We start from the raw sequence: 57,671 nt of genomic DNA on the forward strand, positions 1-57,671 counted from the left end.
GATGGGCCCCGGGCACTGGAGTCCGCTGCAGTCGATGGTCTGTTTTGCTACGATTTTATCAGGGTCAATAGCCGTATGCTTCGGTGCATCTGCGCCGCCTTGAAGCGGAGACGATCCAGCCATACTTCCTTGAGTCTGTGATGTCACTGGCTGATATCGGTCATGGTATACAGATTTATAAAAACTGGTGCCACCGGGGAAAACTTTAACTTTTTCATAACCATTTTGCATGAGGGTTCTGGCTGCGTTGTAAGATCTAACTCCGATAGCACAGTAAGGGATTACCAGCTTGCTCTGGTCTAACTCGTTCATCCGCGTTCTCAGCTGACCCAGAGGGATGTGGCAGGAACCCGGAATCTGGAATGCCATTCGTTCCATTTCTTCTGTTACGTCAAGTACGACGTAGTCCTCTTTCCCTGACTCTTCGAGTTGATCAATCTCATTCCATCCGGTAAAGGCTGCGGTTCCGTTCAGCAGGTTCTCTGCAACAAAACCTAACATATTCACCGGATCTTTTGCGGAAGAATAGGGAGGCGCATAAGCAAGCTCGAGCTCCTTCAGATCATGAATCGTTGCACCCAGCCTGATGGCGGTGGCAATCACATCAACGCGTTTATCCACGCCCTCTTGACCGATGACTTGCGCTCCAAAGATTTTTCCGTCCCTTCCAAAGAGCATTTTTAAAGTCAGGGGCGTTGCTCCCGGATAATATCCAGCATGAGACTTTTGGTTAATAAGAACGGTGAAATAATCTTGATTTTCCACCATGCCTTTGCGCTTAAGAGTCTTTTCATTGACTCCTGTGGCTCCTGCGGAAAGATCGAAGACCTTTGCAATGGATGTTCCTTGAGTTCCATTGTATTTTTGGAGTTCCCCTTTTCGAACGCCCGCATCGATTGCAATATTGTCTGCGCAGATCCTTCCCTGCTTATTGGCAGGACCGGCCAGCGGGATCATGGTTTTTTCTTTGAAGATGAATTCTTCGACTTCAATTACATCTCCAACAGCGTAGATGCTAGGATCAGAGGTTCTGAGATATTCGTCGACGATAACACCTCCTCTTGCATTCACTGCAAGACCGGCGTCTTTTGCAAGGCCGCTGTTGGGCTTGATCCCAATGGATAGGATCACGATATCTGCTTCCACGGCAGCTCCGTTTTGAAGAGTGATTGTGGTTACACCGTCTGCCTGATCGAATTGCTTGACTCCGTTCCCCAGCTCCAATCTGACCTTATTCAGCTTCATATTCTCGTGAAGCAGCTGTGCCATTTCAAAGTCCAGGGGCGCCATAACCTGATCCATCATCTCAACTACCGTCACGTCACAGCCTGCGGCATGGAGGTTTTCCGCCATTTCCAGACCGATAAATCCGCCGCCGATGACTGCTGCCCGCTTCGGCTTTTTCTGAGTGATATAATTCTTAATACGGTCTGTATCCGGCACAGTCCAAAGCGAGAAGATGCCGGGACCGTCAATTCCTGGAATGGGTGGTTTCAGAGGAGAGGAACCGGTGGCGATTAGAAGAATGTCATAGAGTTCTTCGTATGTCTCACCTGTTCGAACCTTTTTTACCTGTATTTTTTTGTTTTCCCGGTCGATGGATATGACCTCGTTGGAAACGCGAACCTCGATGTTGTACTTGGCCTTCATTCCTTCCGGTGTTTGAAGAAGCAGCGCTTCCCGGTCTTTGATCACGTCACCAACATGATACGGCAGACCACAATTGGCGTAAGAGATATATTCTCCCCGCTCGAAAACGATGATTTGCAGCGACTCATCCAATCTTCTGAGTCTGGCGGCAGCGGTAGCCCCTCCGGCTACGCCTCCGATGATCAGTACCTTTTTACTCATATGAATCCTCCCAATCAAACTATATGAAACCTTGTTTTTATTTCTTTGCATTTTCGCCTGCAGCAGATTCCTTTGTACTGCTGCCGCATTGTTATTTCAATAACAATATACCCATATTAGCATGAAATTCACAAAAGCCTCAGTGATAATGTCACAAACCTACTGATCAAATTGTATCCTTTGCCGATGTTGCAGCTGAATAAATTTTTCATAAATTGAAAACTTTATCAGAACACTAGAATAAATACGGAGTTTCCTAATAAATTGAAAAGGAATGGAAACATGACTGGATAAATCTTTCGTATCGCTGTAGAATTATGAAAGGAGGTGGATTAGCATGCGGCAGCCGGAACTAGCGCAGTTTTCAGAAATTCTTCCTTTCTGGAAAAAATTGAGCGAATCAGAACAGAACGAGGTACTTGACCACACGGTATTGAATCAGTATCCTGGGGGGAAGAATATTCATGGCGGACAGCAGGATTGCACTGGAGTAATTGCAGTGAAAAGTGGAAGGCTGAGGGCATACTTAATGTCCGAGGAAGGGAAGGAAGTTACGCTTTTCAGACTTTTGGAGAATGATGTCTGTGTTCTTTCCGCATCCTGTATCATGAGGAACATCTCTTTTGATATCTATGTGGACACAGAAGGTCCCACGGAGTTGTTTATCCTGAATGCGGCGGTATACGACCGGATTGCGAAGGAGAATTCCGCAGTGGGGAGTTTTATGACAGAATTAATCTCCATGCGTTTTTCCGAGGCAATGTGGGTCATGGAACAGATCTTATTTATGAAACTGGATAAACGACTTGCCATGTTCCTGCTGGATCAGGCGGGACTAGAGGGCGGAGACACCATAACGCTGACCCACGAACAAATCGCAAGCCACATGGGAAGTGCTCGGGAAGTGATTTCCAGAATGCTGAAGTATTTCTCCAACGAAGAAATTCTCAGTGTCTCACGAAAGGGGATCGTGATTCTTGACCGAAAAAAACTGACGGAGTATCTGTAAGGCACAGGCTCCCTATGTCGTCGGGATTCCCCCGTCGTCGGAATTCGCCCGTTGTTGATTTCGCCCAAATGTGATATAATATAAAGAATAACAAAAAATCAGGGGCCGCAGAGAGCGGTTATTTGGATGATTGAAAGGGGGATTACAAATGACGGGGAGTATGTTCAATGCTATGGACAGCAAGTATTCGGAAATTACGCCAAGAATACTTGAACTGACAGAATTATGCCTGGAAAACAGCTCGATAGATTTGGAACTTTATAAAAAATATAAGGTCAACAGAGGACTGCGGGATTTAAACGGCAACGGAGTTCTGACAGGACTTACTGAGATATCGGAAATCCAGGCTTTTGATGATGCTGATGGGGAAAAAATCCCCTGTGAAGGAAAACTGTTTTACCGCGGTTTTGATATTGAAGCTTTGGTTGATGGCTTTGTCACTGAGAAGCGTTTTGGCTTTGAAGAAACAACCTACCTTTTAATCTTCGGGAAATTGCCCACAAAGCAGCAGCTTGGTGATTTCGCTTCTCTTCTGGCGCAATACAGAACGTTGCCGACAAGCTTTGTAAGAGATATCATCATGAAGGCACCTACACCGGACATGATGAACACGCTTGCACGGAGTGTTCTTACGCTCCATGCCTACGATACAAAAGCAAATGATGTGACCATACCCAATGTGCTGAGGCAGTCTCTTCTGCTGACTGCTGTTTTTCCACTGTTTGCGGTTTATGGATATCAGACCTATCGCCATTACTTCGAAGGAGACAGTTTGGTGATTCATACACCGAAACCGGAGCTTTCTACAGCAGAAAACATCTTATATATGCTGAGGCCTGATTCGAAATATACGGAATTGGAAGCCAGAATTTTGGATGTAGCACTAGTACTTCATGCGGAGCACGGCGGAGGGAACAATTCAACCTTTACGACCCACGTTGTTTCTTCTTCCGGTACGGATACCTATTCAACGGTTGCAGCTTCTCTTGGATCCTTGAAGGGGCCTAAGCACGGCGGCGCTAACATTAAGGTTGTACAAATGTTTGAAGATCTGAAGCGCAACGTAGCCGACTGGACTGACGAAGATCAAATTTCAGGATATTTAAGAGATCTTCTTCATAAAAACGCCTTTGATAAGGCAGGACTGATCTATGGAATGGGACATGCAGTTTATTCCTTATCTGATCCCAGAGCAAATATTTTCAAAAAGTTTGTTAAGAGTTTATCTGAGGAAAAAGGGAGAACGGAAGAGTTTCGGCTTTATTCTTTGGTAGAGCGTCTTGCTGCACAGATCATTGCTGAAGAGCGAAAGATCTATAAGGGCGTCAGCGCCAATATCGACTTTTACAGCGGGTTTGTTTACAGCATGCTCGATCTGCCGTTGGAGCTTTACACCCCGATTTTTGCAATCGCAAGGATTTCTGGATGGAGCGCACACCGTATTGAAGAACTCATCAATGCAGGAAAAATAATCAGACCGTCTTACAAGAGTGTGGCTTTAAAGAAACCATATGTGAAACTACAAAATAGATCATAAAGAATCAGAAAAGTGAATGCCGGTTGCTCATTTGAAGCAATCGGCATTTTTATTGATTCAGTCATTTCCGCTTTTAGATGCGGCCATGGTGAATTCGGAAACGCCGGATGTGAAGATATCGAGTTAAGTAAGTCAGCGGAATGCATAAAAAAAACCAAAGCACGGTAAAGGCCAGACAAATTTGTCCGAGGAAATTATAGGAATATGCGGAATAGTCCCATACATTCCAGCCAAGCCAGATGTTGACCACGCAACCCACTGCAAGCTCAATCATTGTGATCACGGCGGCTCCAGTTAAACATTTTTTCCAAAGCGGTGCACTTTCGTTCTTTGAATTGATATGGTACAGAACTACAAAGGCAATTCCTCCCGTAACGAGCATGGTCCAATGGGTAAAGCCTCGGAATGCTGTTTCAAGAAAACCGTATCCAATCGCACCAATTAAAAATATCAATAGATTGGTCCTAAAAGACCTAATAATATCTGTTCCATTTGCTCTGTTTTCCATCTCATCTCCTGTTTCATTTTTCTGGTAAATTGATTCGATATGATAAAAAATTACCTCAAATTTATTATTTGCTGGGACGAACTTAATATATCTGGAAAAAAATCATAGGGAATGATAGAATGTTTTTACAAGCAAGAAAAGCGCTGAAATTTCAATAAATACTAGCGCGATATTGGTAAATATTTATCATTCTCTGATCCATTAATGCAGGAAATGATCCATGAAAAACTTACCCAAAATTGTTTCGTCTACAGATTTAAGTGACCAACGGATTTTGTTTCCTCAAGAGAGTCAGAGAAAAATGGTAATCTTTTGTCAACCCATGTGTAAGGAGGAGTAGGAAGATGAAACCATCAAGGTACAATTTTGTGTATCCCTATCAATTTAACAAGGAATATTCGGTGGTCTACAATTCGCTGAATGATACTGCGGGAATCGTTACCTCCCGGGAAGCGGAATTCATCAAAAGTTGTGATAGGAGTTTAGGTATACATGATACAAAAGCTGAGGCGTTTCAGAAAAAGGGGTTCATCATTGATGACAATATCAGTGAATTATCTGCGTTAAAAGTAGAGTATCTAAAATCGAAATTTGACACAAAAATATTGTCGTTGGTCATCGTTCCAACTTACCAGTGCAATCTGGATTGTGCTTGCTGCTATGAGAAACTCAGCTACAGCACTACAGACAATACCGTTATGTCCGAGCAGGTGCAGGATAGTATTTATCAATGGATCAGCCTAAATCTTAATGGTGTCGAGCGAATGGAAATTTCCTGGCATGGCGGCGAACCACTGGTGGCTCTGGATGCAGTGAAACGGCTGGGTACATTACTGAAAAGGCTAGCGGATGAACGCGGTATCCAGTATGACGGTATGATGTCTACTAACGGATACCTTCTTGAAGAAACCACAGTGAAAGCACTGCAGGCCATCGGCATCACCCGCTATAAGATGTCACTTGATGGATGCAGGGAAAACCACGACAGCAGAAAACGGCATAAAGACGGGAGTCCGACTTATGATGTCATCTTGGAAAATATTGAAAAGAGTATTCAGTACATAGATGAAATTGATTTGCGCATTAATATTATGAATAAAGAGGATTTGAAGGATGCATACGAAATCGTTTCTATCCTTAGAGAAAAAGGACTTCTTGAAAAAGTTGTTCCCAGATTAGGAAAACCTGCAGACTTTGCAGAAATCGAAAATGATGTTACTTTTACCAGAGAGGAATTCTCCTGCGAAGCAATAAAGTATTCCCTTCAACAGGGAATTGGACCTGCAATATTCTCAAAGATAGACTGCTTCTGCCAGATCAATCGAATCAACGGCATCATTGTAGACGGCCATGGTACTTTGTTTAAATGCGTTTCGGACACAGGGGACGGACAGAGCTGCGGTAAGCTTTCCGAAGACGGTTCTCTGGTTTACAATAAAAACTATTATGCATATGGACTCAACAATCCTATGGAGCTTGAACTTTGCGAACCATGTCCTTTCCTGCCCGTGTGCATCGGTGAGTGTGCAGCGGATCGAAAGGAGGGGAGACCGTGTATTTTCGGCTCTCTTTCAGAGGAATGCAAGGCCCAGTATATCAATGCTTACGTTGTGAAGCGGCTTTTGAAGAGGCTAAAAACAGAAGGGTTTTCATCTGCCCAGGAGGGTGGAAAAATGGATGCTTTCATTATGGGTGAATACAATGCGGCAGCTGCGAAGTTCATCCGGAATGCTGCATCAACCTATATGCTGGGAGACCTGATTGCTTTAGCGGAAAAAAATAAGCTTGATCTTTGCAATGAAGAGCTGGAGCTACTGATGCAGTTGATCCAGCCTACCGAATTGGCAATTTAATTAAAGGCTGCAAAACCAAACTTTCGGATTATGTCCGGCTGCAACGATTAGAAACGTCGGAGGAGGAGCTAAAAAGCCCTTTTTCTCACAAAGTTGCAGCCGGACTGCTTGCGATTTCAGCTGTTTGATGATAAACTGAGAACAATTGTGGTTGGGACGGATGGCTGGGACGGATCGCTTGGATGGATCGCTTGGATGAAGTCCGGAAAACATCGGGAGGCAGCGTGAACGTATTCATTAGCGGGGGTTGTAAAAACGGAAAATCTTACTTTGCTCAGAGTTTGGCAAAGCGGCTGGCGGCAGAAAATCGTCCGCTTTATTATATTGCCACCATGCATCCGGTAGATGGCGAAGATCACGCAAGAATCCTGCGGCACCGAGAGGAGCGCCAGGGCTGGGGGTTTTCAACCATTGAGAAGAGTACCGAAATCGGCAGTATGGAGGCGGATTTTAACGGCAGCTTTCTGCTGGACAGTGTAACCGCGCTGCTATCAAATGAAATGTTTCAGCGAGATGGAACGATAGATACTGAGGCACATGTAAGAATTGCTGATGAATTAATGCAGCTGACTCAGAAAAGCAGCAGCATGGTTTTGGTCTCGGACTATATTTACTCAGATGCAGAACGTTATGATGAACTGACCGAGCTTTACAGAAAAGGGCTGGCTTGGATTGACCGGGCCCTTGCGCAAATCTGTGATGTCGTAATTGAAGTGGCATACGGAAGAATTCAGATCATAAAGGGTCCGGCGGACTTTATGAAAATCATGGATATCCAGGAAATCCAAAGTATATGCAGCAGATAATCATTTCTTTGGAGTGCTGTCGTTCAAGATAAAAAGGAGTAGAAAATTGAGATTCATACAAGGTTTTTTCATGTCGCTCGGCATGTTTTCTTCAATCCCGTGCCCATATCGCCCGTGGAATGAGACAGCACGAAGTTTGATGCTGGCCTGGCTGCCCTGGGTGGGTCTTGTAATCGGGCTGATTTGGTATGGCCTTTTCTACGCCATGGAGCAGCTTGCCATTCCGCTGCAGCTTGAAGCTGCGGTATTGGTTCTGTATCCTTATCTGATTACGGGCTTTATCCATCTTGACGGTTACATGGATACCTCTGATGCGATCCTTTCCCGAAGGCCCCTTGAGGATAAGCTGAGAATCCTGAAAGATCCCCATACAGGAGCCTTTGCTGTAATCTCAGTGGTGGTTCTGATGCTGCTCTGCTACGGGGCCATGGCTTCCGTTATTGAGCGAATCAACCTAAAACAGGCATTGGGGATTCTAAACGGAGATCCTATGCTGAGTCTCGTTCTCTTGCCGATGATCACGCGATGCGGATCTTCAATCGCTATGATGACAGGGAAGCCTTTGGCCCACAGTCAATATAATGTCGATGATAAAAAGAAAAAATCTGCTGCTGAAATTACGGCGGTGGTGATTACCCTTGCAGGGGTGGTTTTAACGGCATACACATATGCTACGGGTGTCTTCTCAGAAGGAGCATCTTTTGCACCGTTTCTGGTTTTACTTGGTGGTTTTGCAGGATATCTCATCTCGATCATAAGTGCTGCGAGACAGCTTGGCGGCGTGTCAGGAGACCTGGCGGGCTATGCATTATCCATTGCGGAGGCTTCGGGATTGATTGTTTTAGCAGTGATTTTGTAAAGGGAAGGGGCAACTGATTTTCATGCATTTAATTTTTGGCGGTGCATACCAGGGGAAATTGGAGTATGCAAAAGCAAGATATGGATATACGGATCAGGAAGTATATGACTGTGCCTTGAGCAAGAAAGCAGAGAACTCAAAGGTATGCGGGGAAGCATCCGCTAACAGTATTGATTTCTCAAAGGTTGTGATCGACCATCTGGAAGAGTTTGTGCTGGATTGTGTCAAGTCTGGACGGGAAGCCAAAGAGCTGCTTGCAATGGATAGTGAATTGTGGAAGGATTCTGTTCTTATCTGCACCGATATTTCATCAGGGATTGTACCCTGCGATGCAGAGCTGAGAGCCTGGAGAGAAATGACAGGCAGAACGCTGATGTATCTTGGGGCGGAAGCGTGTGAAGTGACCAGAATCTTCTGCGGTATTCCGCAACAAATCAAATAAAGAACTCAGAGAAACCAGGATAGAGTGCGGCTGGAGGAGAAACTAAATGGGAAAAATTCATTTGATTAGACACGGAACAACAGAGGGAAATCAAGGCAGAAAATATTACGGGAGCACGGATCTTCCTCTGGCAAATGAAGGGGTAGACGGAATTGTTCAGCAAGCTCTTGCCGGTATTTATCCCAAGGCGGAAGGAGAACTTCTTATTACTACTGGCCTTGCGAGAACCGAACAAACCTTTTTTCTGATTTACGGAAGCAAAGAACATCAGATCATCCCGGAATTGCAGGAGTATCGGTTTGGGGACTTTGAAATGAAGACCCACGATGAATTGGAACACGATCCCCGGTATCAGGCGTGGATGAGTGACGAAGAGGGGATAACTCCCTGCCCTAACGGAGAAAGCCCGCAGGATTTTCGAAAGAGGGCAGGAGAGGGCTTTGCGAAAATATTGGAGCTTCATAAAGGAAACGGAAAACAGGAGCGTGACATCATTCTCGTTTGTCATGGGGGTGTGATCTCCCTGATTATGGCAACCTGTTTCCCCAAAGCTGATAAAAATATCTTTGAGTGGCAGCCCGATCCGGGTAGGGGGTATTCCATTCACACCATTGACGGATTGGCAGTTTCTTATGATAAAATCTAATAAAAGGCTGTCGCAAACTTTTTAGTAAAACGTATAAAAATCTTCTCTGGATTCAGAATAATGATGGGTAATATGTGAGACAGGTTGAAAGCCGTTTTGCAAACCTATTTATCGATATTGTTTCTGAAAGGAGAAAAACATGAATCACAATTCAAGCATCGGATGTAATGTAACAGAATGTCGTTTCCATTGTCAGGAAGATAACTACTGCACGCTGGACAAAATCCAGGTGGTAAAACATTCCCAGAAGGCGGATTCCGTGGAGCAGACGGACTGCGGAAGCTTTAAGAAGAGTTAAAGAATCTCGCAAAAGCGAGACAAAGAGCGCAAAACCGAGATCTGAACTGATCAAGATCAGTCTGGATCTTGGTTTTTTATATTGCTCCTATTTGGATGCGGCCTTTGCAGGCTGAAACGGGTCGATGGTCAGCGACTGCATAATGCCGTCAGTTAAATAGTCGCTCATTAAAATTGTATGATATCGTGTTCTGTCAAAGATATCTACACCTTTTGCAAAGTCCCCGGTGGCGACGGAAAGAAGCTGTTGATACATCATGCCGAGATACCGTTCAAACAAGGTGTACCACTGTTCCTTGACCCAGTATGGATTGAGCGCTGCAAGGAATGAAGCGGTGTCCCCTGCATTCTGATGCAATTGAAAATACAATTCATTGGCTTTTTCCTGATCCCCCGCTAGTATTGCCTCTGTCAGGCTCTTGAGGGAGACGATATGGCCGGTCAACAGGTTGATCAGCTGTTCTGCAGTTTTGGGCCCGTAAAAGATTGAAAAACTGCTGTAGATATCTCCAGCGGTTTCATGCAGTCTATTATACACCGGCTCCGTGCAGCTTTCGATTCGGGCGATACAGTTAATCAGAAGAAGGCTCCAAATTGCCAAGTCCTGAGTCGCGCTGCGAAAGCTGTGGATCAGATGCATTTGCGAATATGTAAGATATTGCGATTGACTCATCGTACGTGCCCCGCGCATAAGCTCTTCCCCCTGCCATGAAATAAACCCCTCATTCGTGACAAGGGGTTCCTTTCATCAGTATATGTAATTGCTGTATGAATTGCTTCATTTTTCCTTTCGGCAAAGCATTTTTCAGACTGTATGTGAAGAATGAAACCATACCTTATGGGCAAAAATCTTAAAGATTTGATAAAAGAGCTGATAAAGCATGAAAATGTCAAATATAACATTGACTTTATCGCTTTAAAGTGATAACATAATAACGTAATGAATCATACTGGCGTTAGCTGGAATGTTTGATATAATGTGACGGAAAGAGGATGAAACTATGAAGAAATATGATCGGATTACGCCGGAAGGAACAAGGGATCTGTTGTTTCGGGAATGTGAAGCACAGAGAAAAATCACCGAAACCCTGAGAAGCACGTTTGAGGGCAAGGGCTATCACGAAGTAATTACGCCGGGCATTGAGTTTTATGACGTATTTTCGTCCAACTCTAGATATTTCCCCCAAGATAGTATCTATAAGCTGATCGATCATAAGGGAAGACTGCTGGCTATGAGGCCTGATTCCACCATTCCTATCGCCAGAATGACTGCAACAAAGCTGAAAGGCCACGCTCTGCCGATTCGTTTATTTTATGGACAGAGGGTATATCGCCAGCAGCCGGAACTGAGGGGGCGGAGCAGTGAGATCATGCAGATGGGAATCGAGCTGGTGGGCTTGTCTTCTTATGAATCGGATATTGAGATCCTGACCACTGGAATGGAAGCACTGTCCTCCTGCTGTGTGGACGACTATCGAATTGAGCTTGGGCATATCGGCATCTATAAGCTGCTCATGGAGAATTTGAAAGCTACACCTGAGCAGAAAGAAACCATACATTCCCTTATTGTCTCCAAGAACTATGCTGGTTTGTCCGATATCTTGGAAGATTTTCCGGAAAACCGAACGGGGGAGTTACTCAAAGAGCTTCCTAAGCTGTTTGGAGGAAAGGAAGCGCTGGAAAAAGCGCGTGGACTCTTTGATGGGTATGACGGAGAACTCCTTGACATGCTTTCTTATTTGGAACGGATTTTCCAGGGACTCATGGAACGGAACCTGGATAAGGTGATGATTGATTTCGGGCTGGTCCATCAGGCAGATTACTATAGCTCCTTGATCTTCAAGGGCTACATCTCCTCCGTGGGTGAACCAGTTTTGTCCGGGGGACGCTATGACGAGCTCTTTAAGGATTTCGGTGAGAGCCTTCCTGCCACGGGGTTTGGAATCAATGTGGATCAACTTGCATCCGGCCTCCTCAAAGAAGGAAATACCTCTGAACGCAGTGATGGAGCACCGCAGAGTGAGAATATCAGAATCGCACTGACAAAGGGCAGACTGGAAAACAGCATCGTAGGCATGTTTGAAGAAATCGGCTATGACTGCACAAATTTAAAAGAAAAAGGAAGGAAGCTTTTGCTTTCAATTCCTGATAAAAATATGGATGTCGTTTTGGCAAAAGCCGCCGATGTCATTACTTATGTGGAACATGGCGTTTGTGATGTAGGTGTCGTTGGAAAGGATACCATCGTGGAAAGCGGGGGTACGTTCTATGAGGTTCTGGATCTGGGCTTCGGAAAATGCAAGTTTGCCCTTGCTGTGCCCAAGGGATCGGACTTCTACAGCGGTTACAGCACCAAACGGATCGCCACAAAGTATCCCAAAGTAGCAAGCTCCTACTTCGAATCCAAGGGAATGGATGTGGAGGTCATTAAAATTGAGGGATCTGTAGAACTTGCGCCTCTGTTGTCTCTGGCGGACGGGATTGTGGATATTGTTGAAACGGGAACAACCTTGAAGGAAAACGGTCTTGAAGTCATCGAAGAAATTCGGAATGTTTCTGCACGGCTCATCGTAAACATAGCCAGCATGAAGCTGAAAAAGACAGAGATCGAGGCGCTGATTTCAGACATCCAAGAGAAGATAAGGGGTTAATATGGAACTTATTTATTCGGATTATAAAAGAGAATACGAATTCCTTGCCGGAATGAAGAGACGGGCGGGAGAGATCGGCCTCTCTACCAACGAGGCGGTGCTTTCCATTATCAGTGAAGTGAAAGAAAAGGGAGACGCGGCAGTCAGGAACTTTGGGCTCAAATTTGATGGTGCAGCGCCGGAACACTTTGAGATATCGAAAGAAGAGATGAGAGCAGCATATGAAGGAGCCGATGAGGCACTGAAAAAGGCGCTCTGTCATGCCAAAGAAAATATTGAGACTTATCACGAGAGACAGGTCAGGGAAGGCTATGAGATTCGAAAGGATAAAGGCGTGGTGCTGGGCCAGCTGGTTCGTCCCCTTGCAAGGGTCGGAATTTATGTGCCAGGAGGAACGGCCGCCTATCCATCTACCGTATTGATGAATGCTGTTCCGGCGAGGATTGCCGGTGTAGAGGAAATTGTAATGGTCACCCCGCCCATGATCTTGACAGGGCAAGACGGAACGAAGGTCTGCAAAGCCAATCCGGATATTCTGGCTGCGGCCTATCTTGCTGGAGTGGATCGGGTCTTCCTTGCAGGAGGAGCGCAGGCAGTGGCGGCGCTGACTTTCGGAACAGCAAGCTTTCCTGTGGTGGATAAGATTGTAGGCCCGGGCAACGTTTTTGTGGCTGCAGCAAAAAAACTTCTTTTTGGTCAGGTGGATATTGATATGATTGCTGGGCCAAGTGAAATCCTGGTCATCGCAGATCAGGAGGCCAATCCAGTATATATTGCTGCGGATCTCATGAGTCAGGCGGAACATGATGTGATGGCATCTGCAGTGCTGCTGACTACCAGTGAAGAACTGGCAACGAAAACACTCGAAGAGATTACAAGACAGAAAGAGCTTTTGAGCCGCAAGGAAATCATAAATCAATCACTGGAAAACTTCGGAGCCGTTATTATATGCGGGAGCATGGAGGTCATGATCCGGCTGGCAAACGAGATTGCACCGGAGCACCTCGAACTGATGGTAAGGGAACCCCTGCAATACCTTCCGCTCATCAAAAATGCAGGGTCAGTGTTCTGCGGAGAGTACGCTCCCGAACCTCTGGGTGATTACCTCTCCGGCACCAATCATGTTCTTCCTACCTCGGGTACTGCCAGGTTTTCATCCCCTCTGGGAGTAGACAGCTTTCTGAAGAAAATGAGCTACACCTATTACACACGAGAAGCCCTTGCCGATGATCAGGAAGATATTGTTGCTCTGGCTGACAAGGAGGGCCTTGATGCCCATGCAAACTCCGTTAAGGTGAGATTTCTATAGCTTTAGCCAATTTCGCCAGAGAGAGATTCTGGTAAAAAGAAAGACTTAGCCGATTTCAACAAAGTGAGGGTAAATAAATGACGTATGAATTAAACGAAAAAGTAAAAAACCTGATTCCCTATGATCCGGTAGCAGGGGACTATGAGATCAGGCTTGATGCCAATGAAAGCTTCATCGATCCGGGAAAGCTCTTTCGAGAAGACTTTTTAGCAGCGGTGGCGGCGGTTGATTTTAATCGCTATCCCGATCCGGCAGCAACAGAGCTTCGAAAAAAGTTTGGGGCGTTTTACGGGGTGGACCCGGAAAATGTTGTGGCGGGAAACGGTTCTGATGAGCTTATTACCGTTATATTGGGCGCATTTCTCAGACCGGGAGATAAGCTGCTTAGCTTTTCTCCTGACTTCTCTATGTATCAATTTTACGGTGAGGTTTACGAAAAGACAAACATCGTAGCGGAAAAGCAAGAAGACTTAATCCTGACAGCGGGCGATGTCATCGATGCGGTCAGAAAAAACCGGCCTAATGCCGTACTGCTCTCTAATCCCTGCAGTCCCACTTCCCTGGTAATGAGCCGGGAGGATGTACTTCATATCGTAGAAAACACCAGTGCGCTGATCATTCTCGATGAGGCGTATATGGATTTTTCAGACCAGTCTATCATGAAGGTTGCGGAGAAATACGATAACTTGATCCTGCTGAAGACCTGCTCGAAAGCGCTGGGTGTGGCGGCAATCCGCCTTGGCTTTGCAGTTTCTTGTCCAAAGATCATCCGGGCTCTCAACTGCGTAAGATCACCTTATAATGTCAACGCCATTACTCAGGCCATCGGAACCGTACTTTTTTCCAAACCGGAATACATAAGGAAATCCGTGGAGGAAATCAAGAAATCCAGAACGTATCTTTATGAGAATATTAAAAAGCTTGCCAACTCGCCTGGAGTTAGAAGTCTGATTAAACCGGAGACAAACTTTGTATTTCTTGAACTGGATCATGCTGAGTTCGTGTATAATGAATTAAGAAAGAATTCCATTATTGTCAGGAAGCTGGGGGACTATCTCAGAATTACTGCCGGCACCCAGAAGGAAAACGATCGGCTCATACAGGCGCTGGGTGAAATTTTAACCCGGAAAATCTGAGAAAGTGCCGATTAAATGAAGTGTGCGCGCACTGAATTCATCAGCGCTTCCCTAAGGAAGCAGAGAAAGGGCGTAAAGGATCAGGAGGGTATCACCATGAGAACCGGATACGGAAAAAGAGAGACGAAAGAAACAAAAATTGAGCTGAATCTGAATCTTGACGGGCAGGGAGCTTATAAAATAGAGACGGGAATAGGATTTTTTGATCACATGATGGCGGCTTTTGCCGTTCATAGCGGCTTTGATCTGCAGATTGCCTGTGAGGGTGATCTGGAGGTGGACAGCCACCATTCCATAGAGGATATCGGTATCGTTCTAGGGCACGTGTTTTCACAGGCAATCGCCGATAAAAAAGGAATTGCCCGTTACGGGAATTTTACCATTCCTATGGATGAATCCCTTGCATCCTGCAGCATTGACATCAGCGGAAGACCATTTCTTGTTTTCAATGGAGAATTTGGAGATTATCGGCTGGGAACCATGGATTCTGCCATGGTGGAGGAATTTTTCAGAGCATTTGCAATGAATGCCGGTGTAACGCTGCATATCAATCTTCACTACGGAAAGAATGACCATCATAAGGCGGAAGCCATCTTCAAAGCCTTTGCTCACGCACTGAAAGCAGCGGTTAAGATCGAGGGGGAAGATATCTTGTCTTCCAAAGGAAGTCTATAGCCTGCCGGAATGCCCGATGCCGCTGAACACGGAAGGGACATGGCCGCAGCTGGTACAAACAAGGATAGGAAAAATCATATGATAGGAATAATTGATTACGGCGCAGGCAATCTGTTTAGCTTAAAGAACGCATTGGATTTCCTGAAGCTTGAAAATAAAATTACCTCTTCGCCGGAGGAGATCCGGGAGGCAGACAAACTGATTCTTCCTGGTGTAGGAGCATTCCCCGATGCTATGAGAATGCTTCGTCAGTCAGGGCTTACAGAGATCATAAAGGAAGAAGCGCTGAAAAAACCCCTTCTGGGCATTTGCCTTGGCATGCAGATCCTCTTTGAGTGGGGAAATGAGTTTGAAAAAGTACAAGGACTTGGATTGATCCCTGGAGAGGTTAACCTGATCAATGCACCGGGGCTGAAAATCCCTCATATGGGATGGAGCGATGTGAAAATCGAAAATCAGTGCGCTCTTTCAAAGGGAATCAACGAGGGAGATCGATATTACTATGTCCATTCCTATAAGGCTGTTACGGAGAAGCAATATGTGTCAGTATACAGTGAATACGGTGATTATATTCCGGGATTGGTGTTTAAGGACAGGGTTTTTGGAACTCAGTTTCACCCGGAGAAAAGCGGTGAAATCGGACTAAGACTGTTAGAACGTTTTGGAGGAATGGAATGATTATATTACCGGCTATCGACATCAAGGACGGACAGTGCGTCCGCCTGACAAAGGGAGATTTTGCCACGGTAGAAAAAGTGGCGGAAGATCCGATGGAAACAGCACTTGGCTTTTGTAGCGCCGGTGCGGGCTGGATTCACATGGTGGATTTGGATGGGGCCAAAGAAGGAAGCTTGAAAAATAGCGAGGTCTTTCTTGCGGTCGCGCAGCAATCAGGATTGAAGGTAGAAATTGGCGGAGGAATCCGCACGATGGACAGCATTGATTATTATCTGAGCAATGGGATTACCAGAGTGATTATTGGCTCAGCTGCAATCTCCAATCCGGAGTTGGTAAAAGAAGCGGCGGCCCGATACGGAGATCGTATTGCGGTGGGAATTGATGCCAGAAACGGCATGGTTTCGGCTGACGGCTGGCTGAAGGACAGCGATGTCAATTACATCGACCTGGCCAGGCGTATGGAAGACATCGGGATTCGATATATCATTTTCACAGATATTTCAAAGGACGGGACATTATCCGGACCCAATCTGGATCAGCTTTTCAAAATCAATCAGGCGGTCAGCTGCGATATTATCGCAAGCGGCGGCATTCATACTCTTGAGGACATCAAGGCGCTGAAAGAAATGGGACTTTACGGAGCAATCTGCGGGAAGTCAATCTATAAGGGAACCCTTTCCCTTCAGGAAGCGGTAGACTGCTGCAAAGAATAAGCTGCAGCTGAAGCAGCAGCAATTTAAAGCAAGCGCGATCTGAAACAAGATCGCCAGCAATCTGCTGACAGGAGAATACTTATGCTGGCAAAGAGAATCATACCCTGCCTTGACGTCCGGGATGGAAAGGTAGTAAAGGGAATTAATTTTATAGGAATCAAAGAGGTGGGAGATCCGGTGGAATGCGCCATTGCCTACGATAAACAAGGGGCAGATGAAATCGTATTCCTGGATATCACAGCTACTCATGAGGGAAGAGGAACCATGCTGGATGTGGTGAGGAGAACTGCAAGGAATGTGTTTGTGCCTCTCACAGTAGGAGGAGGCATCCGAAGTGCTGAGGATTTTCGGGAGCTTCTCCGGGCAGGAGCCGATAAGGTTTCTGTCAACTCCGCTGCGCTGAAAAATCCTGCCATCATTTCCGAAGCTGCAGCGAAATTCGGCAACCAGTGTGTGGTGGTAGCCATCGACGCCAAGAAGACTGGTGACAATAAATACAATGTATTTGTCAACGGAGGCAGGATCGATACGGGGGTAGATGCCATCCAATGGGCCATGGAAGCAGAGCGTCTTGGGGCAGGGGAAATCTTGCTGACCTCTATGGATGCAGACGGTACCAAGCAGGGTTTTGACCTGGATATGCTCAATGCAATCTGTAATGTGGTCAATATTCCGGTGATCGCCTCTGGGGGCTGCGGAGAACTATCCCACTTCACGGAAGTTTTCCGGAAAACTTCTGCTGATGCTGCACTTGCTGCATCGATCTTTCATTATGGTGAACTGACCGTCCAACAGGTTAAGACGGAAATGCAGGCAAGCGATATCCCGGTAAGGGTTCTGTAGTTTCCCAGAACCGTAATGCAAAGAACCTTGAAACGTGAAAAATGCAACGTGCAAATGGAGGAACCAAATGGATTTATCAAAATACTTCGTGAAATCAGCGCTGATTCCGGCAATCATACAGGATGCCGCATCGAAAAAGGTACTGATGCTTGCTTACATGAATCAAGAGAGTCTGCAAAAGACCATTGAAACTGGGTACACCTGGTTTTTCAGCCGATCCAGAAATGAACTCTGGAACAAGGGGGCTACTTCCGGGCATGTACAGAAGGTAGTTCGTATCACAGGTGACTGTGATGATGATACGCTGCTCATCGAGGTGGAGCAGACGGGCCCTGCTTGTCATACGGGGAGTGAAACCTGCTTCTATCAGGAAAGTCTCGCGGTTTTTGGATCTGAAACCAGCGGGGAAGGCTGTGGATCAGGAGGCAGAAGCCAAGGAGAACGCAAGCATGACGATCGAGTCTCTGCTGCCAACAATGATAGAGAGTCAGTTGGGCTGGAAGAGCTTTATCAGGTCGTTGTGGAGCGCCACTGTACCTATACAGAAAATTCTTACACCTGCTATCTTTTTGAGAAGGGTTTGGATAAAATCTTGAAAAAATGCGGTGAGGAGTGCAGCGAAGTGATCATTGCAGCAAAGAACGCCGCGTTCCTTGCTGGAGATGAAAAATGCGCAGCCGCAGAGGACACGAAAAATGAAATATGCGATCTTCTTTATCATCTGACCGTACTCATGGTAAACGAAGGAATCACGCTGGATGAAATCAACGAAATTCTCAAAGAACGAAGCCGTAAGATTGGGAATCTTAAGACCTTTCATTCCACGAATCATAACAGCTGATTGCAAGGAAAGAAATCAGACATCCTGATTGATCGGCAAGTGATCAGACCGCTGATTCCCTAAAATATGCTGGTAGAAAATGAAAGCCGCCTTGGCATCCCTCACACGGGAGGAACAAAGGCGGCTTTTTAATTTCACTATATTTTCTGATTGAAACTGGGCGATGCTTGCTCATGTGGGAATCAATCAGAATTTCTTTAACTCAATATCAATTTTTCAATGGCTTTTGCCACACCGTCTTCGTTGTTGCTGAGCGTCACATAATTTGCTGTTTCTTTGACCAGGGTCACAGCGTTTTCCACCGCCACACCCATGCCTGCATACTGAATCATCTCCAAATCATTGAAGTTGTCTCCGAAGCAGAGGATTTCCGAAGGGTTGATTCCTTTTTCAGCGGCGTACCGCTCTATTGCAATTCCTTTGTTAACCTGGTCCGCACAGATGTCGAAGGTGTTCGACCAAGAGCTGGTTACAGAGATTCCCGGTACTGCTTTCAACAGCTCATAAAGCTCATTTCGTTCATGCTCCTCTGTGCCGCAATGGGCCAGGACTTTGTAGATGCTGTCCTTGCCGGCAACTTCAAAGGGATCTACCTCAATGATGGGGAAGCGCTCTTGCTCTTCCAGCTTCTTGTTTAAGTCGTAAAATCGGGACATGTAGTCAGTGAGCTTCCGCGTATAGAAGTTTTCTTCTCCATAAAAGTGAAAATAGAGTTCTTTTCCCTGCAGTAGATGAAAGACCTCTGTCAGAGGGCTGGGTTCAATGTGCTTCCCATAAATGACAGTTCCGTCAGTCCCTTTGATCAGGGCGCCGTTGCAGGATAAGATCGGCGTATCAAGATTCAGTTCTTTTGCATATCCTTTGGCTCCGCCAAAGATTCTGCCTGTTGCCAGCATAAATTCGATCCCTTGTTGTGAAACTTTATGTATGATGCTTTTCGTATATTCGGAAAGCGTGTTATCATCTCTCAATAATGTTCCATCCAGGTCACTTACGATTAGTCGATACATAATACCTCCTTTAAATTTGATCATAATGAGCAATTTGTTAAATATCGTTAAACTGTCATGATCGTCGCAAATGCGCTCATGACCGCGGTAAAATAATGGTTATCCGATGGGCCGGATGCTTACTTCGCCTGTATTTAATGTCCCGAAAGAGCCGTCTTCATAGCGGACCATCAAGCCCCCGTCGGGGTCAACGTCAACTGCATAAGCCTTGATCCCTTTCGTAAAATCCCTTGGTTCATGCGCTTGCCCGGGGGCAAGAATCCGGATCTCTTTTCCCAGAACCATAGAACGGCGGCGGTATTCTTCAATAAAACTTCTGGATTCCAGTTCTTCATTTAGTAGCATTACCTGATTAATCACCTCTGCAATCAGCCGATTACGTGAGGGGGGAGCCGGATCGAAAGGATCGTTCTCCGCTTGAATTGCCTCGCTTGCTGGAATTGCCTCGCTTGCTGGAATTGCCTCGCTTGCCGGAATTGCCTCGCTTGCTGGAATTGCCTCGCTTGCTGGAATTGCTCTGATTATAGGTTTGTCAGGAAAGAGTGAACCGGCAATTTCGGAAAGCTCTTCCGGAAATTCACCGCTTGATGAGCTGAAGTTGATTCCGATTCCAAGGACAATGTGTTCGATTTGTCCTGTTTCAAAATCTGTGACTGCTTCCGTGAGGATTCCACAGACCTTTTTTTCATCTGCATAGATGTCGTTTACCCATTTAATAGAGCAGGACACTCCCGTCACTTTTTCAATGGCCCTGCATACAGCCACCGAAGCCGCAGTGGTAATGAGAACTGCCTTGGATGCATCGAAACGAGGCTTCAAAATGAAGCTCATGTAAATTCCTCTCGATGGAGGGGAATAGAAACTCCTGCCCATGCGTCCCCGACCTTTGGTCTGCTCCTCTGCGATGATGACTGAGCCTGCTGGAGCACCTTCCAGAGCCATCTTCTTTGCTGTGAGGTTGGTGGATTCTACCGTTTTGAATACGTGTATGGAGCAGCCATGGAATGAAGGGGCAATGTGTGGAGTAATTCCTTCGGACGAAAGCAGATCACTGAAAGATGAGAGGCAGTAACCTCTATTGGTGATCGCATCTATGGGGTATCCCTCTTTCCGTAGTTCCCCAATGGCCTTCCAGACAGCGGCTCTGGACACATTGAGACGCCCGGCCAGTTCTTCTCCGGATATTGTTGCGCCTTTATTTTCTTCCAGTGCTTTTAAAACATTTCCCTTGGTTGACATTCCGAGCATTCCTCCTCTATTTAACAAAACACTGATTTCTTGCGTGGAAGGAATCAGTGCTTCCCTGTTAAAATTATACCCTATTAAGTGAAACTTTTCGACTACAAATTCCGATCTGTAAAAAACCGGATGAAAACCCAATGAAAATCTGATGCCATAGGCTTTGATTCAGTTGTATGGGACAAAGGGGGGAAGTATAATGTGTTAAGGAGTAGATGAGAGGGGAACTTGGTCAGTAGGAAATGAGAGGGGAACAGAAAGGGGATTTCATTATGAGAAAACATGCAGTAGGGGCACAGATATCAGCTGTACTTCTGCTTTTGGCAGTAATGCTTCTGTTTGTACCGGCAGTACTCGGGGGATGTTCGAACAAAGAACTGCCTGTTTCGACGAGCTTTGCTATACAAGGCAGTACGACCAAGGAAAGCGGCGAGCATTTGGAACTGGATCTGAACGTCCCCGTGCTTTCAGGCTTCGATGCTGCAAAAATAATTGATGGACGAATCGATAAAAACATAAAAAAGGCCAAACAAGAAGTGGAGGATGCGGCAAAATTTCTCGGGGAGGATGGATCAACCATGAAAGCGGGACTCACCGTTGGTTATCTGTATTCCAAGAGTGAAAATATCGTGTCTCTATGGGTTATGTATGCCAACTATACGGGAGGCGCGCATGGCCTTTATTGGGTAGAGCCTTATACATTTAATACCACAACCAATGAAATTTATCGATTCACCGATCTGTTTCGGGAAGGAAGAGCCTCTTCTGCGTATGTCACGGAGCAGATTTTGAAGAGAATACAGGAAAATCCTGATCTGTATTTCAGCAGTGCGGACGAGACCGTGAAGAAGTATCATGAGGATTACACCTATTTTGTGAATGGAAATCAGGTGGTGGTCATCTTCTCTTTATATGAAATAGCTCCTTATGCGGGTGGAATTCAATTTTTTACATTTACAGCGGAAGAGCTGAAGGATCTTTTAAAACCAGAGATATACAACGCCATTAAGAATGCAAAACCAGTGGATACCAAAGGAACCATTCTGGAATATTAAAAATTCCTACCGTTTTGATAGAAATTTTCTATAATCTTCAGAAATTAGTTGAATTCCTACTTTTCCTATTGTACCATATGCTTATATAGAAGTTGAAGTATAGTATGTTTCTATTAACAATGAATTACGGTGGTGATAAAATGAAAATTTCGACAAAAGGTCGGTATGCTCTTCGCCTCATGCTGGATTTGGCTATTAATTACACAGGTGAATATATTTCAATCAAAAGTATTGCCGCAAGGCAGGACATCTCGGAAAAATACCTGGAGCAGATTATAACTCAGCTTAACAGAGCGGGATATGTAAAGAGCGTTCGTGGAGCCCAGGGCGGTTATATGCTATCCAAGGCTCCGGCAGACTACACAGTTGGCATGATATTGCGTTTGATGGAGGGAAGCCTTGCTCCCGTTAACTGTGCTGAAGATGAAGAGTCCTGTGACAGAGCTTCCCGCTGTGTCACACAGGAGGTATGGGTTCAGATCCAGAGAGCTGTGGAAGGCGTTGTGGACCATATTACTCTGGAAGACCTGGTGACACGTTATCAGGAGAAAGCGGAGCCAGTCTACATTATTTAGTAAATGCTGATTCAATAAGCACTTTCGAAAGCTAGACAAGGCAATTGATCGAACTGGTTGTCTTTTGCAGGCGATAGGAACAGCATTCCTGAATCGGAATGCTGTTTTCATTTATCCAATCAAAACTTCAAAATGAGACGAGACAAATCGGGTTGAATTGAATTACAAAGTATTACGAGACGAATCGCTCAAAAAGTAAAAAAAAGTATTGACAATGCGGCGTAACCAGAGTATTATAAGTTTAATTTTAAAAATCATATTAATTTGATAGGAATAGTATTAAATAAAAAGGAGATGAACGACGATGACAGAAAGGAAAGATAGAAAACTCAGATTTGAAACACTTCAGCTTCATGCAGGACAGGAAAATCCGGATCCGGCAACCGATGCAAGAGCAGTACCGATCTATCAGACATCCTCATACGTTTTCAAGGATTCTGCAACAGCTGCAGGAAGATTTGGTCTGACGGAAGGCGGCAATATCTATACCAGGATCATGAATCCGACTTCTGATGTGTTTGAACAGCGTATCGCTGCATTGGAAGGCGGTATCGGAGCCCTTGCGCTATCCTCTGGTGCAGCTGCTGCAACCTATGCAGTGCAGAACATCGCACATGCGGGAGATCATATCATCGCTGCGCAGACAATTTATGGCGGTACATATAATCTGTTTGCGCATACCCTAAAGGATTTCGGTATCGAAACTACGTTTGTTGATCCGGAAGAAGAAAATGGTTTTCAGAATGCCATCAAAGAAAATACCAAGTTGATTTTCATTGAGACTCTCGGAAATCCAGCATCGAATGTGATTGATATTGCTGAAGTGGCTGAGATTGCACATAAAAATGGGATTCCCCTTATCGTAGACAATACGTTTGCAACACCCTTCCTGTTAAGACCCATCGAGCATGGTGCTGACATCGTCGTTCACTCCGCTACAAAATTTATCGGCGGACACGGAACCTCCATTGGAGGCGTTATCGTAGACTCCGGTAAGTTCGATTGGGCTGCATCCGGTAAATTCCCATATCTGACAGAGCCGGATCCAAGCTATCATGGAGTAAAATTTACAGAAGCTGTGGGCGCTGCTGCCTATATCATCAAAGCGCGTGTAACTTTGCTCAGAGATACTGGTTCAGCACTGAGCCCGTTCAATTCTTTCTTGTTCCTGCAGGGACTTGAGACCCTTTCTCTCAGAGTGGAGAGACATGTATCCAACACTCTTAAGGTTCTCGACTTTTTAAGCAATCATGAAAAAGTTGTTAAGGTGGATCATCCTGCTTTTTCCGAAGGAAAAGAAAAAGCAGCTTATGATAAATACTTCCCCGGCGGGGCTGGATCGATCTTTACATTTGAAATTAAGGGCGGAGCAGCAGAGGCTCAAGCTTTCATTGACAAGTTGGAGATATTCTCACTGCTGGCAAATGTTGCAGATGTGAAATCCCTTGTAATTCATCCGGCCAGCACAACTCACTCCCAGATGACGGAGCAGGAGCTGCTTGCCGCAAGGATTAAACCCAACACTGTAAGGCTTTCCATTGGAACGGAGCATATAGATGATCTCATTGAGGACCTTGCAAACGCATTTGATTCGATAAACTAATTGCATGAAAGAGATAGACCCCATACGGATTGGTCGGTAAGCGGAGGCTTGCCGACTGATGCGGCTGTCGATTCGCACAAGAAAGGATAGATGCGGTAAAATCTGTATCGCCCTGTACATGTCCGGAATTCCTTGACTTTTCACTGCTTGAACGCTACAATATATGTTTGTCGGGAGGGGACAAGATCTTTCACCGATAACATTGCCCGGATGAGCACCGTTGTAAGATACGATCCAATGCAGCGGCACAATTCGATGCTACGGACAAGAGAGGAGCGAAAACGCAGTAAATGATTGAAATAAAAAATTTGTCGAAGTTTTTCAGCACGGAAAACGGTGATTTTGCAGCAATCAATGGGATAAACCTGAGGATAGAAGACGGGGACATCTATGGCATCATCGGAATGAGCGGTGCTGGAAAGAGTACACTGATTCGCTGCATCAATCTGCTGGAGAAACCCAGCGAAGGACAAATCCTGATCGATGGCCTAGATATCACAGCCTTGGAGGGAAGAGCACTTTTGACGCTGAGAAGGAAAATCGGAATGGTTTTTCAGCGGTTTAATCTGTTGATGCAAAGAACCATAAGAGATAATGTGGCGTTTCCGCTGGAGATAGCTGGTGTTGCGAAGAAACAACGGCTTGAGCGTGTGGATGAACTGCTGGAGATCGTTGGTCTGACTTCCAAAGCGGGTTCCTATCCCGTACAGCTTTCCGGAGGTCAGCAGCAGAGAGTATCGATAGCAAGAGCGCTGGCGAATCATCCGTCGCTGTTGCTTTGCGATGAACCTACGTCTGCGCTGGACAGTCTGACCACAAATTCGATTTTAAAGCTCCTAAAGGATATTAACCATAAGCTCGGGGTTACAATTATCATCATTACCCATGAAATTGCAGTGGTGGAAAAAATCTGCAATAAGGTAGCTATCATTGATGAATCCAGAATTATTGAACAGGGACTTGTAAAGGATGTCATATCCAATCCTCAGCAGGATGTTACAAAGAAGCTGCTGGAGAGGGGGGAACTGGCATGAGTGAGTTTTTTGCACATTTGAGTGAGTTCTTTGCACAATATGGAGATCTGTTAATTAAAAATACTTGGATTACAATTTATGTAACCACGCTGTCCACATTTTTTTCCTACGTTTTCGGAGTTCCGCTTGGTGTACTGCTCATCATCACACAACCTCACGGAATATGGGCTCACCGGACTTTGAATTCCGTATTGGGATGGATTGTAAATATAGGAAGATCCATTCCGTTTATCATATTAATGGTAGCGGTAATGCCTCTGACTAGGAGCGTTATGGGAATTGCAATCGGTCCGAAAGCCGCAATCCTGCCATTGGTAATCGCAGCCACACCTTTTGTGGCACGACTGGTGGAAAGCTCGCTGCAGGAAGTTGATTCAGGAGTCATAGAGGTTGCCCAATCCACGGGATCAACCATCGGTCAGATCGTTTGGAAGGTGATTCTTCCTGAAAGTCTGCCTTCTATGGTGCTTGGAGCATCCATCAGTTTTATCACGATTCTCGGCTATACGGCCATGGCTGGTGCCATCGGTGCAGGCGGTCTGGGAGATGTGGCCATTCGTTATGGATATTATAAATATCAGACTGATGTCATGTTTGCGACCATTATTATACTCATTGTTTTAGTAGCTGTGATTCAGCTGCTGGGTAACGGTATCTCCAGGAAAATTGACCGAAGAATCAAGAAATAGTATGGGTCGATTACAGACTCATCGAAATATCTGAAACGCATTGTTTCAAAATAAGAGGAGGAGAATCATATGAAAAAGACAATCGCACTGTTACTTATCTTAATCCTGACAGCAGTTGCTTTGGCAGGCTGCGGAGGAGATGCAAAACCGGAAGGAGAAGGCGGCGAGGGAGCTCCAGAAACTACTGTACTGAAGATCGGTGCATCCACCGTACCTCATGCTGAAATCCTGGAATTTGTAAAGCCAATTTTGGCGAAAGAGGGAATTGATCTGCAGATCACAGAATACACCGATTACGTCATTCCCAACACTGCTGTAGAAAGCCATGAGCTGGACGCGAATTACTTCCAGCACGTGCCTTATCTTGACAGCTTCAATCAGGAAAACGGAACCCATCTTGTTTCTGCATTTGCAGTACACTATGAGCCCATGGGATTATTCGCAGGAAAGACAGCATCACTCGATGCAATTGCTGACGGTGCAACCATCGCAGTTCCCAATGATCCTACCAATGAAGCAAGAGCACTTCTGCTTCTTGAACAGGAAGGGTTGATTAAGCTGAAGGATGGAGTTGGCCTTGATGCAACTCCCAACGATATCGTTGAAAATTCCAAAAACCTCAAACTTTTTGAAGCAGAAGCTGCTGCTGTTGCGCGCTCTGTTCAGGATGTTGACTTTGCAATCATCAACGGAAACTACGCACTGGAAGCCGGCTTCAAAGTATCTGACGCGCTTGCAATCGAAAGTGCTGATTCTGAAGCAGCTCAGACCTTCGCTAATATCGTAGCTGTTTATGAAGGTGACGAAACCAAGCCTGCAATTCAGGCACTGGCAAAGGCCCTGACTTCAGATGAAACGAAAAAATTTATTGAAGAAAAATATCAGGGGTCTGTAGTACCTGTATTCTAAAAGTGCAGAAAGCACAGAACTGGTAAAAGAATCTATTGAATTTCATACGGATTACGTGTAGAGTATATACTACAAAAACATCAGGGTGTAACAGTAAGTTGCACCCCTTTTTTTCATCTGATGAAGGTAGGTTCCCTGCGAAAGCTTGGGTTTCGACTGGAGGAAAAGCGAAAGCCTGTTTCCTATTGAAATATTGTTATCATTTCTAATTTGAGTTATTGCAATATGTTTTTTTATGGATGGAGACGGTGAAATGAAGGAAAACTTGTACAATCACTTGATTGGGAATGAGGAAATCATTAGAGAGGCAATGAGCATTGCGAGAATTGGGATTTGGAAGTGGGATCTGAAATATCACGCGGTTAGCTGGTCTGATGAGATGTATGATATTTTCGAAATCGATAAAAGGTTTTCAAAAGAGAAGCTTAATCAGGAAATTATGAAAGTGATTCACCCCGATGACATAGACATCTTTGACAACGTAAAGCAGATCATGACGAAAACCCCCTTTGAATATCGCATCATTCATTCAGACAAGTCGATCCATTATATCCAGAGCAAAGCTGGTAATATCATTTTTGATGATCATGGGGAGCCATCCTTTTTGGTCGGGACGGTACAGGAAATCACGGAACAAAAGGAAGCTCAGCTTGCGCTCATTGCGGCGAAGGAATATGCGGAAGAAGAGAACGCTTCCAAGAGCCATTTCTTTGCAACCATGTCCCATGAGTTCAGAACGCCTATCAATGTCCTTCTCAGCTCCGTGCAGCTTTTTGAACAGTATCTTTCTGATGTTGAATGCCCCAACTACGATAAAATAAAAAAACATCTAAAATCAATGAAGCAGAGCTCTTTGCGGCTGCTGCGGCTCGTGAATAATCTCATTGACATTTCAAAGATTGATACGGGTTATTATTCTCCTGATATCAAAACCTACAACATGGTTTCCATCCTTGAGAAGATTGTGGTTCAGGATTTTGCGAAGTATAAGAATATGAGTATTGCCTTTCAGCCACGTTTGAAAGAGGCACTGGTAAGGTGCGATGCGGATATGATGGAACGAATCATGCTCAACCTTATTTCAAATGCCATAAAGTTCTCTGATAAGGATTGTGCAATCAAGATACGGTTGTACCCCTATAAGGATAGCCTTATGATTGCAGTTAAAGATAATGGAATTGGTATTGAAAAGGATAAGATGGAGCTTGTTTTTCAGCGATATCATCAGGTACAAACTACGTTAACAAGGAAAAGCGAGGGGAGTGGAATCGGACTGGCTATCACAAAGTCTTTGACAGAGCTGATGGGCGGCACAATCATGGTGAAGAGCAGGCCTGGTAAAGGCAGCGAATTTATTATAAAAATGCCTCTCGTAATTCATGATCGCAGTAGGAACGATACAGAACTAAAGGAGATCGTCAACGACCATCAAAATATTGTGTTAAAAATGAACGTTGAATTTTCGGATATTTATCTGTAGGACGAACAAGATAATGGCGGCTGTAAATCAATATGCGAAGTCATGTCAACGAAGCAATCGAATTAGCTCGTCGGTATTTCTCACGCCAAGTTTTCTAAAAATATTCGTTTTCTGATTTGCGATGGTTTTTTCTGAGGACGCAATTTTTAATTCCTCACCCAGAAGGTAGAGAAGAACGCTTTTCTCTGCATTGGAGAGCTCATCGATAATTAGAGCTTTAATAAACTGTTCCTGCGGGGTTGCTCCAGCTGCTGTCTTGCGAATTGTTTCAGGCAGAAGCTGGCATTGACTCTTAAATACATAGCCGGATGCAAAACTTCGCTTACTTGCTTCGATGGAGATTTTCGGCTGCTCAAAAGATGTGAGGAGCACAATCTTTGCGCCGCAGACAAGATGAATTTCTTTTGCGGCGTCAATTCCATCAAAATTGTTTGGAGTCAAACTCAGATCCACGAGTGCAATATCGGGTTGAAGTTCTTTTGCTAGTGCAATTCCTTCTTCCCTTGTCCTTGCATAACCGCAAATCTCAAAATCCGGTTCTTTTTCAAGCATCTTTCCGATGATATATATAAAATCCAGGTCATCTTCAACATAAAGAATTTTTATTCTGCTATTCAATGGCAGCCATCTCCTCTCTTGTTGAGAAACTTTCCAAGGAAAATCTTTCCGAAGGCAAAGCGATGGTCATGATAGAGCCCTTGTTGGGGGTACTCTGCACCTTGATATATCCGCCGTGTTTTTGTATTACATTCCTGCAGTATGCAAGGCCTAGCCCGAAGTTTTTCTCAGGGTTTTCCGTCGTATAGTATGGATCGAAAATGCGATCCAGATCTTTCTTTTCTATCCCGCTGCCGTTATCGGCTATCTGGATAAATCCATATCCTTTTTTCGGTACGAAATCGTATGAAATCCTAATCTCTCCACGAAGTGAGATGGCCTCTGCAGCATTGCGCAGCAGGTTGATTATGGTTTCCAGGATATGAGCTTTGTCACAAAGAAGCGATGCATCATCTTTAAAATCCACGCGGATTGTAATTTGAGGGTTAAGATAGGATATACTGCTCACAGCTTCCTCGATCAGATTGGTGATAGAGCAGGGTTGTTCCAAAAGAATAATTTCGTCTGAGTGACGTCGTGCCCTTTCTAATATCTCTTGCTGTTTCTCTATGGAGCGGCGCATGAGAGCAAATTCTGTGGGTGGCACGCTTTCTTGATTTTTCGATAGAAATTCCTGTTCAAGATTATCAATGCAGTACTCCATTTTTGCTGTTTCATTCTTAAACATATGTATGGTAAATGCGACACTTCTTCGAACACTGGACATATCGGAATTCCAACGGTATTTTTCTCTTCTCAGCTTTAGTCCCATAATACCGTCACGGAAAGACATTACAAGAAAGAACCCGATTGAAAGGATCACGATTACAATATTTCCCTGCCACAGCTTAAACAACGCATTCAGTTTCAGGGGATGGATAATAAAAATCGTCACCAGCCAATAAATAACCGGCGGCAGGATAATTGTAGCAACAAGACGTTTCTGTCTTCTAAGATTTGGATTTGGTTCCTGAAATACTGTGCGCAGGATCAACAGAGAAAAGACGAGACCGCAAAGAAGGTTAAACGTGCCCAGAACGTACCAAAATACAGAGTTTCCCAGCTGATAGCTTCGAAAAAGATGAGGCTTATAAAACAGCAGGATGATGAGAGGAATGAAAAATATTCCCCCCCAAATCATCTTGTTACGGGAGCGGGTGCTACTATTTGGATCATATCCTGCAAAATACATTGCAAAGATGATTGCCGTAGGCATGGCAAAGCAATATAGGAGCGCTGTCATAACAGAATATAGATGGGTGTAAATTTCAAGAGGTTCACCATTTACCGTTCCGTGGGGAATCAGAGGAACCAAATCAAAGTAAAAGTATTCTTTTATAGCTCCTAGACAAAATAGAAAACCTGAGATGCCGCCCCAGCGGTTAGTTGGATTTTTTCGATCAGAGATATAGATCAAGAAAATTAGAAAACAAAGCAGCAACATGTAGATCATTTGGTGAAACCCTTCCCAGGAGGTTAAGAAGATATGAATGCTGAAAACCGCCTCCTAGCATGAATTATAGCACAAGGAGAGCGAATTAAAAGAGAATGTCGAACGATTCTGAGTACAAATTCCTATAATTTTTAGGAACAAAAGGAAGTGGCTATCTAATATAATTAATTTGGACGATTCTGGGTACTTCATTTGGTGCGCAGTACTAAAAACATTAAGGAGGAAAGTAAAATGCGAAAAAGAAAGTTCCTGTCTATCCTGCTAGCCCTGGCGATGATCCTTACTTTTATACCGTCGCCTGTATCAGCGGCGGCCTACTCTGACCTTGTGGGACATTGGGGCGCCGGGGAGATCTCTAAATGGAGTGACATGGGTATTATTTCAGGAAATAATGGCGTCTTTCGGCCTGACGATCCAATCACCAGAGGTGAAATGGCAACAATTCTGGATAAAATAATGAAGTACCAGGTCAAAGCAGAAAATAAATTTAGTGACCTGGATCAAAATTGGTATACGGATGCTATTCTGCGTGCGAACTCTGCTGGTGTTATGGCAGGCAGCGGTTCAAAGGTGCGGCCTGCTGATTACATAACGAGGCAAGAGGCAGCGGTTATGCTTTGCAGAGCATTGGGAATCAAAGCTAAAAACGGTAATACAAGTTTTTCTGACGATTCCTATATCGGCAGCTGGGCAAAGGGCTATGTGAATGCACTGGTTGCAAAAGGCTATCTGGCTGGAGTCGGTGATAACAGTTTTGCGCCTGCTGCGAGTATTACAAGAGCGTCAGTTGTGAAACTGCTTGATAATGCAGTGAAAGGAATTTTTATTAAATCAGGGGAATATACCGGTGATATAGACGGAACTGTAATCATCAACGCTTCTGACGTAACCCTGGAAAATATGCATATTTCAGGAAGCCTTATCGTTGCCGAGGGAGTTGGAAATGGTAAGGTCGATCTTAATAATATAAAAGTTGACGGAGATGTTATCGTAAGAGGCGGAGGCGAAAATTCCGTTTATTTCAATAGCGTAACCGTTGACGGATCTTTGGTTGTAAACAAAGTGGATGGTGCAGTGAGAATTGTTGCTACTGGAAAAACCAGTGTTTCTCTTGTTACGCTGGAAAGCGGAGCCATCCTTGTGACGAAGGAGCTGGCAGGAGGAGTTATCGAAAAAGTAGAAATTCCGGCTTCTTTGATCAGCGGGCAGAAAATTGTGCTAGATGGGAATTTTAAAACCGTCGAAAATAATGCAGCGGGGCTGGACTTGTCCGCATCGGGTAAAATAGACAGCCTTGTGCTTAATGCAAAAGCGACAGTGTCAGGTGGAGCATCTATTACTGAAATCTCCGTCTCCAAAGGCATGGATTCCGTAGTCAACGGTAAGACCGTAAGCGACAGCACCAGTACAGCACCCCCCGCCAGCAGCGGTGGTGGCGGAGGAGGCGGGAATAACGGTACGCGTTTCACCGTTACCTTCGACTCCAACGGCGGATCTTTGGTAAAGTCCATCTCTGGGATTTCAAAGGGAGGCCTCATTCGTCTGCCTGCGAATCCGACGAAGGCAAATGCAACCTTCCTGGGATGGTTCCTGGATGACGGGACCTTTCTGTCTGAATTCACCGCAGCCACTCCTATCACAGCAAATATCACCGTATATGCCAAATGGAGCGGCTGGCAGGAGCCAATTGAAGTGGATTCCCGCTTTGCTGCAGGTTATCCTAAAGCCAGTGTGGTGGACAGCGGTAGGATTCAGCTTGAAATAAAACTACTGGGAGCAAGCACCAGCAATCCGATGGAAGTGTTCATGGTGGTTAACTCCATCAATTCCGGATGCCCTACTGATGCAACCGCTGTGGTGCATGGTCATGCCGGGACTCAGGATGAGGTGGTATACGCGGACGAAACTCCTTATATCACTATTGCAGATACAAATTCTCACACCTTGACCACGAATGTAAGTGTTTCAGATAATCGGGGGATTGATATTTTCTTTGTGATCAGGGATCAGTCGTCCACTTCTCAGAATCCGACGATGCTCACTTTTGATCCGGCAGTATCTGCGGAGCTGGATCGTTTCGAGCCTCGGCTTGAAGCGGCATATATGAATGAAAGCAAGAATCAGATCTATATCCATTTCGATGAAAGTCTTGATTCCAATTCTGTTCCGGACGAGTCGGCATTTACCTTATCTGAGGGCTCCATAGAAAAGGTTGAAGTGAACAACCCGGAGAGGAATCAGTTGGGACGTGTAATTCTGAGCATATACGATGTGGCAGCAGACACAGAGGCACTGAGGATAAGCTACAATCCACCGGAAACGGGAGCCTTGCAGGATGAAGCGACGGTGCCCAACCTGGTTGAAGCGTTTGATGCTACAGCGATGGATGCGAAGCTTGCAGCAAAAGGGAGTTCCATATCAAGCACAGGTAAATATATCTCATTGAACATTGAAAACAGTCTGTATTTTTGGGACGACGACGAAGGCAATGGCTTTGATATTACAGTAAAGTACGGAGATGATGAAGAGTCTGCAGATTTCATTGATCAGGACTTCTTTGATGTCAATTACTCATTCCGAACCGACGGCAGCGATATGATTTACTTCATAGAACTTCATGACGACAGCATTCCTAGATTGAATGCCGGTGGAAAATTCTTTATCACTCTGGAGCCACAGGCGGATGCGGTTGATTTCGCAGGGAACGCTGTAACAGAAGTGCTTACGTTTGAGGGAGCTCCCAGGGAGACCGAGGCAGGCGTTGTGCCGACAGCACACTTCGATGCCTCTGAAAAGGTGCTGACACTCTTCTTTGATGAAGATCATGGTCTTGCAGATAAATTCTTTGCAGCCTGCCTGTTTCAGATTCAAAGTGAAGGTAAGACCTACATTCTAAGAGCATTTACCTCACTGGATGCCGACAGCGGAACCATTGTTTTGTCCGATGCAGAGCACAATCTCCCCTTCGATGCAGAACGCTTTGATTGGGAAGGGGCAACGATCAGCTTTAGCCTTGATCTCCACCCTGATATTCAGGTATACCAACGCCTGAACTATGATTCGGGTATGCCTTATCAGGGCTTTGACAACTTAGCCATATCAGTGGATGCGCGATAAGAATCCGATCATCCGTAGATATTTAATACTCACCTGCGACAATCGGAGGAAATATCCTAAATTTAAGAAAAGTCGATTGAGAATTTCTCAATCGGCTTTTCCTTTAAAGGTGCAGCTGCGGCACCATGGCTGACCGCAAGCCTGTGCTTCTTCGTTTTTTATTGACAGTTTATAAACCACCTTATATAATTGCCTCGCAGAAGAATAGCTCCTCTTGAATTATTTTCTGAATCATTTCTATGAGTTATTTTCATCAATCATTTTCATAAATAAATTTTTCTTGACTTTCCCCTGCGGTGGAGCGTTTATACTTTGGTTAGCCTGGTATACGTCCTGCAGTTCCAGAATGGAAGCACGTGAATCTTTGTATACAGAGGCGAAGAGGTGAATGATGTATAAAATCAGCGAATTTTCAAAAATAACAGGTCTCTCGGTGAAGGCATTGCGGTATTATGACGAGGAAACCATACTGACGCCCGCCTGCAGAGACTCGGAGACAGGATATCGTTATTACAGCAAAGAGGATTTTGCCAAAGCGCAGAGGATTCTGCTGCTTCGCAGCCTAGATTTTTCGATTGCTGAAATTCGAGATGTACTTGAAAACTGCCGGGATGACTCGGACTTGACCTGCTATTTGGAAGAAAAAAGAACCATGATACAAAATCGGATTTTGAAAGAAAAGGAGCTGATCAAGAAAATGAACCTCTACATCAAACCAAATGATAGAGAGGAGAAACGTATGAATTATCAAATTGAGGTAAAAGATATTCCTTCGGTCACTGTGGCTGCAATCAGATATCGAGGGAAATACGACGACACCGGCAAATATATCGGTAAGCTCTATAAAGCTGTGAAGGATCAGGGGGCGGGAGCACCTATCCAGTGCTATCATGATGCGGAGTATCGTGAGGAGGATGCGGATTTGGAATTATGCTTGCCAACGAAGAAACTCATTCGTCATCCTGATGTTGAAGGGAAGACGCTGCCTGCAATACGGGCGATCTGCACAACCCATGTGGGTAGCTACAGTAAGTTGAATATGGCTTACAAAGCAATTTTTGATTATGCAGGTGAGAATGGTCTTGCGTGTTTGACACCGTCAAGGGAAGTTTATCGGAAAGGACCGGGAATGATCTTCAAAGGGAATGAAGACGGCTATATTACTGATATCATTGTTCCTGTTTCAGGAGGGGTAGCCTGATGGAAAAGCAGATAAAAAACGATGCAAGCTTCGGCAGCACTGAAAAGAAGCTGGACTATAAGAAGGAATACAAGGATTTGTACCAGCCAAAAGCGAAGCCTTCCTTAATTCGAGTCCCATCTATCACGTTTCTTATGGTGGATGGGAAAGGAAATCCAAATGATCCGGCGGGGGAATATCAGACTGCGGTGGGACTGTTGTATGCACTGTCCTATGCCATTAAAATGAGTGAAAAAGGCCCTCAACGTCCTTTGGGTTATTTTTCCTATGTGGTTCCTCCGCTGGAGGGACTTTGGTGGCTGTCAGATAATAAGGAGATCCATTCTGGAGTGCAGGAATCTTATCGCGGGGAACATCAAACCCATACTGAAGAGAAAGTGTCTGGTGAGGATTATTCTAAAAAAGATCGGTTTTGCTGGACTTCGATGATCCGGCAGCCCGAGTTTATCAATCAGGAGATCCTTGACTGGGCTCGTGAAGAAGTACTTCGCAAGAAACCCGAATTTGATCCTTCTACAGCACGGCTGGTTTCTTTTGAAGAGGGCTTATGCATACAAATGATGCACCTTGGACCCTACGATGATGAGCCGAGATCCCTTGCTGAAATGGAGCAGTTCTTGGAGGAAAATAATCTTTGCAGTGCTGTGGGTCAAGTACTTGGTGACGGTACGGTACGGAGACACCATGAGATCTATCTGAATGATCCAAGAAAAACTGCGCAAGATAAGCTGAAAACAATCTTGCGTTGTCCGGTCGAATAAAAGTGCGATCAATACCGCAGGCTTCAATTATCGCCGGCGGTATTTTTAATTATTGGAATGCATGATATAATTGAAACATACGCAAAATGGATCTATTATGTTGGAAACCATTGGAGTAAGAACTTATGTAACGGATTTGCAGAATAGGGAACGGAACAGCGTAACGGAGGCTAGTATGAAAAATATCGTTTTAATCGGAATGCCGGGCTGTGGCAAGAGCACAGTGGGCGTGATCCTCGCAAAGATTATGGGGTTCCATTTTATCGATGCGGACCTTTTGATCCAGGAGCGGGAAGGAAAGCTCCTCACCGAGATTCTTGAGGATGACGGCCCTGAAGCATTCAATCAGATAGAAAATGAAGTCAACCTTCAAATCGGCGGCAGCAATACCGTTGTCGCAACCGGAGGCAGCGTCGTATATGGAAAAGAAGCAATGGAACATTACCGGGAAACCGCCATTGTCGTATATTTGCAGCTGCCCTTTGATGAAATTGAATGTCGCCTTGGGGATATCACAGAACGGGGAATCTCTATGAAAGAAGGACAAACCCTTCGGACTATTTATGAGGAACGGATTCCGTTATACGAGCAGTATGGGCATCTTAAAATTGACACCCTGGGGCTTGACATCAAGGATGCGGCACAGAAGATAAAAGAAACGGTGAAGCTCAGCATGCCGTCTTCCTAACGAATTAAGCCAGCATGAAATGCTGGCTTAATTGTCTTTTTGATACTGCTTTGTATTTGTTGTTCGTCTCTTACATATGGTTGAACGAAGGCTTAATCTATTTATAAGATGGGACCTGAAACCGATTCCTTCAATCAAATTCCTGTTCGGCGCCGCCAGTGCCAACGCTGACAATCTGATAGCCGCCGCCATCGACTGATTTAACCTTAACGCCAAGTTCCCGGAACAAATTCTGGAAAGTACCCTTGCCCGAAATGCCGTCGCTGGGAGCAGAATACTGCTCGGCGGCTGTAGTAATATTATATGTGAGCCGTACGACATATTGATAGGCCATGTCCTCCCACTTCACACCCTGCTTCGGATTTCCTGCAATGACCGTCACATTTGTAATTTTGTAATCTGTAATACGGCTATCATCAGGCGTATCCGCTTCCATGAAGGACTTGAGCCAAACTACCGCAGCGGTATCACCAATGACCTGTGGTGGCTCATCAGGCTTTACCCAAAAGAACATACCCTCTGCCGACTCAAAGGAAGAAACAAGCTGTGCATAAAGCTCCTTGGAGAGACTGGTATACATTCCGTTTCTGTTCATCTGAAGAACGGCTTTTCCATCCTCCAATAAATAAGCATAATAATCATGGATCTCGTTTGTTTCCGGTAATATCTGGCGAATACGATAGCATTCCTCAAGGGTGGTAATGTCCACCCCCTCCCATGCCGCTGATTTCATAAAGGCATCCATGATCATCGCATCTGCCAGTTTCTGAGTATCAGAAGAGAATTCGGAAAGCACCTCATTATTTTTGCCAAGTTTCGCAATCGAGTATACGGCGGCAACTGTCTCATTCGTTGTTCCTGAACCGATGGAATCAATCAGTTTCTGTAACTTTTCTGGGCTCTTTGCATAGTCGCGAACATCCCCGTTTATCGTTTGGTTTGCCCATTCCCGGTCATAGGTAAAGCTAACTTTTCTGCTGCCATCTGTCAATGTGGCCTGAATTTCATCTACATTTTCTATTAAAGCCATCAAGAGCAGTGCATTTGTCTTCAAAGAATCGGCTAGGGATGCGTTTTCTTTGTCATACGCTGCCAGTTTTTGTGTTGAAACAGAATATACAATTTCGACATGGTATGGCTGCGCTCTAGTTTGCAATGCAAAATGGTCATAGTTCAAATCAATGGGTACAGGGAGCAAACCAATCAGCGTTCCAACCGCTGAATTATCGCCAACATATTTCGTGCGGGCATCCCATAAATCCTCAGTAGGGTACATGCCTTGCACTCCGTTTTGCTCCGATGGAATGGTACCTTTCAATCCATCGGGACCCTCCTTTGGATTTGTCGTGAAACCGATCAAGACAAAAGCAACTGCTATTATCCCAACGACAACCAACCAAAATGCAGGTTTTTTATAGTCCAGCACATTCTTGATTCTGCCTTTTGTATCGCCTTCACCAAAAGCAAGGGGGGTGCCGCCCACAATTCTTCTGCCAGTTGCAAGGGTAAGCAGTGAGGTGGAATAGTCCTTTTTCACATCATTCCCCAGCTGTTTTATCACCGCTTCGTCGCAAGACATTTCAATATCTTTTCCGCTCAGGAAGAATGCGATCCAAGCAAGCGGGTTAAACCAATGGATGCTAAGAACCAAAAAGCTTATTAGCTTGACAATGTGGTCAAGCCTTCTAATATGAGTTTGCTCATGGAGCAGGATGTAGGTTTGTTCGGTATCGCTTAAGTGAGAGGGAAGATAGATCTTCGGGTGAAAAATTCCCATAACAAAAGCAGTGTCGATTTTTGAAGAAGTAAATATATTGTCCTGATACGGAGTGGCATCCTGTAACCGTTTTTTTAGACGCAATAGTGTAACAAGACTATATCCCAGCAAAGCTGCAATGCCCAACAACCAGAGCTGACTGCCAATAAACATCCAGATTTGCAATGGATTCGCGCTGGCTTGCGGTGTTGCGGCAGGGAGAATCACATTGATAGAATGATTCATCGCCATAATACCAGTATCAATTTCAGGTATTGGCATGTAGACGATATCCTGTGAGATTGGATTTGCCTTTGTGGGCAGCAGGCTAAATATGCTCTCAAAGGAAAAGGGGCAAATCAGACGAAACAGAACCACCGACCACAGCGCATAGGAAAATCCCTTTGGCGCTTTTCGCAGAAGCAATCTTACAATCAATACAATAGAAATGACGATGCTTGCAGTGAAGCTCATATTTAATACTTGTAAAAAAATCTTGTCAACCATCGTCAGCCCTCCTTATATTGATCGATCAGGAGCTGTATCTCATCGATTTCTTTCGAGCTTAATTTTTTCCGGCGTGTGAATGCCGCCAAGAATTGTGGAAGTGAGCCGGAAAAAGCATCGGTTAAAAACTGTTCTCCCTGTGCAGCTCCAAATTCAGCCCTGGACATCAGAGCGGTGACTGTACCATTATTATTTTCAAAAATCCTACGCTCGCACAGTCGTTTTAACATGGTGTAGGTTGTGGTACGTTTCCAAGCAAATTCCTTTTCACATAGTTCTGTGAGCGTGCGGGAGCTAATTGGCACATTTGCCCAAATCATGTCGGCAAATTTTTGCTCCATCTCCCCTAATTTATATTGTTCCATTTATGAATCCTCCTGTCGTATGTCATTAGACTAAAAGTAGTCTAACATGATTAGACAAAAGTGTCAAGACAGACAATCCTCTTTGCTGAAATGAAGCCGGAGCCTCCGCAAAAAGATTTTGCAGGAGGATTCCCTGCAAAATATATGCACGATAATCGTTGACAAACAATATTATACGATGTATAGTATTGAATATAAAATAATATTAGATGCAAACTAGCTTAGTGACTAATTAATTTAAATACGCTGTACTAGAATAAGCAGAATCAATAAAGGAGGTATCGGAATGGGGTTTCAGGTGGGATCAACTCTGCTGGACGCCTGCGTGCTTGCAGTGCTTTCACGGGGTGACACTTACGGATATATTCTGACGCAAACCATGAGAGATGTTACAGATATCTCGGAATCAACATTGTACCCGGTTCTTAGACGGCTGCAGAAGGATGGTTGCCTTACAACTTACGATCAGCCATTTCAGGGGAGAAACCGGAGGTACTACGCTATTACCGAGGTTGGCAAGAAAAAATATGAGGATTACAAAAGAGATTGGATTTTGTATAAGACGCAAGTCGATCAACTTTTATGTGGAGGGGATGACGATGAATAGATCGGAATTTTTCAGCAAGCTGGAGCAGGAGCTGTCGCGAATGCCGGGTGAGGAGAGGCAGTCTGCTTTAGATTATTATTATGAATACTTTGACGATGCCGGAGAAGAAAACGAGCAGAAGGTTTTGGAAGAGCTGGGTTCACCGTATCAGATCGCCGCAAGAATTAAAGCGGACTCCGCTGTCAGGCAGCTGGATGCAGAAAAAAGGCTAACAGTGAAAAAGGGGATTTCTGCAGTTTGGCTGGTAATACTGGCAATCTTCGCGGCACCCATTGCACTTCCTCTTGCCATTGGCGGTGCAATGCTTGCGATCGGACTCATAGCTGCCCTGATAGGCCTTCTTGCCGCTTTAATCATTGGTGTTGCAGCATTATTCTTCGGGGGAATTGTCGTGGTGATTTCAGGCGTTGCGGTAATTGCTACAAGCTTGCCGGTTGCACTATTCACCATCGGCGTAGGACTGGCGGTTCTAGGAACTACAATATTGGCAGGGATATTAATTGTGCTTGCTGCAAGGGGGATTTTCGGCAGTATAGCAAAAACCATGAATCGGCAACTGAATAAAAAATCAAAGGGGGATGAAATAGATGGATAAATCATTAAAGGGTATTGCAATTACTGCGGCAGCCATGGTGGCTGTGGGTCTGCTTCTGGCAGGAGCAGGTTATGCAGCAGGAGGGAACCAACCCATCTCTATCGACAAGACTGGAGTTCATGTTGGCAAAGGTTGGGGCAATGGGAGCAAGGCGGATGGTCCCATTACACGCAGCGGAAAGCTGGAGTCGTTTGAAGAAGAACTTGCTCCGTTCAACAGCATAAAGACGGATATGAACCTTTATCCTGTGGAGTTGATTGCCGGTGACAAATATGCGATCGAAGGGGTATACGATACGGGTTATGGAAAGCCCGAATATAGCATCGAGGATGGTGTGCTGGTCGTTCAAGAGCGTAATGGTTCATTCTTTAACAAAGGGATTGATCTGAGCATTCATATCGGAGGCAGCGATAGTGACAGTGGGCGGGGCAGTATAGTTGGAGTTAAAATCTATTATCCCAAGGACTCTGAACTGAAGGAAGTGCGAATCAAAGCCGCTATGGCAGATATGTCCTTTGACGGAATCACCGCAGAAACTGTAGAATTTAATAACGGTTTGGGGAGGCTTGAATTAAGCAATATTTCCGCAAACAAGATAAAAGCTTTTGTTGGCAGCGGAGACTGCAGCCTGTCGGGTGTGAAGGGGGATTTTCTTGACGTGACAAACAACTTAGGAGAGACTTCGCTGAAAAATGTAGAAGTGAATCAATTAGAGGCAAAAGCGCTGTCAGGGGATCTGTTTTTATCCGGTGTAACAACAGAACAAGGAGTGCTGAAACTGAGTCTTGGCATGCTCACTGCAGAAAATTTGAACACAAAGGGTCTCAAAGTGGAAAATAAGAGCGGAGACATTGATCTGAGCGGAATCCTCCTTGGTGATACCGATATCACCTCGAACTTAGGAACTGTTTCCGTAAGCCTTGGCGCAGCAGAATCCCAGTTCAATTATGATTTGAAAACAAGTCTGGGTGAGGTAACCCTTGGCGATAATGAAAGCAGCGGCAGTATACAGGCCAAAAACGGTGCAACGAATAATCTGAAAGTTTCTGCAAGCCTAGGTGATATTCAAGTTGCGTTTGATCAATAACCTATAACAAGCGATGAAGCGCCCTTTGAGGGTGGGGAATCTATGATGCTTCAACCAGCAGGACAATATCTGCTGGTTTTTTTGCTAATGCTCCCTTCGAAGTAGCATCAAATTTTATTAGTCAACCTAGTACCATGCAACACCTAAAAGTTGCGTGATACTTGCCTCTTTGCCCCACTACTGTGTTGGCGTCAATCAGCGTAGACACCGTTACGCCTCTTTCCGACGTCTTGTATTAGAGCAAATATTCGGCGCATCATAAATACACAATTAAGTGTTACATTGTACTAGAAGGGAGCATAGTACCTCTATTTGGAAGCACGCTTTTTTGATGATCTTTTCATCAGGGAAGCCAACCGCTACCTACTGTCTTGAATCGAAGCGACGCTGTTGTTATTGCTTAACTCACTGAGCGGGTCATAGGGGGGACCCACAATCGTGCCTACCAACAATGCGATATCCACAGCATTAGTCGGGCTGCCCCAGGAGTTTCCGGAAAGGACAAAGATAGCTCCGTCGACCACAAATCCGCGGGTATTATAAACGACGTTGTTTTGGAGATAGCCTGTGGAATTGGGGTTCAGGTACGCAGGCTGCCGGAGGAAATAAAAGATATTATTCCGGACGATCAAGTTGGTTACGTTGGATTGCGTTACAAACCCACGGTTGACGACCCAGGTACTTGAGTCCCCTGCCTGAGGCGGCCCGAAGATATAGTTATTGATGAGCTTGTGGTTCGATCCCGCAAACTGGATGAACTCCACCACATAGGGATTATTGCTGGTAATGGTCATCCCGTCGATGGTAACACCCGTGCCGGTGACCAGCAGGGCGATGACCGCTCCTTGTAGGAGAAGTAGCGTGTTCGGATACCCCTTCAGCGTCACATTGGCTTTGTTTACGGTGATCGTTGCGGTAACGGGATAGGTGCCGTTCAGGATATGCACGGTTCCTGTGGGCGACACGGCGGCCAAGCCCTGAGGGATCGTTGCGAAGGGATTAGCCTGCGTACCGTCTCCTCCGACTGCGCCCGCCTGAACGTAAACTTCAAAGGGATTGGGTTCAAATGTGCCTGTTGGACCAGTATCGCCCGTGGGTCCAGTATCGCCCGTAGGTCCAGTGTCTCCGGTAGGACCGGCGTCTCCGGTAGGTCCGGTGTCTCCGGTAGGACCGGTGTCTCCGGTAGGTCCGGTATCTCCGGTAGGTCCGGTGTCTCCCGTAGGCCCGGTGTCTCCGGTAGGTCCGGTGTCTCCTGTCGGACCGGTGTCTCCGGTAGGTCCGGTATCTCCGGTAGGTCCGGTGTCGCCGATAGGTCCAGTGTCTCCGGTAGGTCCTCCTTCCGGTCCGGTGGGACCGGTGTCTCCTGTCGGACCGGTGTCTCCGGTAGGTCCGGTGTCTCCTGTGAGTCCAGTATCTCCGGTAGGGCCAGTATCTCCGGTGGGGCCAGTGTCTCCTGTGGGCCCGGTGTCTCCCGTTGTGCCTGTATCACCAGTTGGGCCGGTGTCACTGGTAGGGCCTGTGTCTCCGGTGGGGCCGGTATCTCCAGTTGGTCCTGTGTCACCAGTCGGTCCTGTGTCACCAGTCGGGCCGGTATCTCCAGTCGGGCCTGTGTCTCCGGTCGAGCCGGTATCTCCAGTCGGGCCTGTGTCACCGGTAGGGCCTGTATCACCAGTTGGGCCTGTGTCGCCGGTAGGGCCTGTGTCACCGGTGGGGCCGGTGTCTCCGGTCGAGCCGGTATCTCCAGTCGGGCCTGTGTCACCGGTCAAGCCGGTATCTCCAGTCGGGCCTGTGTCACCGGTGGGGCCGGTGTCTCCAGTCGGGCCTGTGTCTCCGGTGGGGCCTGTGTCTCCGGTCGAGCCGGTATCTCCAGTCGGGCCTGTGTCTCCGGTCAAGCCAGTATCTCCAGTCAGGCCTGTGTCACCGGTAGGGCCTGTGCCTCCGGTGGGTCCTGTATCACCAGTTGGTCCTGTATCACCGTTGGAGCCTGTGTCTCCAGTTGGTCCTGTATCACCGTTGGAGCCTGTGTCTCCAGTTGGTCCTGTGCCTCCGGTAGGGCCTGTATCACCAGTTGGGCCTGTGCCTCCAGTTGGGCCGGTGTCGCCAGTTGGGCCGGTGTCTCCTGTCGGGCCGGTGTCGCCAGTTGGGCCGGTGTCTCCTGTCGGGCCGGTGTCTCCTGTCGGGCCGGTGGGGCCTTCTCCAGCAGCATCATCCTGAACAATGATCAGTGAGGCTGAAGGCGGGACGATAGCAGAGTAAAAGACCTCTGCCGAAGTTATACTAACTAATGCCAGAGTAACCGGAGCAGTAACTGTTTCTATGATGCCGACTCCGCTTACCTCTCCAGTCTTCAGCGGAGAATTTCCGACGATGTCGTCTCCCTGAGACGATTGGAGGATGAATGAAGAGCCATTGATTGACTGAGATATTTGGGTTGCAACCCACCAATTAATCACATACCTCCCCGGCTCTTGAAATGTTATGACGCCGGTTAAGGTGTTATAGCTTATATTTCCCGAAGAAAATAAAATCTGATCAAAGACTACATTCGCTCCCGTGACTACGGAGCCTCCTGGAGTGCGCGTAATTTGCAATGCGATATCACTCATTATTAAGTCTCCTAAAATTCGATCAATATTTCGTAATGTTTGATTTCTGATGTTAATTTCCGAAACTAATATAAAAATTGAACTTATAAACTTTTAATTTACTTGAATGTCTTAAATCTTTTATTACGAGTCAAATGTTTTACAATACAGCGAAATGCTGCTGTATTATACTATGCCGAAAAAAAGGAAATGTCCTAAAAACCAGACATATTATGTCTTCAATTAATTACCTCCTTGCCCTCTGGGGTAGAAATAACTATTTTCAATTTAGGCTCATGCGTAAGACGTGAGAAAATGGGAGAAGCTATTTTTATAAGGGCGTACCCACCTTTAACAAGGTCCAACACGGTTTGCAAAGGTAAATTTGCCCACTGCCGTTGCCTTTTTTCCCTGGCTTTAGCCAGAATGGAAAAACGGACAGCGTAGAAAGCACAGCTTGCGTAGGAGGCAAAGCCGTTGCTAGCTTTTCGTTAGCATAGGGCCGCGTAACACAAGGACGAGAACACCGCCGACGTTCCAATTTCGCCGCTTCAGGCGTGCTGCACCTTGTCAGAGGAGGGTAAGCTGTGTTATACTATTACGACCGCATCGTCAGACGATGTTAATAAGCTGCCGGATCCCATTCGATTCGGGGCACGAAAGGATGAGATAACAAATGACAAAACAAACCTACTACATTTCAACACCAATTTATTATCCTAGCTCCAATTTGCACATAGGGCATACGTATTGTACCGTAATGGCAGACGCCATGGCACGCTTCAAAAGGCTAACCGGATATGATGTCATGTTCTTGACCGGAACCGATGAGCATGGACAGAAAATTCAGAAGGTGGCTGATGCAAAGGGTATGTCTCCGCAGCAGCATGTCGATGAGATCGTTGAAGGAATCAAGGAACTCTGGAAGACCATGGAGATATCCTATGATGATTTCATCCGAACGACAGAACCCCGCCACATAAAACGGGTTCAGGAAATATTTAAAAAGATGTACGACAAGGGCGATATCTATAAGGGAGAATACGAGGGCTGGTACTGTACTCCTTGTGAAGCGTTCTGGACTGAGACACAAAGTGTTGACGGAAAGTGCCCCGACTGCGGAAGACCTGTTGAGAAGGCGAAAGAATCAGCGTACTTCTTCAAGCTTTCCCAGTATCAGGATAAGCTTATAGATCTCTTCGAAAATAATCCGGAATTCCTTCAGCCGGACACAAGAAGAAATGAAATGCTGAATTTCGCCAAGCAGGGGCTGGAAGATCTCTGTATTTCCAGATCCTCCTTCAGCTGGGGTATTCCCGTACCCATCGATGAAAAGCACGTAATCTATGTATGGCTTGATGCGCTTTCCAACTACATCACAGCGCTGGGCTATCCCGACGAGCCGGATCAGTTTGAAAAGTACTGGCCTTGTGATGTCCACCTTGTAGGAAAGGAAATCGTCAGATTCCATTCCATCATCTGGCCTGCAATGCTCATGTCTCTTGAAGTACCCCTTCCAAAGAAGGTGCTCGGCCACGGCTGGATTCTGCTGGAGGGCGGCAAAATGTCAAAATCCAGAGGAAATATTGTTGACCCGGTGAAGCTCATTGAACGCTACGGCGTAGATGCGCTGAAGTACTTCCTTCTGAGAGAATATACCTTCGGTCAGGATGGTCTTTACACCAATGAGGTCATGCTGAACAGAATGAACTTTGATCTTGCCAATGATCTTGGCAATCTGGTGAGCAGAACCGTTGCCATGATTGAAAAATACAACGGAGGAACTCTTCCTGCTGCAAAAGCTGAGGGCGAATTCGACGCTGAACTGAAGGCTGTTGCACTTGGTGCAGCGGAAAAAGTGGAAGCGTACATGGACAAGTTCAGCTTCAGTCAGGCGCTGGAAGAAATCTGGGTTGTTATCAGAAGGACCAATAAATATATCGACGAGACCATGCCCTGGGTGCTGGCCAAAGAAGAGTCCACAAAGGATCGTTTGGACACCGTTCTGCACAATCTGGCAGAGGCGCTGCGCATCGTATCGGTGCTGATTTACCCGTTCATGCACACCACCTCCAAGGAGATCAGAAAGCAGCTTGGAATCTGGTATGCAGATGTGGTCTGGGAAGATGCCCTGACCTTCGACATGATGGGCGGCGAAAAGGTGAAGAAGGGCAATGCTATCTTCCCGCGTCTTGATGTGGAGAAGGAGCTGGAAGCTCTTGCTGCACTCAATGACAAGCCGGAAGAGCCTGAAACACCTCAGACTGAATTTAAACCGGAAATCACCATCGATGATTTTGAAAAGATCGACCTGAAGGTTGGAGAAATCCTCGACTGCAAAAAACACCCGAAAGCAGACAAACTGCTGGTATCTCAGGTAAAGATCGGCACAGATACGAGACAGATCGTATCCGGCGTAGCTAAATTCTTTACACCCGAAGAGATGAAGGGGAAGAAGGTTATCGTAGTCGCGAATTTAAAGCCAATCAACCTCAGAGGCGAAGAGTCCAAGGGAATGATCCTCTTTGCGGATAACGGAGAAAAACTGGAATTCGTGACCACGGACGCCCCAAACGGAAATTCAGTTAACTAAAATTTATAATCTGTAGTCATGTCGGATGCATTCTCTCGGAAACCGCTCGCTTCGCTCGGATGGTTTCTACGAGAATACAATCCGACATGACTGATAACACACTTAAACCAAGTTACCTGCCCGTGTTTGTTGCGGACACTGTCTGACTATATCGAAGCGGCTTTCCCTATCTTTTGCGGGCACCGTCCGAGCATAGCTTAGCGTGTGTCGCAAAAGATAGGGAAAGCCGCCATCCGAGCATAGCGAGCGTGTGCGGCAAAAGATAGGGAAAGCCGCATTTTAGGAAAGGAATTAAAATGTTATTTGACTCGCATGCCCACATCAACAGCGAACGTTATGATGATGACAGGGATGAGATTATAGAATCCATTGAGGCTTCGGATTTAAGCTATGTCATGGATATCGGCTATGATCTGGCCAGTTCTGTAAAGGCCACAGAGCATGCAAAGAAATATTCGTGGTGCTATGCTGCTGTAGGCTGCCATCCTCACGATACAAAGACCATGGATGAAATGACACTGGATATGTTTCGGGCCTTGGCGAAAAAACCAAAGGTTCAGGCCATCGGTGAAATTGGTCTGGATTACTACTATAATCATTCGGAAAAGGATGTGCAGCAGTATTGGTTCAGACGGCAGATTCAATTGGCGCTGGAGCTGAACCTGCCGATCGTGATTCATGACAGAGATGCCAATGATGATGTGATGAGAATTTTGAAAGAAGAGGGCGCTTTTGGTACCAAGAGAAAAGATCAGCTTGGAGATGCCAAAGTGCTTCTTCATTGTTTCTCCGGCAGCAAAGAGCTGGCTTCCCAGTACGTCAAACTGGGGGCAACCATTTCCATCGCTGGCCCCGTCACCTATAAGAATGCCAGAAAGACAGTGGAGGTGGTGCAGGAAATCCCCATCGAGCATCTTCTGGTGGAAACCGACGCTCCGTATCTGACCCCCGAACCGCTGCGGGGAAAGCGTAATAGGCCGGACTTCGTTAAATATACTGCTAGAAAGGTCGCTGAAATCAAGGGGCTTTCCTATGAGCAAACGGCGGAGATCACCTGCAGAAATGCAAAGAAGTTTTTTTCCATTGATTAGGCTACTTGAGAAATGAAAGACTCATAGAGAAACCATCCGTTAAACAAACGAAGTTTGGGAGAACACCACGAGCGTATTCTCTTAAACTTCATTTTTATTTGTCCCAATGTAACGCGGATTCCTTTCATGCGCACATCTGATCAGCTGATTTTCGCTTTTTGGTGTCAAAAAACCGAGCCGTAATTTTACTTTGGTGGTATTTTACTTTGGTGGTATTGACGAAGATATTTAGCCAGGCTATATTATACATAGTAAATCTATGTATAAAGTTGTTCTAGGTATCAAGCGACGATGTAATTTGCGTAGATGATATGGGAGGTGCACAGTGAAAATAAACAAAGACCTGATGAAAGGAAGTACATCGATTCTGATCCTATCTCTTTTGGATCGGGAGGATATGTATGGTTATCAAATTGCCCACGAGCTGAAAATGCTGTCAAATCAAGTATTCGAGCTAAAGGAGGGAACCCTTTACCCCATGCTCCATGGACTCGAAAATGAGAAAGCCATCGAGTCTTATTGGTTTGATGCCGACAATGGAAAACGCAGGAAATATTATAGAATAACAGAAGCAGGTAAAACCCTCCTCTGCAATAAAAAATCCGAGTGGGAAGTCTATTCAAAAGCGATCAACTCTGTGATTGGAGGTAAGTGCTATGCATAAAAAGATATCATTATTTTTAAATGAGGTTTGCCAGCATATCAAGTGCAAAGCAGTTCACAAAGAGATCAGGGAGGAGCTAAGCGAACACATTTGTGATTTAATGGAAGAAAATATTGAAAAAGGGATTTCGGAAGAAAAGGCACTTGATCTGGCCATTTCTGCAATGGGAAATACTGGCGAAATAGGGGCAAAGCTTCATCGGCAGCACAAGCCGCAGACCGAATGGTCCCTTTTGATTCTGGTGGCTCTGATTACTGTAATTGGAGGGATTGTCCTTTATTCAAGCAGTCAATTTAGTGATGACAACACCAAGTTTTTAAGGCATGTCGTATCCATTCTAATCGGGATTGGCGTCATGTCAGTATTCTATTTTTATGACTATACAAAATTGGAACGAATGTCAATGCCGCTCTATTGTTCAGCAAGTATTTTGATTCTGTTCACGATGGTTGCAGGCATCCAGATGAACGGTGCCAAAAGGTGGCTTCCCATCGGCGGCGGATTTACCATTTCAGTACCGGAGCTTGCAAGCTTATTGTTTGTTATTTCATTTGCGGGTTTTTTAGAACGATATCGAGGCAAGGGGACCAGCGGCTCGTTAAAGATGATCCTGCTCGGTGCCTGCTCTCTGATGCTGCTAGTGATCATGCCGAGCATAGCGGCAGCGTTCATCGTGGCAATTACTTATGCTGTTTTGCTGATCGCTGCCGTGGCAGAGAATCATTTCAGCGGAAACAGAAAAAATCAGTTTATTCTGCTCTCTTCTACCGGCACTGTTTCTGTAGGATTGCTGCTATACTACATACTGTCGAATTCCAATCGTGTGGAGCGTTTCTTGGGCTGGCTCCCTGGTGGAACAGAGGTGGATTATCAGCAAAATCTGGCAGGCATATGGCTTTCTCTTTCCAAGTGGTTTGGCAAGACCAATGCTACCTATCAGGGGCATGGTTTGGGTATGATGCCCGATGTCACGGGGGAATATATCCTGATCAACGTAATTGCAACCCTCGGCTGGGCTGCAGGACTGATTTTAATCGCCCTGATCGGAATTTTTATTGTCAGAATGCTTCTGACAATAAAAAAGGTAAAACGTGGCTACGGATTTTGCCTGGCTCTGTCTGCCTGCACGATGCTATCTGCTCAGTTTGCATGCAATATCCTAATGAATTTTAGAATTTTGCCATCCATGGGCATTCCCATGCCGCTTGTGTCCTATGGCTATACGGGTTATATTGTCTGTATGGTCTATATAGGTATCATCTTGTCTGTCTGGAGAAGAAATAATTTGATCTCCTTCCAGATGAATCGACAGGCAAAGTTTTCGCAGAATAGCGTTTTTCGTATGGAAGACGGCAGGCTTATCATCGATTTTAAAGCTTGGAGGCATCATTGACTGACTTGAAATTTCCCTTATTTCTACAGTAATTGCAACGTGGGGCGTTTTTTGTTGTCTTTATGAATAACAGATCAATTATGAGAGGTGAATGATAGGAGGTAACTGGTGTGGATGATGAAAAAATTATTGAATTATACTATGCCCGTTCGGAAACCGCCATCCATGAGACAGCACAAAAGTACGGCACTTACTGCACTCGGATTGCGATGAATATTTTAGAAAACAAGGAGGATTCCGATGAGTGTGTCAGCGATGCCTATCTTAAAACATGGAATGCAATTCCTCCGCAGCGTCCGGTCGTCTTTCGATCGTTTTTGGGAAGAATCACGCGAAATTTATCGTTGAATCGTTATAAAGAACAGCACAGACAAAAGCGTGGGGGAAATGAAGTTCATTTGCTGCTCAGTGAACTGGAAGGCTGCCTTCCTTCCGAGAGCTCAGTGGAGTCTGAGTATGAGATGGGAAGTATTGCCAAACATCTTGACAGCTTCTTATATTCCATTGATACAGAGCAGAGAATCTTGTTTGTACGACGTTACTGGTATGTTGATTCGATCTCATCCATAGCGAGACGGTTTGATATTAGTGAGAGCAAGGTGAAATCCACACTGTTTCGTATCAGAAACAGATTGAGAGCCTATCTGGAGAAAGAGGGGGTTGTGATATGAGAAAGAACAGCGAGAAATTGCTGGATGAAATCAGCATGATTGATGATAAACTGATTGCAGAGGCAGATACTCACAGCTTGAAGGGAAAGCCCGGAACGAAGAAAAAGAATCAATGGATCGGGTGGGCTGTCGCTGCTGCAGCTTGTGCGGTGATCGCTTTGACCATTGGATTCCTCCCGATCGAACAAGAGCCCTCCCCAATCCCATCGCCGGAAAAACCCACGGTTCCATCACCGGGGCTATACCCAGAGCTCCCGATCCTTACCCTCAATGAGAACATGGGCGACTATGGCTTTGAAGGCTTTCTTGCGCATAACGCAAAAGAACTTTCCGGCGGAAATCCATGGTCTGAGGATGACAATATCACAACCCTGCCGGTGTTTCGGAATCCTGTAAGTTACGATCAAGCAGGAATGCCTGTTAAGGGACTGTCAATGGAGGAAATGAAAGGGGCTGCTCTTGATGTGGCAACTTCTATGGGATTAGACGTGAATTCCGCTTCTATAAACTTGCAAGAGGATGAAGTTGTTATTACCAGTGGTGATGTGGCCATCAAGACTGAAGCAAACGGCGCTGTTCGGATTGTTTTTGAAAATGGCATAAAGCTGCCGAAAGCGTACCGATTTACGTTCTATGATACTTCGGAGCAGCAAGCCAGGGAGGTTATGAACTATCTTCTGAAAGAATATCAGCACGTTAGCGGGATCAAATCTCCTTCACTGGATCTGTTTGGAGATTACAATATTTATGGACAGAGGACCTTCTCTTATGAGGCCTTTGAATCGGAGGGAAATATAACTGACAGAATACTGGGGTATAACTTCAACCGGATATCGTTTTCACCCGATGAGGACGGAAAGCTTTGGATCATAGATCGGCAGAAGGAAGATTTATCGAATAAACTTGGGGACTATCCCATTATAACAGTGCAGAAAGCGAGGGAACTCCTGCTCCAGAAAAAGTATCTTACCAGCGTTCCGGAAAAGATGCCAGGAGAGAAAATGATTGCTGGTGTGGAACTGATCTACCGAACGACCAGGTATGATGAGATCTTTATGCCCTATTATCGCTTCCTGGTGGAGCTGCCTACCATGAAAATCGATGGTGGACTAAAAACCTTTGGCGCTTTTTATGTTCCTGCAGTAGACGAAAGATATCTGGCGAATATGCCGCTTTGGAACGAAAACTTCAACTGAAAAGAGCCTTGTAATCCTGAAGAATCGGATCAATGATCCACCTTTAGACAGATCACGCCCCTGTTTTGGAAGAACAGGGGCTTTTTTTGCGGAAAAATAAGAGTAATTAGCTGAAATTTCAACGGTTTTGCTACAAGTTATTACAAAGTTACCCCTTAGAACAAATTATACTGACATTAGCATGCTATTTTGCTTACAAATGATGAGCAGCTTGTGCGAAGAAATCGTAAATTTGATTTCTACTGCAAAAAAGGGGTGATTGTAATGGAATTATTATTAGAAAATGTGCGAAACACGTTGTTTGGCAGATTCTCCAAAGGACCAAGGGAAGCGTCAAGGTCAGCTGCAGGACAGTATGCCGGGATAGCAGCAATTCTTCTCAGCTCTATCCTGCTGGGAAGGACAGCTCTTTTCTTTGCCGTTTTTCCCTGTGGAATTGCATTGATTACGGTGTTGTTACATAAGAGCAGAGCAAATATTTACACCATGCCTCTTGTTCTGGGAGGCCTTTTAACCCATTATGGGACAGGCTATGAGATTTGGGGAGATGCAATTGCAATTGTAATTTGTGGTATCTTGTTCTTTTTAACCGGAAGGTTAAAAATCAACCTTTTGATAAAAGCCTTCACAGCAGCAGCGATCATGGTATTGACAAAATCAATTTATTTCTTTACAACTCAGCTTGTTTTTATGTTTGATATTTTTATGATTTTCATTGAAGCGCTTTTAATTCTGGCATTTGTTTATGTCTTTCACCGCTTTTACGGACTGCTTGACAAAGGGAAAAAAAATACAGGAACCATGGCGGAGGGAATCATTGCTTCTGCGGCGGCTATTGTACTCATGGCTGGAGGGATTGGAATTGAGACAGTTTGGGTGTTTTCGCCAGTCTATTTCTTTGCCCTTTTTATTACACTTCTGCTGGGATACAAGATTGGAATTATGGAAGGAGGGGTTACCGGAATCGTTGCGGGAATGACTGCGGTACTCGTAACATCGGAGTCTCCTGCTCTCATCGGAATTTTTGCCTGCGCGGGGCTGACCGCAGGGTTTTTCAAGGGATTGAATCGGATCGCTGCAGGAATGTGTTTCGCAGCGGTATGCATCGCCTTTGGGCTGATCAAAGGATATCCTGAGCTTTATCTTTCCATATATGATCCGATTCTTGCGGCTTTTGTGTTCATGATCATTCCAAAGAGAGCAATGGGGCAAATCGAATTGCTTCTCGCAAAGATCAGGCAGGATCATATCTATGAAGAGCTGACTGCCCGGGATCGGATGCAGCTCACTTTAGGAAGATATCTGGACGCATTCGAAAAATTATCGTCTCTCTATAGTTCGAATCGCAATCGGAATAATATTATCGCACTGCAATTCCGCGGTATGGTCAAAGTAACAAAATCCATGATCGAATCGCTGGAACAGACCGATCCATGCATTCTCCCTTCAAAAGAAAAGTACCGTGTCCGTGTAGGTGTCTCAGGTTATGCCAAGGAACGGAATATTTCGGGGGATAGTTATATTTGTGCCGACCTGAAGGAAGGCGATTACATGATCGCCTTGAGCGATGGTATGGGTAAGGGAGAAAGCGCTTCGAGAGAAAGTGCGCTGACCATAACTTCACTTTATAACTTGATGAAAGCGGGCTTTGACGTAGAGCTGGCGCTAAAGACCATCAATTCTCTTCTGCTGTTTAAATCTACGGAAGAGATCTTCTCTACTGTGGATCTTGGCCTGTTCAATAAATATACGGGGAAGCTAAAGCTGTTTAAAATCGGTGCTGCGGCAACCTTTATCAAACGAGGTGATAAAGTCGAGACCGTCAAGGTTTCTGCGCTGCCCATGGGCATCGTCGACAGTATACGAATCAATCATATAGAATTTCAGGCGAGAAAGGGCGATGAGATCATCATCGTGTCCGACGGAATTACTGAGGCCGACAGAAATGACGGACAAATGGACTGGATTAGAGAGACCATCTCTGCAATCCGCTCAAAAGACCCTCAAACCATGTCTGACCTGATTATTAATAAAGCGGTAGAACGCTACGGCATCAAAGAGAAAGATGACATGACCGTCATCACCGCAATTATAAATTAGGGAGGCACTGATTCCTTACGTGCGTACAGCTGACCGTCTAATTACTCTGGAATATGGAATATAATGGTTGTTCTTGCATGATGGATTCGCTAGTGATAATATGATATCCGCTGTAATACCGAGGGGCAGCATTTTCGTTTGACAATAGAAGCCTTATCAAAGAAAATATGATAAAATTTCTGATTGGTCAACATAAGTTGTTCGAGGAACGCAGACAATAAATAAAACGGTATAACGGAGGATAAGAAAATGGAATTATGGATTACAGAACAGCAGAATGAGGACGTCAATTTTACCTGCAGGGTAAAAAGAACTATATACTCAGAAAAAACTGAATTTCAGCAAGTGGACATTATGGAGACGGAATATTTCGGAAAGATGATGGTTCTGGATGGCGTGATTCAGACCACAACCTTTGATGAATTCGTATATCATGAAATGATTGTTCACGTTCCGATGCTCTCCCATCCCGACCCAAAGAGGATTCTGGTCATCGGAGGAGGAGACGGAGGAAGTGTTCGTGAAATCATACGGCACAAAAGTGTGGAAAAGGTGGACTGGGTTGACATTGACGGCAGGGTGATCGAAATCTGCAAAGCCTATCTGCCGGAGTGGAATAGTACGGTTTGGGGCAGCCCGCTTGTAGAACAAAAAACCGAAGATGGACTGAAGCATATGAAGGAATCTCAGGGGATGTATGATGTCATTATCGTGGATTGCTCTGACCCTGTGGGGCCAGGAGAGCTTCTTTTCACCTATGAGTTTTATAAAGACATTTTCGGTGCGCTGAAAGAGGATGGTTTATTTGTACAACAAACCGAATCTCCTTTTTATCATAGAGAGCTGATCAAAAGAATCCAGAAGGACGTTAAGTCCATCTATCCGATCACCGGACTTTATACAGCAAACATTCCGACCTATCCCAGCGGGCTTCACTGCTTTACCATCGGTTCTAAGAAGTATGATCCGGCAAGTCCGGTTCGCTTCGCGGATTTTGAGCCTCGTTGGTACACGGCAAAGACTCATGAAGCCAGCTTTGTTCTTCCCCGGTTTGTCGAAGAACTGACCGAAACGGAGTACTAGCCTGCTTCATTATTGTATCTGTCCATCGTGGTTAAAACATGTTACAATGATTTAGGAAACGCTGATTCATTCCAACCAGCTGCGCACACCTGCCATTCAATCAGCGCGTATGGAGACCGCAGGCCGGCTGATGAAAGGAAGGACTGTTAAAACAACGGGATGATTAAGGATAAGGTTAAAGATACAATTGTAAAAAACAATCTGATTGAACATGGTGAGCACATCGTAATCGGACTCTCCGGAGGCCCCGATTCGGTGTGCCTTTTTCATATCCTTCAAAGCCTGAAGGAAGAATGGGATCTGGGAATTGATGCTGTTCATATTAACCATGGACTCAGACCCGGTGCAGCGGAGCAGGATCAAAAGTACACGGAAGACCTCTGCAAATCTTATCATGTGCCGTGTCATACCTTCATCTATGATGTAAAAAAGATTGCTGCTGAAACAGGGGCTTCCAGTGAAGATGCCGGAAGACAGGTACGCTATCAGTCTTTCGCATTAGTAGCAGAAAAAATTGCATGTGAAACAGGAAAAACAGTAAAGATCGCGGTAGCCCAGAACATGAATGATCAAGCGGAAACGGTTCTGATGAGAATTCTTCGCGGAACCGGTACGGAAGGACTCTGCGGGATAGAATATCTGCGAAATGACCCGGACAGAGGAACCCTCATCCGGCCATTATTAGATATCACACGGGAGGAAATAGAAGCGTATTGCTGCGAACACAAGCTGGAGCCGCAGATTGATCTTACCAATCTTGAGCCGCTTTACACAAGGAACAAGATCAGACTGGAGTTGCTGCCGTATTTATCGGAGCAGTTTAATCCCAACATCACCACGGTGTTAAACCGTCTTTCTGCGATTGCAAAAGAGGATAAGGCATATTTCAGCGGGAAGGTAAATGTTCTTATTGAAGAGCATGCTGAATTCGGATCGAATTCTGTGCGGATGTCGGTGAATCTTCTGAAGGAGCTTGAGCCTGCTCTCCGGCATCGTGTTGTGAAGGGCTTGTTTGAACGGATTGGTCTTGTAAGGGATATGGGCTCGGTTCATCTGGAACAGGCAGATGAACTTCTGATAGAGGGTAAAACCTCGGCTTCTACAGACTTTCCCATGGGGTACGGCATGAGAATTCAATATGGCAAGGTTGAGTTTTACAAGAAGGCGAAAACGGAAAAGAATTCTTTTGAATATGAAATAAATATTAACAAGGAAGGCAAAATACAAATCAGTGAATTAAATGCCGAAATCGGGGTAAAAATTCTAAGCAGACAGAATTGGGTTTCATGGAGAAAAAAAGAGAAGTTCGGTGGTAACAATGAAATTTGCAGCCTCAGCCTGGAGAAATTAATGGCTTCCCAAGTGACTCCGATTCTACGCACGAGAAAACCGGGTGATTATATCGTCCCTTTTGGTATGAGAGGACGAAAAAAACTGCAGGATTTCTTTGTTGATGCAAAAATTGACAAGCTGGATCGTGACCGGATACCCATCGTATCAATCGGTGCGGAAGTGATCTGGATTGTAGGCAGCCGAACCAGCGAGAATTTTAAGGTGGAGGATGCAACAGAACAAATCATTGTACTTGAATATTGCACAAAAACATGATAAAATTTTTTGACTGGGCAAAAAAACGTTCAGTACAATTAGAACAAATGTTAGAATTCTGCAGTAATGCTGCAGGTATAAATTTTCTGCAGAAGCAATACAATGCCATTGATTAATACATAATTATGGCGAAGCAGAGAGTCCAAGAAAGGGGAACAACAGACATTGAATAGAGTCGTTAAAAATTTGGGGATATATGTTGTAATCTTTGGATTGGTTCTGGCGATGGCATGGTTTTACCAGGGGACGCCGGAACAGGAAGTAAAGGAAGTTGACTTTTCCAAATTTGCAACTGAACTGAAGAACGAAAATGTGGAATCGATGACGATCAATGATCGGGTCTTGAACGGTACGCTTAAGAACGGAGATAAGATCGTTGCCTATGCACCGTCGGTTCTGGAAATTAATATGCTCAATGAGCAGTACATCTTCCCGCAGATGGAAGAGGGGAAGATTACGCTTAACAGTGATGAACCCAAAACAACTCCGTGGATTGTATCACTGCTGCCTACGATTATCATGGTTGCAATCCTGATCATCTTCTGGTTTGTTTTTATGAATCAGGGACAGGGCGGCGGCGGAAAGGTGATGTCTTTCGGCAAGAGCAGAGCCAAGCTTCACAAAGAAGACGAATTGAAAAAGGTTACCTTCGATGATGTGGCCGGGCTTGAGGAAGAGAAAGAAGAGCTTGAAGAGGTGGTTGACTTCCTCAAGAATCCTAAGAAGTATTATGCCCTGGGCGCAAGAATACCGAAGGGAATCCTGCTGGTAGGCCCTCCGGGAACAGGAAAAACCTATATCTCCAAGGCTGCTGCAGGAGAAGCGGGCGTGCCGTTTTTCAGTATCAGCGGTTCTGATTTCGTTGAAATGTTTGTCGGAGTTGGAGCTTCCAGAGTAAGAGATTTATTTGAACAAGCTAAGAAAAATTCACCCTGTATCATCTTCATCGATGAAATTGATGCTGTGGGAAGAAAAAGAGGCGCTGGCCTAGGCGGTGGTCATGACGAAAGAGAGCAGACCTTAAATCAGCTTTTGGTGGAAATGGACGGTTTTGGTGAGAATGCAGGAATTATTATCTTGGCGGCAACGAACAGACCGGACATTCTGGACCCGGCGCTACTGCGTCCCGGTCGATTCGACCGTCAGGTGGTCATTGGAATTCCGGATATCAAAGGAAGAGAAGCGATCTTCCGGGTACATTCCAAAAATAAGCCGCTGGATGAGTCGGTTGATCCCAAAGTCTTAGCAAGAAGAACCCCGGGCTTTACACCGGCGGACATCGAGAATATGCTCAACGAAGCAGCCTTGCTTACCGCAAGAAGAAACGGCAAAAAGATTCGAATGGATGAAATCGAAGAAGCCGTTACGAAGGTAATTGCAGGCCCTGAGAAGAAGAGCAGAGTGATCAGTGAAAGCGAAAGAAAGCTTACCGCATATCATGAAGCAGGTCATGCACTGGTTGCCAGAATGATGCCCAATACCGATCCTGTACATCAGGTGACAATTATACCGAGAGGAAGAGCCGGCGGATTTACAATGATTCTTCCGAAAGAGGATAAATATTACGCCACAAAGACCACAATGACGGAACAGATCGTTCATCTTCTGGGAGGCCGTGTGGCTGAAAAACTAACGCTGAACGACATCAGTACCGGAGCCAGCAACGACATCGAGAGAGCGACAGAAATAGCACGCGGTATGGTAA

49 protein-coding genes and 1 pseudogene (2 of these 50 cut by a window edge) are annotated in these 57,671 nt (G+C 45.4%); 41 read left to right on the forward strand and 9 right to left on the reverse strand.

Translation table 11 applies throughout. From position 1 onward, the window contains the following. On the reverse strand, positions 1-1,851 hold the 5' portion of the coding sequence (locus FRZ06_19215; protein ID QOX65332.1) for a pyridine nucleotide-disulfide oxidoreductase. It extends 765 nt beyond the left edge of the window; 1,851 of the gene's 2,616 nt are visible here — the first part of the coding sequence; the start codon lies at positions 1,849-1,851; the stop codon falls past the left edge of the window. A gap of 337 nt (positions 1,852-2,188) precedes the next feature. Between FRZ06_19215 and FRZ06_19220 the strand changes: the two genes are divergently transcribed. Next, the gene (locus tag FRZ06_19220) at positions 2,189-2,860 is read left to right on the forward strand and encodes a Crp/Fnr family transcriptional regulator (GenBank protein ID QOX65333.1); all 672 of its coding nucleotides are present in this window, start codon (positions 2,189-2,191) and stop codon (positions 2,858-2,860) included. A gap of 172 nt (positions 2,861-3,032) precedes the next feature. Then, the gene (locus tag FRZ06_19225) at positions 3,033-4,397 is read left to right on the forward strand and encodes a citrate/2-methylcitrate synthase (protein ID QOX66016.1); all 1,365 of its coding nucleotides are present in this window, start codon (positions 3,033-3,035) and stop codon (positions 4,395-4,397) included. Positions 4,398-4,470: 73 nt separating this feature from the next. On the opposite strand, the gene FRZ06_19230 is transcribed toward FRZ06_19225, so the two are convergent. After that, positions 4,471-4,905, reverse strand: a complete 435-nt coding sequence (locus FRZ06_19230) for a hypothetical protein (GenBank protein QOX65334.1) — start codon at positions 4,903-4,905, stop codon at positions 4,471-4,473. Between the two features lie 344 nt (positions 4,906-5,249). Here FRZ06_19230 and FRZ06_19235 point away from each other — a divergent pair, with 344 nt between their 5' ends. The 15 genes from FRZ06_19235 (at position 5,250) to FRZ06_19305 (ending at position 18,654) form a co-directional block, all read left to right on the forward strand. Continuing rightward, positions 5,250-6,758 (forward strand): radical SAM protein, encoded by a 1,509-nt coding sequence (locus tag FRZ06_19235; GenBank protein ID QOX65335.1) that lies wholly within the window; start codon positions 5,250-5,252, stop codon positions 6,756-6,758. Positions 6,759-6,940: 182 nt separating this feature from the next. Continuing rightward, positions 6,941-7,564 carry an adenosylcobinamide kinase/adenosylcobinamide-phosphate guanylyltransferase gene (locus tag FRZ06_19240; GenBank protein QOX65336.1) on the forward strand — a complete coding sequence of 208 codons (624 nt, stop codon included), beginning with the start codon at positions 6,941-6,943 and terminating at the stop codon, positions 7,562-7,564. A gap of 46 nt (positions 7,565-7,610) precedes the next feature. After that, on the forward strand, positions 7,611-8,423 hold the full coding sequence (locus FRZ06_19245) for an adenosylcobinamide-GDP ribazoletransferase (GenBank protein QOX65337.1): 813 nt from the start codon (positions 7,611-7,613) through the stop codon (positions 8,421-8,423). 22 nt (positions 8,424-8,445) lie between these two features. Then, positions 8,446-8,865 (forward strand): cobalamin biosynthesis protein CobU, encoded by a 420-nt coding sequence (locus FRZ06_19250; GenBank protein ID QOX65338.1) that lies wholly within the window; start codon positions 8,446-8,448, stop codon positions 8,863-8,865. Positions 8,866-8,911: 46 nt separating this feature from the next. Next, complete coding sequence (locus FRZ06_19255; protein QOX65339.1) at positions 8,912-9,511, forward strand: histidine phosphatase family protein; 600 nt, start codon at positions 8,912-8,914, stop codon at positions 9,509-9,511. A 139-nt stretch (positions 9,512-9,650) separates the two neighbouring features. Next, complete coding sequence (locus FRZ06_19260) at positions 9,651-9,809, forward strand: DUF1540 domain-containing protein (GenBank protein ID QOX65340.1); 159 nt, start codon at positions 9,651-9,653, stop codon at positions 9,807-9,809. A 78-nt stretch (positions 9,810-9,887) separates the two neighbouring features. Next, complete coding sequence (locus FRZ06_19265; protein ID QOX66017.1) at positions 9,888-9,965, forward strand: hypothetical protein; 78 nt, start codon at positions 9,888-9,890, stop codon at positions 9,963-9,965. A gap of 844 nt (positions 9,966-10,809) precedes the next feature. Further along, positions 10,810-12,459 carry an ATP phosphoribosyltransferase regulatory subunit gene (gene hisZ / locus FRZ06_19270; GenBank protein QOX65341.1) on the forward strand — a complete coding sequence of 550 codons (1,650 nt, stop codon included), beginning with the start codon at positions 10,810-10,812 and terminating at the stop codon, positions 12,457-12,459. 1 nt (position 12,460) lies between these two features. Beyond that, entirely contained in the window at positions 12,461-13,768 is a 1,308-nt protein-coding gene (gene hisD, locus FRZ06_19275) for a histidinol dehydrogenase (GenBank protein QOX65342.1), read from the forward strand. Positions 13,769-13,845: 77 nt separating this feature from the next. Then, positions 13,846-14,904, forward strand: a complete 1,059-nt coding sequence (gene hisC / locus FRZ06_19280; protein ID QOX65343.1) for a histidinol-phosphate transaminase — start codon at positions 13,846-13,848, stop codon at positions 14,902-14,904. Between the two features lie 96 nt (positions 14,905-15,000). Beyond that, positions 15,001-15,579 carry an imidazoleglycerol-phosphate dehydratase HisB gene (hisB, locus tag FRZ06_19285; protein ID QOX65344.1) on the forward strand — a complete coding sequence of 193 codons (579 nt, stop codon included), beginning with the start codon at positions 15,001-15,003 and terminating at the stop codon, positions 15,577-15,579. 78 nt (positions 15,580-15,657) lie between these two features. Further along, entirely contained in the window at positions 15,658-16,257 is a 600-nt protein-coding gene (gene hisH / locus FRZ06_19290) for an imidazole glycerol phosphate synthase subunit HisH (GenBank protein QOX65345.1), read from the forward strand. Further along, on the forward strand, positions 16,254-16,970 hold the full coding sequence (gene hisA / locus FRZ06_19295) for a 1-(5-phosphoribosyl)-5-[(5-phosphoribosylamino)methylideneamino]imidazole-4-carboxamide isomerase (GenBank protein QOX65346.1): 717 nt from the start codon (positions 16,254-16,256) through the stop codon (positions 16,968-16,970). The genes hisH and hisA overlap by 4 nt, the downstream gene beginning before the upstream one ends. Positions 16,971-17,051: 81 nt before the next feature. Next, positions 17,052-17,813, forward strand: coding sequence for an imidazole glycerol phosphate synthase subunit HisF (gene hisF, locus FRZ06_19300; GenBank protein ID QOX65347.1), 762 nt, complete (start codon positions 17,052-17,054; stop codon positions 17,811-17,813). A 67-nt stretch (positions 17,814-17,880) separates the two neighbouring features. Continuing rightward, positions 17,881-18,654, forward strand: coding sequence for a bifunctional phosphoribosyl-AMP cyclohydrolase/phosphoribosyl-ATP diphosphatase HisIE (locus FRZ06_19305; GenBank protein QOX65348.1), 774 nt, complete (start codon positions 17,881-17,883; stop codon positions 18,652-18,654). Positions 18,655-18,851: 197 nt separating this feature from the next. Here FRZ06_19305 and FRZ06_19310 read toward each other — a convergent pair whose 3' ends face one another. Together FRZ06_19310 and FRZ06_19315 are read right to left on the reverse strand one after the other, a co-directional pair. Next, complete coding sequence (locus tag FRZ06_19310; protein ID QOX65349.1) at positions 18,852-19,688, reverse strand: HAD family phosphatase; 837 nt, start codon at positions 19,686-19,688, stop codon at positions 18,852-18,854. 75 nt (positions 19,689-19,763) lie between these two features. Then, positions 19,764-20,912, reverse strand: a complete 1,149-nt coding sequence (locus FRZ06_19315) for a biotin--[acetyl-CoA-carboxylase] ligase (GenBank protein QOX65350.1) — start codon at positions 20,910-20,912, stop codon at positions 19,764-19,766. A 233-nt stretch (positions 20,913-21,145) separates the two neighbouring features. Here FRZ06_19315 and FRZ06_19320 point away from each other — a divergent pair, with 233 nt between their 5' ends. From FRZ06_19320 to FRZ06_19350, 7 genes are all read left to right on the forward strand, one after another. Next, a complete protein-coding gene (locus FRZ06_19320; protein QOX65351.1) occupies positions 21,146-21,958 on the forward strand; it encodes a DUF3298 and DUF4163 domain-containing protein in 813 nt (270 codons plus the stop codon). A 140-nt stretch (positions 21,959-22,098) separates the two neighbouring features. After that, positions 22,099-22,533, forward strand: a complete 435-nt coding sequence (locus FRZ06_19325; protein QOX65352.1) for an RrF2 family transcriptional regulator — start codon at positions 22,099-22,101, stop codon at positions 22,531-22,533. Positions 22,534-22,837: 304 nt separating this feature from the next. Continuing rightward, positions 22,838-24,136 carry an O-acetylhomoserine aminocarboxypropyltransferase/cysteine synthase gene (locus tag FRZ06_19330; protein QOX65353.1) on the forward strand — a complete coding sequence of 433 codons (1,299 nt, stop codon included), beginning with the start codon at positions 22,838-22,840 and terminating at the stop codon, positions 24,134-24,136. Between the two features lie 290 nt (positions 24,137-24,426). Next, entirely contained in the window at positions 24,427-25,170 is a 744-nt protein-coding gene (locus FRZ06_19335) for an ATP-binding cassette domain-containing protein (protein ID QOX65354.1), read from the forward strand. After that, the gene (locus FRZ06_19340; GenBank protein QOX65355.1) at positions 25,167-25,859 is read left to right on the forward strand and encodes an ABC transporter permease; all 693 of its coding nucleotides are present in this window, start codon (positions 25,167-25,169) and stop codon (positions 25,857-25,859) included. Before FRZ06_19335 ends, FRZ06_19340 begins: the two co-directional genes overlap by 4 nt. A 69-nt stretch (positions 25,860-25,928) precedes the next feature. Beyond that, positions 25,929-26,768 carry an ABC transporter substrate-binding protein gene (locus FRZ06_19345; GenBank protein ID QOX65356.1) on the forward strand — a complete coding sequence of 280 codons (840 nt, stop codon included), beginning with the start codon at positions 25,929-25,931 and terminating at the stop codon, positions 26,766-26,768. Between the two features lie 235 nt (positions 26,769-27,003). Next, complete coding sequence (locus tag FRZ06_19350; GenBank protein ID QOX65357.1) at positions 27,004-28,248, forward strand: hypothetical protein; 1,245 nt, start codon at positions 27,004-27,006, stop codon at positions 28,246-28,248. Positions 28,249-28,293: 45 nt separating this feature from the next. Here the strand turns inward: FRZ06_19350 and FRZ06_19355 are convergent. Both FRZ06_19355 and FRZ06_19360 read right to left on the reverse strand, forming a co-directional pair. Continuing rightward, positions 28,294-28,860 (reverse strand): annotated as a pseudogene (locus FRZ06_19355) (response regulator transcription factor). Then, the gene (locus FRZ06_19360; protein QOX65358.1) at positions 28,859-30,298 is read right to left on the reverse strand and encodes a hypothetical protein; all 1,440 of its coding nucleotides are present in this window, start codon (positions 30,296-30,298) and stop codon (positions 28,859-28,861) included. Before FRZ06_19360 ends, FRZ06_19355 begins: the two are co-directional and overlap by 2 nt. Positions 30,299-30,529: 231 nt before the next feature. Here FRZ06_19360 and FRZ06_19365 point away from each other — a divergent pair, with 231 nt between their 5' ends. The 4 genes from FRZ06_19365 to FRZ06_19380 all read left to right on the forward strand — a co-directional run bounded on the left by FRZ06_19365 (position 30,530) and on the right by FRZ06_19380 (position 36,065). Continuing rightward, entirely contained in the window at positions 30,530-33,415 is a 2,886-nt protein-coding gene (locus tag FRZ06_19365; GenBank protein ID QOX65359.1) for a hypothetical protein, read from the forward strand. 391 nt (positions 33,416-33,806) lie between these two features. Next, entirely contained in the window at positions 33,807-34,616 is an 810-nt protein-coding gene (locus tag FRZ06_19370) for a MerR family transcriptional regulator (protein ID QOX66018.1), read from the forward strand. After that, positions 34,616-35,377: a transcriptional regulator gene (locus tag FRZ06_19375; protein QOX65360.1), complete on the forward strand. Its 762-nt coding sequence runs from the start codon at positions 34,616-34,618 to the stop codon at positions 35,375-35,377. The genes FRZ06_19370 and FRZ06_19375 overlap by 1 nt, the downstream gene beginning before the upstream one ends. A 175-nt stretch (positions 35,378-35,552) precedes the next feature. Then, entirely contained in the window at positions 35,553-36,065 is a 513-nt protein-coding gene (locus tag FRZ06_19380) for a shikimate kinase (GenBank protein QOX65361.1), read from the forward strand. A 130-nt stretch (positions 36,066-36,195) separates the two neighbouring features. Here FRZ06_19380 and FRZ06_19385 read toward each other — a convergent pair whose 3' ends face one another. Continuing rightward, positions 36,196-38,328 (reverse strand): DUF4825 domain-containing protein, encoded by a 2,133-nt coding sequence (locus FRZ06_19385; protein ID QOX65362.1) that lies wholly within the window; start codon positions 38,326-38,328, stop codon positions 36,196-36,198. A 2-nt stretch (positions 38,329-38,330) separates the two neighbouring features. Beyond that, on the reverse strand, positions 38,331-38,693 hold the full coding sequence (locus tag FRZ06_19390) for a BlaI/MecI/CopY family transcriptional regulator (protein ID QOX65363.1): 363 nt from the start codon (positions 38,691-38,693) through the stop codon (positions 38,331-38,333). A 286-nt stretch (positions 38,694-38,979) separates the two neighbouring features. Here FRZ06_19390 and FRZ06_19395 point away from each other — a divergent pair, with 286 nt between their 5' ends. The 3 genes from FRZ06_19395 to FRZ06_19405 are packed head-to-tail and all read left to right on the forward strand — an operon-like array spanning position 38,980 to position 40,982. After that, a complete protein-coding gene (locus tag FRZ06_19395; protein QOX65364.1) occupies positions 38,980-39,300 on the forward strand; it encodes a PadR family transcriptional regulator in 321 nt (106 codons plus the stop codon). Continuing rightward, positions 39,221-39,895, forward strand: coding sequence for a DUF1700 domain-containing protein (locus FRZ06_19400; GenBank protein ID QOX65365.1), 675 nt, complete (start codon positions 39,221-39,223; stop codon positions 39,893-39,895). The genes FRZ06_19395 and FRZ06_19400 overlap by 80 nt, the downstream gene beginning before the upstream one ends. Further along, positions 39,888-40,982 (forward strand): DUF4097 domain-containing protein, encoded by a 1,095-nt coding sequence (locus FRZ06_19405; GenBank protein ID QOX65366.1) that lies wholly within the window; start codon positions 39,888-39,890, stop codon positions 40,980-40,982. Before FRZ06_19400 ends, FRZ06_19405 begins: the two co-directional genes overlap by 8 nt. A 359-nt stretch (positions 40,983-41,341) precedes the next feature. Here the strand turns inward: FRZ06_19405 and FRZ06_19410 are convergent, their stop codons facing one another. Beyond that, positions 41,342-43,273 (reverse strand): collagen-like triple helix repeat-containing protein, encoded by a 1,932-nt coding sequence (locus FRZ06_19410; GenBank protein QOX66019.1) that lies wholly within the window; start codon positions 43,271-43,273, stop codon positions 41,342-41,344. Positions 43,274-44,243: 970 nt separating this feature from the next. On the opposite strand from FRZ06_19410, the gene metG reads away from it, so the two are divergent. From metG to FRZ06_19460, 10 genes are all read left to right on the forward strand, one after another. After that, positions 44,244-46,160 carry a methionine--tRNA ligase gene (gene metG / locus FRZ06_19415; protein QOX65367.1) on the forward strand — a complete coding sequence of 639 codons (1,917 nt, stop codon included), beginning with the start codon at positions 44,244-44,246 and terminating at the stop codon, positions 46,158-46,160. 296 nt (positions 46,161-46,456) lie between these two features. Further along, positions 46,457-47,251 (forward strand): TatD family deoxyribonuclease, encoded by a 795-nt coding sequence (locus FRZ06_19420; protein ID QOX65368.1) that lies wholly within the window; start codon positions 46,457-46,459, stop codon positions 47,249-47,251. Positions 47,252-47,576: 325 nt separating this feature from the next. Beyond that, a complete protein-coding gene (locus FRZ06_19425) occupies positions 47,577-47,915 on the forward strand; it encodes a PadR family transcriptional regulator (GenBank protein ID QOX65369.1) in 339 nt (112 codons plus the stop codon). After that, positions 47,908-49,308 (forward strand): FtsW/RodA/SpoVE family cell cycle protein, encoded by a 1,401-nt coding sequence (locus FRZ06_19430; GenBank protein QOX65370.1) that lies wholly within the window; start codon positions 47,908-47,910, stop codon positions 49,306-49,308. Before FRZ06_19425 ends, FRZ06_19430 begins: the two co-directional genes overlap by 8 nt. A 110-nt stretch (positions 49,309-49,418) precedes the next feature. Beyond that, complete coding sequence (locus FRZ06_19435; GenBank protein ID QOX65371.1) at positions 49,419-49,979, forward strand: RNA polymerase sigma factor; 561 nt, start codon at positions 49,419-49,421, stop codon at positions 49,977-49,979. Then, on the forward strand, positions 49,976-51,175 hold the full coding sequence (locus FRZ06_19440) for a hypothetical protein (GenBank protein QOX65372.1): 1,200 nt from the start codon (positions 49,976-49,978) through the stop codon (positions 51,173-51,175). The genes FRZ06_19435 and FRZ06_19440 overlap by 4 nt, the downstream gene beginning before the upstream one ends. Positions 51,176-51,439: 264 nt before the next feature. Further along, on the forward strand, positions 51,440-53,275 hold the full coding sequence (locus FRZ06_19445; protein QOX65373.1) for a SpoIIE family protein phosphatase: 1,836 nt from the start codon (positions 51,440-51,442) through the stop codon (positions 53,273-53,275). Positions 53,276-53,524: 249 nt separating this feature from the next. Further along, entirely contained in the window at positions 53,525-54,358 is an 834-nt protein-coding gene (gene speE / locus FRZ06_19450; GenBank protein QOX65374.1) for a polyamine aminopropyltransferase, read from the forward strand. A 159-nt stretch (positions 54,359-54,517) separates the two neighbouring features. Beyond that, the gene (gene tilS / locus FRZ06_19455; protein QOX65375.1) at positions 54,518-55,966 is read left to right on the forward strand and encodes a tRNA lysidine(34) synthetase TilS; all 1,449 of its coding nucleotides are present in this window, start codon (positions 54,518-54,520) and stop codon (positions 55,964-55,966) included. 165 nt (positions 55,967-56,131) lie between these two features. After that, positions 56,132-57,671, forward strand: partial view of an ATP-dependent metallopeptidase FtsH/Yme1/Tma family protein gene (locus FRZ06_19460; protein ID QOX65376.1) — the 5' portion only. Its footprint extends 473 nt past the window's final position; only the first 1,540 of its 2,013 coding nucleotides appear in the window; the start codon lies at positions 56,132-56,134; the stop codon falls past the right edge of the window.

It is taken from the genome of Clostridiales bacterium, from assembly GCA_015243575.1.
In the GTDB taxonomy this organism is placed as follows: Bacteria; Bacillota; Clostridia; order Peptostreptococcales; family Anaerovoracaceae; genus Anoxybacterium; species Anoxybacterium hadale.

Coding starts and splice junctions, on each gene's coding strand:
- FRZ06_19220 (QOX65333.1), top strand. CDS start 2,189: ATGCGGCAGCCGGAACTAGCGCAGTTTTCAGAAATTCTTCCTTTCTGG.
- FRZ06_19225 (QOX66016.1), top strand. CDS start 3,033: ATGGACAGCAAGTATTCGGAAATTACGCCAAGAATACTTGAACTGACA.
- FRZ06_19230 (QOX65334.1), bottom strand. CDS start 4,905: ATGGAAAACAGAGCAAATGGAACAGATATTATTAGGTCTTTTAGGACC.
- FRZ06_19235 (QOX65335.1), top strand. CDS start 5,250: ATGAAACCATCAAGGTACAATTTTGTGTATCCCTATCAATTTAACAAG.
- FRZ06_19240 (QOX65336.1), top strand. CDS start 6,941: ATGGATCGCTTGGATGAAGTCCGGAAAACATCGGGAGGCAGCGTGAAC.
- FRZ06_19250 (QOX65338.1), top strand. CDS start 8,446: ATGCATTTAATTTTTGGCGGTGCATACCAGGGGAAATTGGAGTATGCA.
- FRZ06_19255 (QOX65339.1), top strand. CDS start 8,912: ATGGGAAAAATTCATTTGATTAGACACGGAACAACAGAGGGAAATCAA.
- FRZ06_19260 (QOX65340.1), top strand. CDS start 9,651: ATGAATCACAATTCAAGCATCGGATGTAATGTAACAGAATGTCGTTTC.
- hisZ (QOX65341.1), top strand. CDS start 10,810: ATGAAGAAATATGATCGGATTACGCCGGAAGGAACAAGGGATCTGTTG.
- hisD (QOX65342.1), top strand. CDS start 12,461: ATGGAACTTATTTATTCGGATTATAAAAGAGAATACGAATTCCTTGCC.
- hisC (QOX65343.1), top strand. CDS start 13,846: ATGACGTATGAATTAAACGAAAAAGTAAAAAACCTGATTCCCTATGAT.
- hisB (QOX65344.1), top strand. CDS start 15,001: ATGAGAACCGGATACGGAAAAAGAGAGACGAAAGAAACAAAAATTGAG.
- hisH (QOX65345.1), top strand. CDS start 15,658: ATGATAGGAATAATTGATTACGGCGCAGGCAATCTGTTTAGCTTAAAG.
- hisA (QOX65346.1), top strand. CDS start 16,254: ATGATTATATTACCGGCTATCGACATCAAGGACGGACAGTGCGTCCGC.
- hisF (QOX65347.1), top strand. CDS start 17,052: ATGCTGGCAAAGAGAATCATACCCTGCCTTGACGTCCGGGATGGAAAG.
- FRZ06_19305 (QOX65348.1), top strand. CDS start 17,881: ATGGATTTATCAAAATACTTCGTGAAATCAGCGCTGATTCCGGCAATC.
- FRZ06_19310 (QOX65349.1), bottom strand. CDS start 19,688: ATGATCAAATTTAAAGGAGGTATTATGTATCGACTAATCGTAAGTGAC.
- FRZ06_19315 (QOX65350.1), bottom strand. CDS start 20,912: ATGCTCGGAATGTCAACCAAGGGAAATGTTTTAAAAGCACTGGAAGAA.
- FRZ06_19320 (QOX65351.1), top strand. CDS start 21,146: ATGAGAGGGGAACAGAAAGGGGATTTCATTATGAGAAAACATGCAGTA.
- FRZ06_19325 (QOX65352.1), top strand. CDS start 22,099: ATGAAAATTTCGACAAAAGGTCGGTATGCTCTTCGCCTCATGCTGGAT.
- FRZ06_19330 (QOX65353.1), top strand. CDS start 22,838: ATGACAGAAAGGAAAGATAGAAAACTCAGATTTGAAACACTTCAGCTT.
- FRZ06_19335 (QOX65354.1), top strand. CDS start 24,427: ATGATTGAAATAAAAAATTTGTCGAAGTTTTTCAGCACGGAAAACGGT.
- FRZ06_19340 (QOX65355.1), top strand. CDS start 25,167: ATGAGTGAGTTTTTTGCACATTTGAGTGAGTTCTTTGCACAATATGGA.
- FRZ06_19345 (QOX65356.1), top strand. CDS start 25,929: ATGAAAAAGACAATCGCACTGTTACTTATCTTAATCCTGACAGCAGTT.
- FRZ06_19350 (QOX65357.1), top strand. CDS start 27,004: ATGGATGGAGACGGTGAAATGAAGGAAAACTTGTACAATCACTTGATT.
- FRZ06_19360 (QOX65358.1), bottom strand. CDS start 30,298: ATGATCTACATGTTGCTGCTTTGTTTTCTAATTTTCTTGATCTATATC.
- FRZ06_19365 (QOX65359.1), top strand. CDS start 30,530: ATGCGAAAAAGAAAGTTCCTGTCTATCCTGCTAGCCCTGGCGATGATC.
- FRZ06_19370 (QOX66018.1), top strand. CDS start 33,807: ATGTATAAAATCAGCGAATTTTCAAAAATAACAGGTCTCTCGGTGAAG.
- FRZ06_19375 (QOX65360.1), top strand. CDS start 34,616: ATGGAAAAGCAGATAAAAAACGATGCAAGCTTCGGCAGCACTGAAAAG.
- FRZ06_19380 (QOX65361.1), top strand. CDS start 35,553: ATGAAAAATATCGTTTTAATCGGAATGCCGGGCTGTGGCAAGAGCACA.
- FRZ06_19385 (QOX65362.1), bottom strand. CDS start 38,328: ATGGTTGACAAGATTTTTTTACAAGTATTAAATATGAGCTTCACTGCA.
- FRZ06_19390 (QOX65363.1), bottom strand. CDS start 38,693: ATGGAACAATATAAATTAGGGGAGATGGAGCAAAAATTTGCCGACATG.
- FRZ06_19395 (QOX65364.1), top strand. CDS start 38,980: ATGGGGTTTCAGGTGGGATCAACTCTGCTGGACGCCTGCGTGCTTGCA.
- FRZ06_19400 (QOX65365.1), top strand. CDS start 39,221: ATGAGGATTACAAAAGAGATTGGATTTTGTATAAGACGCAAGTCGATC.
- FRZ06_19405 (QOX65366.1), top strand. CDS start 39,888: ATGGATAAATCATTAAAGGGTATTGCAATTACTGCGGCAGCCATGGTG.
- metG (QOX65367.1), top strand. CDS start 44,244: ATGACAAAACAAACCTACTACATTTCAACACCAATTTATTATCCTAGC.
- FRZ06_19420 (QOX65368.1), top strand. CDS start 46,457: ATGTTATTTGACTCGCATGCCCACATCAACAGCGAACGTTATGATGAT.
- FRZ06_19430 (QOX65370.1), top strand. CDS start 47,908: ATGCATAAAAAGATATCATTATTTTTAAATGAGGTTTGCCAGCATATC.
- FRZ06_19440 (QOX65372.1), top strand. CDS start 49,976: ATGAGAAAGAACAGCGAGAAATTGCTGGATGAAATCAGCATGATTGAT.
- FRZ06_19445 (QOX65373.1), top strand. CDS start 51,440: ATGGAATTATTATTAGAAAATGTGCGAAACACGTTGTTTGGCAGATTC.
- speE (QOX65374.1), top strand. CDS start 53,525: ATGGAATTATGGATTACAGAACAGCAGAATGAGGACGTCAATTTTACC.
- tilS (QOX65375.1), top strand. CDS start 54,518: ATGATTAAGGATAAGGTTAAAGATACAATTGTAAAAAACAATCTGATT.